At 36.9% G+C, this 57,671-nt stretch carries 47 protein-coding genes, 1 other RNA gene and 2 pseudogenes (1 of these 50 running past the window's edge); 40 read left to right on the top strand and 10 right to left on the bottom strand.

Going from position 1 to position 57,671, the window contains the following annotated elements; genetic code table 11:
* From qcrB to BMZ04_RS15455, 4 genes are all read left to right on the top strand, one after another.
* Positions 1–151: the 3' end of a menaquinol-cytochrome c reductase cytochrome b subunit gene (qcrB, locus tag BMZ04_RS15470; RefSeq protein WP_093060857.1), read on the top strand. It extends 524 nt beyond the left edge of the window; only the last 151 of its 675 coding nucleotides appear in the window; its start codon lies off the left edge, out of view; its stop codon occupies positions 149–151.
* A 42-nt stretch (positions 152–193) separates the two neighbouring features.
* Positions 194–973: a menaquinol-cytochrome c reductase cytochrome b/c subunit gene (locus tag BMZ04_RS15465; protein WP_093273081.1), complete on the top strand. Its 780-nt coding sequence runs from the start codon at positions 194–196 to the stop codon at positions 971–973.
* 77 nt (positions 974–1,050) lie between these two features.
* Positions 1,051–1,647: a lipoprotein heptaprenylglyceryl N-acetyltransferase LhaT gene (locus BMZ04_RS15460; protein ID WP_093273076.1), complete on the top strand. Its 597-nt coding sequence runs from the start codon at positions 1,051–1,053 to the stop codon at positions 1,645–1,647.
* A gap of 61 nt (positions 1,648–1,708) precedes the next feature.
* Positions 1,709–2,389 carry a zinc metallopeptidase gene (locus BMZ04_RS15455; protein ID WP_177184478.1) on the top strand — a complete coding sequence of 227 codons (681 nt, stop codon included), beginning with the start codon at positions 1,709–1,711 and terminating at the stop codon, positions 2,387–2,389.
* Positions 2,390–2,960: 571 nt separating this feature from the next.
* On the opposite strand, the gene BMZ04_RS15450 is transcribed toward BMZ04_RS15455, so the two are convergent.
* Complete coding sequence (locus BMZ04_RS15450; RefSeq protein WP_093273069.1) at positions 2,961–3,830, bottom strand: YitT family protein; 870 nt, start codon at positions 3,828–3,830, stop codon at positions 2,961–2,963.
* Between the two features lie 107 nt (positions 3,831–3,937).
* Between BMZ04_RS15450 and BMZ04_RS15445 the strand changes: the two genes are divergently transcribed.
* From BMZ04_RS15445 to BMZ04_RS15420, 6 genes are read left to right on the top strand one after another with little or no spacing between them, the layout of a single operon-like run.
* Positions 3,938–4,270: a nucleotide pyrophosphohydrolase gene (locus BMZ04_RS15445; RefSeq protein WP_093273065.1), complete on the top strand. Its 333-nt coding sequence runs from the start codon at positions 3,938–3,940 to the stop codon at positions 4,268–4,270.
* Between the two features lie 2 nt (positions 4,271–4,272).
* Positions 4,273–5,049: a 4-hydroxy-tetrahydrodipicolinate reductase gene (gene dapB / locus BMZ04_RS15440; RefSeq protein ID WP_093273061.1), complete on the top strand. Its 777-nt coding sequence runs from the start codon at positions 4,273–4,275 to the stop codon at positions 5,047–5,049.
* Positions 5,050–5,059: 10 nt separating this feature from the next.
* A complete protein-coding gene (gene mgsA, locus BMZ04_RS15435) occupies positions 5,060–5,467 on the top strand; it encodes a methylglyoxal synthase (RefSeq protein WP_093273056.1) in 408 nt (135 codons plus the stop codon).
* Between the two features lie 12 nt (positions 5,468–5,479).
* Positions 5,480–6,610 carry an N-acetyl-alpha-D-glucosaminyl L-malate synthase BshA gene (bshA, locus tag BMZ04_RS15430; RefSeq protein WP_093273053.1) on the top strand — a complete coding sequence of 377 codons (1,131 nt, stop codon included), beginning with the start codon at positions 5,480–5,482 and terminating at the stop codon, positions 6,608–6,610.
* Position 6,611: 1 nt separating this feature from the next.
* Positions 6,612–7,823, top strand: coding sequence for a CCA tRNA nucleotidyltransferase (locus BMZ04_RS15425; RefSeq protein ID WP_093273050.1), 1,212 nt, complete (start codon positions 6,612–6,614; stop codon positions 7,821–7,823).
* The gene (locus BMZ04_RS15420; RefSeq protein WP_093273047.1) at positions 7,780–8,766 is read left to right on the top strand and encodes a biotin--[acetyl-CoA-carboxylase] ligase; all 987 of its coding nucleotides are present in this window, start codon (positions 7,780–7,782) and stop codon (positions 8,764–8,766) included. The genes BMZ04_RS15425 and BMZ04_RS15420 overlap by 44 nt, the downstream gene beginning before the upstream one ends.
* Positions 8,767–9,173: 407 nt before the next feature.
* On the opposite strand, the gene BMZ04_RS15415 is transcribed toward BMZ04_RS15420, so the two are convergent.
* Positions 9,174–9,371 carry a hypothetical protein gene (locus BMZ04_RS15415; protein ID WP_093273042.1) on the bottom strand — a complete coding sequence of 66 codons (198 nt, stop codon included), beginning with the start codon at positions 9,369–9,371 and terminating at the stop codon, positions 9,174–9,176.
* Between the two features lie 1,181 nt (positions 9,372–10,552).
* Between BMZ04_RS15415 and BMZ04_RS15405 the strand changes: the two genes are divergently transcribed.
* The 12 genes and pseudogenes from BMZ04_RS15405 (at position 10,553) to BMZ04_RS15350 (ending at position 20,923) form a co-directional block, all read left to right on the top strand.
* Positions 10,553–11,068 carry a DNA topology modulation protein gene (locus tag BMZ04_RS15405; protein ID WP_093273039.1) on the top strand — a complete coding sequence of 172 codons (516 nt, stop codon included), beginning with the start codon at positions 10,553–10,555 and terminating at the stop codon, positions 11,066–11,068.
* Between the two features lie 213 nt (positions 11,069–11,281).
* Positions 11,282–11,627: pseudogene (locus tag BMZ04_RS15400) on the top strand (DUF6176 family protein).
* A 267-nt stretch (positions 11,628–11,894) separates the two neighbouring features.
* A complete protein-coding gene (gene panB / locus BMZ04_RS15395) occupies positions 11,895–12,755 on the top strand; it encodes a 3-methyl-2-oxobutanoate hydroxymethyltransferase (RefSeq protein WP_093273035.1) in 861 nt (286 codons plus the stop codon).
* A complete protein-coding gene (panC, locus tag BMZ04_RS15390; protein WP_093273032.1) occupies positions 12,730–13,575 on the top strand; it encodes a pantoate--beta-alanine ligase in 846 nt (281 codons plus the stop codon). Before panB ends, panC begins: the two co-directional genes overlap by 26 nt.
* Positions 13,576–13,578: 3 nt before the next feature.
* Positions 13,579–13,962, top strand: coding sequence for an aspartate 1-decarboxylase (gene panD / locus BMZ04_RS15385; protein ID WP_093273028.1), 384 nt, complete (start codon positions 13,579–13,581; stop codon positions 13,960–13,962).
* 480 nt (positions 13,963–14,442) lie between these two features.
* A complete protein-coding gene (gene dinG, locus BMZ04_RS15380; protein ID WP_177184468.1) occupies positions 14,443–17,199 on the top strand; it encodes an ATP-dependent DNA helicase DinG in 2,757 nt (918 codons plus the stop codon).
* A 22-nt stretch (positions 17,200–17,221) separates the two neighbouring features.
* Positions 17,222–17,392, top strand: a complete 171-nt coding sequence (locus BMZ04_RS15375) for a YpmA family protein (protein WP_093273022.1) — start codon at positions 17,222–17,224, stop codon at positions 17,390–17,392.
* Between the two features lie 3 nt (positions 17,393–17,395).
* Positions 17,396–17,884: a cell wall elongation regulator TseB-like domain-containing protein gene (locus BMZ04_RS15370; protein WP_093273019.1), complete on the top strand. Its 489-nt coding sequence runs from the start codon at positions 17,396–17,398 to the stop codon at positions 17,882–17,884.
* Positions 17,885–17,912: 28 nt separating this feature from the next.
* Positions 17,913–19,208, top strand: coding sequence for an asparagine--tRNA ligase (gene asnS / locus BMZ04_RS15365; protein ID WP_093273016.1), 1,296 nt, complete (start codon positions 17,913–17,915; stop codon positions 19,206–19,208).
* A 47-nt stretch (positions 19,209–19,255) separates the two neighbouring features.
* A complete protein-coding gene (locus BMZ04_RS15360) occupies positions 19,256–19,966 on the top strand; it encodes a DnaD domain-containing protein (RefSeq protein WP_093272911.1) in 711 nt (236 codons plus the stop codon).
* A gap of 11 nt (positions 19,967–19,977) precedes the next feature.
* Positions 19,978–20,634: an endonuclease III gene (nth, locus tag BMZ04_RS15355; RefSeq protein ID WP_093272907.1), complete on the top strand. Its 657-nt coding sequence runs from the start codon at positions 19,978–19,980 to the stop codon at positions 20,632–20,634.
* A complete protein-coding gene (locus BMZ04_RS15350; RefSeq protein ID WP_093272901.1) occupies positions 20,621–20,923 on the top strand; it encodes a YpoC family protein in 303 nt (100 codons plus the stop codon). The genes nth and BMZ04_RS15350 overlap by 14 nt, the downstream gene beginning before the upstream one ends.
* A gap of 268 nt (positions 20,924–21,191) precedes the next feature.
* Here the strand turns inward: BMZ04_RS15350 and BMZ04_RS15345 are convergent, their stop codons facing one another.
* A complete protein-coding gene (locus BMZ04_RS15345) occupies positions 21,192–23,237 on the bottom strand; it encodes a sigma 54-interacting transcriptional regulator (RefSeq protein ID WP_093272896.1) in 2,046 nt (681 codons plus the stop codon).
* 180 nt (positions 23,238–23,417) lie between these two features.
* Between BMZ04_RS15345 and BMZ04_RS15340 the strand changes: the two genes are divergently transcribed.
* From BMZ04_RS15340 to BMZ04_RS15330, 3 genes are read left to right on the top strand one after another with little or no spacing between them, the layout of a single operon-like run.
* Positions 23,418–24,836 carry a YfcC family protein gene (locus BMZ04_RS15340; protein WP_093272892.1) on the top strand — a complete coding sequence of 473 codons (1,419 nt, stop codon included), beginning with the start codon at positions 23,418–23,420 and terminating at the stop codon, positions 24,834–24,836.
* A gap of 40 nt (positions 24,837–24,876) precedes the next feature.
* Positions 24,877–26,049, top strand: a complete 1,173-nt coding sequence (gene iadA, locus BMZ04_RS15335) for a beta-aspartyl-peptidase (protein ID WP_093272889.1) — start codon at positions 24,877–24,879, stop codon at positions 26,047–26,049.
* Between the two features lie 21 nt (positions 26,050–26,070).
* Entirely contained in the window at positions 26,071–27,375 is a 1,305-nt protein-coding gene (locus BMZ04_RS15330) for a cyanophycinase (RefSeq protein WP_093272886.1), read from the top strand.
* Positions 27,376–27,890: 515 nt separating this feature from the next.
* Here the strand turns inward: BMZ04_RS15330 and BMZ04_RS15325 are convergent.
* Entirely contained in the window at positions 27,891–30,536 is a 2,646-nt protein-coding gene (locus BMZ04_RS15325; RefSeq protein ID WP_093272882.1) for a PBP1A family penicillin-binding protein, read from the bottom strand.
* A 21-nt stretch (positions 30,537–30,557) separates the two neighbouring features.
* Positions 30,558–31,157 carry a Holliday junction resolvase RecU gene (gene recU, locus BMZ04_RS15320; protein ID WP_093272877.1) on the bottom strand — a complete coding sequence of 200 codons (600 nt, stop codon included), beginning with the start codon at positions 31,155–31,157 and terminating at the stop codon, positions 30,558–30,560.
* 1,120 nt (positions 31,158–32,277) lie between these two features.
* On the opposite strand from recU, the gene BMZ04_RS22440 reads away from it, so the two are divergent.
* From BMZ04_RS22440 to BMZ04_RS15260, 13 genes are all read left to right on the top strand, one after another.
* A complete protein-coding gene (locus BMZ04_RS22440) occupies positions 32,278–32,433 on the top strand; it encodes a hypothetical protein (protein ID WP_177184466.1) in 156 nt (51 codons plus the stop codon).
* A 75-nt stretch (positions 32,434–32,508) separates the two neighbouring features.
* Positions 32,509–32,883, top strand: coding sequence for a YppE family protein (locus tag BMZ04_RS15315; protein ID WP_177184465.1), 375 nt, complete (start codon positions 32,509–32,511; stop codon positions 32,881–32,883).
* Positions 32,870–35,149, top strand: a complete 2,280-nt coding sequence (locus BMZ04_RS15310; protein WP_093272870.1) for a DEAD/DEAH box helicase — start codon at positions 32,870–32,872, stop codon at positions 35,147–35,149. Before BMZ04_RS15315 ends, BMZ04_RS15310 begins: the two co-directional genes overlap by 14 nt.
* Entirely contained in the window at positions 35,139–36,434 is a 1,296-nt protein-coding gene (locus tag BMZ04_RS15305) for a ribonuclease H-like domain-containing protein (protein ID WP_177184464.1), read from the top strand. The genes BMZ04_RS15310 and BMZ04_RS15305 overlap by 11 nt, the downstream gene beginning before the upstream one ends.
* Before the next feature lie 69 nt (positions 36,435–36,503).
* The gene (gene gpsB, locus BMZ04_RS15300) at positions 36,504–36,797 is read left to right on the top strand and encodes a cell division regulator GpsB (protein WP_093272862.1); all 294 of its coding nucleotides are present in this window, start codon (positions 36,504–36,506) and stop codon (positions 36,795–36,797) included.
* A gap of 63 nt (positions 36,798–36,860) precedes the next feature.
* Positions 36,861–37,246, top strand: an RNA gene (gene rnpB, locus BMZ04_RS15295) — RNase P RNA component class B.
* A gap of 112 nt (positions 37,247–37,358) precedes the next feature.
* On the top strand, positions 37,359–39,083 hold the full coding sequence (locus BMZ04_RS15290; RefSeq protein ID WP_255367951.1) for a GGDEF domain-containing phosphodiesterase: 1,725 nt from the start codon (positions 37,359–37,361) through the stop codon (positions 39,081–39,083).
* A complete protein-coding gene (locus tag BMZ04_RS15285; protein WP_093272858.1) occupies positions 39,080–40,207 on the top strand; it encodes a THUMP domain-containing class I SAM-dependent RNA methyltransferase in 1,128 nt (375 codons plus the stop codon). The genes BMZ04_RS15290 and BMZ04_RS15285 overlap by 4 nt, the downstream gene beginning before the upstream one ends.
* Before the next feature lie 386 nt (positions 40,208–40,593).
* The gene (locus BMZ04_RS15280; RefSeq protein WP_093272854.1) at positions 40,594–42,495 is read left to right on the top strand and encodes an ATP-dependent DNA helicase; all 1,902 of its coding nucleotides are present in this window, start codon (positions 40,594–40,596) and stop codon (positions 42,493–42,495) included.
* A gap of 394 nt (positions 42,496–42,889) precedes the next feature.
* Positions 42,890–47,047, top strand: a complete 4,158-nt coding sequence (locus tag BMZ04_RS15275) for a BC_2427 family protein (protein ID WP_093272851.1) — start codon at positions 42,890–42,892, stop codon at positions 47,045–47,047.
* A 357-nt stretch (positions 47,048–47,404) separates the two neighbouring features.
* On the top strand, positions 47,405–48,148 hold the full coding sequence (locus tag BMZ04_RS15270; RefSeq protein ID WP_369802675.1) for a CsxC family protein: 744 nt from the start codon (positions 47,405–47,407) through the stop codon (positions 48,146–48,148).
* 423 nt (positions 48,149–48,571) lie between these two features.
* Entirely contained in the window at positions 48,572–49,318 is a 747-nt protein-coding gene (locus BMZ04_RS15265) for a CsxC family protein (protein WP_093272847.1), read from the top strand.
* Between the two features lie 208 nt (positions 49,319–49,526).
* On the top strand, positions 49,527–50,261 hold the full coding sequence (locus tag BMZ04_RS15260; protein ID WP_143128311.1) for a CsxC family protein: 735 nt from the start codon (positions 49,527–49,529) through the stop codon (positions 50,259–50,261).
* Between the two features lie 49 nt (positions 50,262–50,310).
* Here the strand turns inward: BMZ04_RS15260 and BMZ04_RS15255 are convergent, their stop codons facing one another.
* The 4 genes from BMZ04_RS15255 to BMZ04_RS15240 form a co-directional block, all read right to left on the bottom strand.
* Positions 50,311–51,978, bottom strand: a complete 1,668-nt coding sequence (locus BMZ04_RS15255) for a b(o/a)3-type cytochrome-c oxidase subunit 1 (protein ID WP_093272843.1) — start codon at positions 51,976–51,978, stop codon at positions 50,311–50,313.
* Position 51,979: 1 nt separating this feature from the next.
* Entirely contained in the window at positions 51,980–52,456 is a 477-nt protein-coding gene (locus tag BMZ04_RS15250) for a cupredoxin domain-containing protein (protein WP_093272839.1), read from the bottom strand.
* A 20-nt stretch (positions 52,457–52,476) separates the two neighbouring features.
* Complete coding sequence (locus BMZ04_RS15245; protein WP_093272835.1) at positions 52,477–52,599, bottom strand: cytochrome c oxidase subunit 2A; 123 nt, start codon at positions 52,597–52,599, stop codon at positions 52,477–52,479.
* A gap of 226 nt (positions 52,600–52,825) precedes the next feature.
* The gene (locus BMZ04_RS15240) at positions 52,826–53,278 is read right to left on the bottom strand and encodes a chemotaxis protein CheX (RefSeq protein WP_093272832.1); all 453 of its coding nucleotides are present in this window, start codon (positions 53,276–53,278) and stop codon (positions 52,826–52,828) included.
* Between the two features lie 649 nt (positions 53,279–53,927).
* Here BMZ04_RS15240 and BMZ04_RS15235 point away from each other — a divergent pair.
* Positions 53,928–55,274, top strand: a complete 1,347-nt coding sequence (locus BMZ04_RS15235; protein WP_093272828.1) for an alkaline phosphatase — start codon at positions 53,928–53,930, stop codon at positions 55,272–55,274.
* A gap of 479 nt (positions 55,275–55,753) precedes the next feature.
* Here BMZ04_RS15235 and xerA read toward each other — a convergent pair.
* Positions 55,754–56,594 (bottom strand): annotated as a pseudogene (xerA, locus tag BMZ04_RS15230) (site-specific tyrosine recombinase/integron integrase).
* A 238-nt stretch (positions 56,595–56,832) separates the two neighbouring features.
* Between xerA and BMZ04_RS15225 the strand changes: the two are divergent.
* Positions 56,833–57,671, top strand: an 839-nt coding sequence (locus BMZ04_RS15225) for an IS110 family transposase (RefSeq protein WP_093272825.1), incomplete at its 3' end; no start/stop codon positions are given.

Raw genomic sequence — 57,671 nt, 5'->3', positions numbered from 1 at the left:
GCTTTTAGCTGGTGATGAAACAATCATCGGTGCACAAACTTTAACAAGATTCTTTGCGATTCATGTGTTCTTCTTACCGGCTGCATTATTCGGTTTACTTGCAGCACACTTTATCATGATTCGTCGTCAAGGTATATCTGGACCACTATAATGGGTAAGTGGTACGGATTATTCTTAAAAAGGAGGGGACATTATGCATCGCGGAAAAGGTATGAAATTTGTTGGTGACTCGCGTGTCACAGATCCAGCTAGCAGACCAAAGAAAACTCCGAAAGACTATTCTGAGTATCCGGGTAAAACAGAAGCTTTCTGGCCAGACTTTTTATTGAAGGAATGGTTAGTCGGTGCTGTTTTCTTAGTAGGTTATCTAGTATTAACTGCTGTACATCCATCTCCACTGGAACGTCCAGCTGATCCAGCGGATACAGGCTATATTCCAGTACCAGACTGGTATTTCTTATTCTTATACCAGTTATTAAAATATGAGTTTGCTTCTGGTCCTTTTAATATTATTGGAGCAATTATCATGCCAGGTTTAGCTTTTGGTGCACTTCTATTAGTACCATTCTTAGACACTAGTAAAGAAAGACGTCCATTTAAACGTCCTTTACCAACTGGTTTTATGCTTCTAGCATTAGCTGCAATTATTTTCTTAACTTGGGAATCAGTAGTAAACCATGACTGGGAAGCTGCTGCAGAATACGGTAAGATTAAAGAAGAAGTTGCAGTAGAAATTGATGAAACTTCTGAAGGCTATCAGCTGTATCAAGCGTCGTCTTGTATCGGTTGTCATGGTAATGCTTTCGAAGGCGGTTTAGGTAAGCCATTAATCGGTTTAGACTATACTGCTGATGAAATCGTTAACATTGCGCATGAAGGTATTGGCGGGATGCCAGGTGGTACTTACACTGGAACGGAAGAAGAGCTTCACAAACTAGCAGAATTTATTACAACACTTCAACCAACGGAATAAATAGCTAGACATAATAAAAAGTAAAGAGAGTCAGGAAACTGACTCTCTTTTTTACTTACCAATGAAGGAGCGTTTCTATGAAAGAAATGATAACGTATGGGAAGTTAGTGCTCTTTAATAAGTCTTTTATGTGGTTATTGTTCGTAGTGAATTTATTAGGGACAATTTACGGTTATATTTGGTATGAGAGCCAGCTCTCAGTTACGGAGCCTAAATTTCTTCTGTTTGTTCCTGATAGCCCAACAGCAAGTTTATTTTTTACGATTGCATTACTCGGATGGCTATTAAAGAAAAATTGGAAGTTAATAGAAGCACTTGCGCTTATTACGTTGGTTAAATACGGTGTATGGGCAGTAGTCATGAATATTTGGACGTATATCGAGACTGGTTCCATAGGCTGGATGGGATGGATGCTTGTCGCTTCTCATTTCGCAATGGCATTACAGGCTGTACTTTATATACCTTTCTATAGATTTAAATTCGTACATATTTTTATCGCAGCAGTTTGGACATTGCATAATGATGTCATTGACTATGTATTCGGCCAAATGCCCACATATCGTAGTTTGAGCGAATATGCCAGTCAAATTGGCTATTTTACATTTTGGTTATCAATTGTATGTATTAGCATTGCAATTGTAGTATATCAAAAAAGGTCAAATCGTATTAGTTGAATGAGATTGGATAACCTATTAAAATAATAAGTATAGATTCAGAAAGGGGAAATGCTTCGTGATTTCTTATATCATATATTTTGCAATAATATTGTTATTGCCGATATATGCACAAATGAAAGTAAAACGTACGTATAAAAAATATTCCAAAGTACGCTCAACTTCTGGTATGACTGGTGCACAAGTAGCAAGAACCATTTTAGATGCAAATGGATTATATGAAGTAAAAGTAGTTGAAAGTAGTGGTTTTTTAAGTGATCATTACAACCCAATGACTAAGATTGTCGCATTGTCTTCGCATAACTATCATGAGGCTTCCGTTGCAGGATCGGCTATTGCAGCCCATGAGGTAGGACATGCAGTTCAACATAAAGAAGCTTATTCATTTTTAACATTACGTCATAAATTAGTCCCTATTGCAAATATTTCTTCTCATGCTTCATGGATTTTTGTTATGATCGGTATATTTGCTTCCATGAGTGGCTTGTTGTTACTTGGTATCTTGTTACTAGCTGCTGGTGTTGTGTTCCAAATTGTTACGCTTCCAGTTGAGTTTAACGCTTCGAATCGGGCGATGGACCAAATGGTATCGCATGGTATTATTCGCAATGAGGAAGAACGTCATGCGAAGAAAGTATTAAATGCTGCTGCTTTAACATACGTTGCTGCTACTGCAGTTGCTGTACTTGAGTTACTACGTTTAATATTGATTTATACAGGTATGAGTAGTAGAGACGAATAAAATAATACATGTAAAATAAAAGGATTGTTCAAAGTCTCCATGACTTAGGACAATCCTTTTTGAAATAGAATAAGTAAATGTATTATTTCCCACTTTATTAATTCAGTGTTTTGATAGTTTGGAGAAAGGGTATGTTTAAACACTACTGTTGATTTCCGTTACAGGCGGACGCTTTTTAGCGGGGTGAGCGATGAGCCATCACCGTAGCTACGCGTACACCTGAGATCTCTCATCTGTCTCACCAGAGGAACGAAGGCTAAGTGCGCCACATCGAAGGAAGGCAATCTAATTTCGCCGCGTCCTGCGGCAACGATTGCAATGTCTTTCTGCGACGAGTAACCGCAGGAGCATGACCCACGTCCTGTGGGCACACGCGCCTTCGTGACCATCGTCCTGTTGGCCTCCGCTGGAGTCGCCGCCTTCCACTACAATCATATAAGTGAATATTACTCAGGCATAAGATCAGTCTCTCAAAACTCAGACTATAATAATATAGTAAAGAGTCTGTCCAAAGCCCTTCGAAACGATAGAAACAGGTTTTAATCTTATTGTAAAATCCTATTTTTCACTTTTAATCTATTGGCCTTTTCTCCTCGTCGAGCGTGAATCCTTCACCCATTACATCATTCGTTTCCGTAACAGAAACAAATGCATGAGGATCTACTGCTGTGATAATCGATTTGAGACGAACAATTTCATTTTTAGCAATAACACAATATAAAATCTCGCGTTCTTTCTTTGTATAATGTCCATATCCTTTTAAAACAGTCACTCCACGGTCCATTTCGTTCGTTATACGGTTTGCAATAGTATCTTGATGTTCAGAGATGATGAACGCTCCACGCGCCGCATACCCACCTTCCTGTACAAAATCGATTACACGTGCTCCGACAAAAACGGCCACAAGTGTGTACATCACGGATCTAATATCTAAAAATGTAAGCCAGGAAACTAAAATGACCAATGCATCGAACATGAACATCGTTTTGCCCATACTCCAGCCGAGATACTTTTGACCAAGTCTTGCGATAATATCCACACCACCAGTAGTGCCACCAAATCTGAAAATAATACCTAAACCGACCCCGACAAATACCCCTGCAAATAAAGAAACAAGAAACATGTCATCTTGTAAACCAATTTGTACTTCGTAAATCTGAAATATTTTCAAAAATACAGAAACCGCTACAGTGCCGATGATTGTATACAAAAATACTTTTCTGCCTAAAAGCTTCCATCCTAATATAAACATAGGAATATTTAATAACAGGTTCATTAAAGCTACATCCCATTTAAAAACGAAAAATAAGATTAATGTGATTCCTGCAAAGCCGCCTTCCCCAAGCTCATTTTGCATATTAAAATGAACAAATCCGTAGCTATAAATTGCAGAACCAATTAAGATCATAATAATATTTTTTAATTTTAAACCAAGTCCCATTGTCCCACCTCTTTCAATAGTTCATACTAAAGTTATTATCTTTTATTTAATAGCTTTTGACAACCAGTGTGTAAATTTATTACGATGAGGATAGGAGAGTGAAAAATATGTCGGAAATGAAAACATTATCTGCACTTCAACATGAAGTAGATGCATACATAAGTCAATTTAAAGAAGGATACTTTCCTCCAATGGAACTTTTAGCAAGATTAACGGAAGAACTTGGAGAACTCTCACGAGAGGTTCAACATAAGTATGGCACGAAGAAAAAGAAGCATACAGAAGTAGAGAAAGAACTTGCAGATGAAATGGGAGATTTCTTTTTTGTTCTAATATGTTTGGCAAATGCAGAAGGTATAGATTTACAGGATTCTTTACAAAACGTATTGCATAAATACAATACACGTGATAAAGATCGATGGACAAAAAAGGAGGACTAACAATGGTTATAAAAGTAGCAATAGCAGGACCTAGAGGTAGAATGGGGAAAGAAGCGGTAGCAACCATTATTAAAAATGAAGAATTTCTATTAGTGGGGTTATTAGATCATAAAAAAGATCAAGAATATTTGGGGGATATGATACCAATTTTCACCTCACTAGAGGAACTTATTGAACAAACCGAGCCAGATGTATTAGTGGATTTAACGATACCTACAGCTGTTTTTGGGCATGCTATGACAGCTCTAAGATATGGTGTGAGGCCAGTTATTGGTACTACGGGCTTTACTGATTTACAATTAGACGAGATACGAACCAAAGTAGAAGAAAAACAGGTTGGTTGTATTATCGCTCCGAACTTCTCGATTGGGGCAGTTCTGATGATGAAATTTGCGCAAACGGCTGCGAAATATTTACCGGATGTTGAAATAATTGAAATGCACCATGATCGAAAAGTAGATGCTCCTTCCGGCACGGCAATTAAAACAGCTCAGATGATCCAAGATACTAGAAACCCATTTGAACAAGGACATCCGGATGAAGAAGAAATATTCGCAGGTGCTAGAGGAGCTAATATCGAAGGGATGCGTATTCATAGCGTCCGTTTACCTGGTTTAGTAGCGCACCAGCAAGTATTACTTGGAGGGGAAGGACAACTCCTCACACTTCGCCACGACTCGTTTGATCGTACTTCTTTCATGTCAGGTATCGTTTTGTCGATTCATGAAATAATGAAACGAAATACACTTATATATGGCTTAGAAGAGATTATTTTATAGGAGTGACACCATGAGAATTGCTTTAGTAGCACATGACAAGAAAAAAGAGGATTTAGTCCAATTTGTAACTGCATATAAAACAATTTTAGAAGAGCATGAATTATTTGCAACAGGTACTACTGGCACTCGCATTATTAATGAGGTTGGATTGTCGGTATTTAGATATAAATCAGGTCCACTAGGCGGGGACCAACAAATTGGTTCAGCAATCGCCAACAATGAAATGGATATGGTCATCTTTTTCCGTGACCCCTTAACTGCACAGCCGCATGAACCGGACGTAACTGCATTGATACGCCTATGTGATGTATACCAAATTCCGCTTGCCACGAATATGGGAACAGCAGAGATTTTATTAAAAGGAATTGAAGAAGGATTTTTAGATTGGCGTTTATTGGAAGAAAGACGCGCTCGTTAAGGAAGTGATTGTATGCGTAAATTAAAAATTGGGATTACATGCTATCCATCTGTTGGTGGATCGGGTGTAATTGCCACGGAACTTGGTAAAATGCTTGCTGAAAAAGGACATGAAATACATTTCATCACTTCCAGTATGCCTTTTCGTTTAAACAAAATGTATCCGTCCATTACTTTTCATCAAGTTGAAGTAAATAGTTATTCTGTATTTCAATATGCCCCGTATGATATTGCGCTCGCAAATAAAATGGCAGAAGTGATAATAGACGAAGAGTTAGACGTATTGCATGTGCATTATGCAATGCCGCATGCAGTATGTGCGATTCTAGCAAAAGACATGGCAAAATCCGATATCGGCATTGTGACGACATTGCACGGTACAGATATTACCGTATTAGGAGATGATTCTGCTCTTTCTGGTGCAATCCGATATGGAATCGAAAAATCGGATGTTGTTACAGCCGTTTCGCATTCATTAGCAAACCAAACAATGGAATTAATAGCTCCACAACAAGAAATAGAAACAATCTATAACTTTGTAGATGAACAAGAATATTACAAAAAAGATGCAGGAAATTTGAAAGAATTACTAGGAATTGCGCCGGATGAAAAAGTAGTCATTCATGTTTCTAATTTTAGGAAAGTGAAGTGTGTTCCTGATATAGTGAAAAGTTTTGAACTAATCCGTAAAGAGGTGCCCGCAAAGCTTCTTTTAGTTGGAGATGGTCCTGAAAAACATCCAGTAATGGAATATGTAAAAGGAACGTCTTTTGAACGAGATGTTCTATTTCTTGGGAAACAAGAAAATTTGTCCGAGCTATATTCCATCTCCGATTTAATGCTTCTACTTTCACAAAAAGAATCGTTCGGTTTAGTTTTATTAGAAGCAATGGCTTGTGAAGTACCATGTATAGGAACAAATGTCGGTGGTATTCCTGAAGTGATCATTCACGGGGAAAATGGTTATTTAGTCGAGCTTGGAGATATTGAAAAAGTAGCAGAATATGGGGTTCGATTATTACAAGATCCAATTTTACATAAACAAATGGTGGAAACTTCTTTAATCTTTATCGAGGAACGATTTAGTTCGAAGAAAATAGTAGAACAGTACGAGTCGATGTACGAAAGAGTGGCGAAGAAATAAGATGATGAAAACCCGGTGGCCAGAAGCTTATAAAGTAATCGAAACACTTGAGAATGCTGGTTTTGAAGCATATGTTGTCGGCGGTGCAGTCCGTGATTTCCTAAGGAACGTAAATGCAAATGATGTGGATGTGACAACAAATGCCACACCGAATGAGGTCAAACAGTTATTTCCTCACACGATTGATGTTGGAATCGAACATGGCACTGTGCTAGTTGTATTAAAAGAGACGATTGAAGTAACAACGTTTCGTTCGGAAGCTACTTACTCCGATTTCAGAAGACCAGACGCTGTTACATTTGTTCGAACGCTTCAGGAAGATTTACAGAGACGTGATTTTACGATGAATGCAATGGCACTATCCAAAACGGATGAGCTCATCGATTATTTTGGTGGTAGGGAAGATATAAAGCGTAACATAGTAAGAGCCGTTGGGGATCCAACGAAACGTTTTTCAGAAGATGCACTTCGAATGCTACGAGCTATTCGCTTCTCAGCACAGTTGAACTATTCTCTCCATGCAGATACGCTGCAAGCCATTCAATCTCTTCATCATCTGATCGCTCATGTTTCGATGGAGCGGGTAAAAGTGGAGTTGGAGAAAATCTGGATAAGTAATTATGTGGCAAATGGCATGGAGTTATTTGTTTCCAGTCAGTTAGCTGCCAATTTCCGAGGTGATTGGAAAACGTATTGCCCTAGCTGGGAAAGTTTTTCGAGCTTCGGTAAGACTGCAAATGGATGGGCATTTTTTGCCCTAATGCAGCAGCCTACTGAAGTAGCGGCTTACCTTTCCTATTATAAATGTTCGAACGCCGAAAAAGCGCATGTGAACCATATATTAGCAGCAGTACAGCAACTAGAAAAAGGATATTGGAGTCCTTATAACTTTTTTCAGTTTGACGAAGACGTGTTAATAGCAGCTGCGAGTTTTGCAAAACAACTGAGGAACATGGAAGCAACATATACAGTTGAACAAATACAACAAACAAAAGCAGCCCTTCCTATTACATCCGTCAAAGAAGTAGTCGTAAACGGCAATGATTTAATGGAGTGGACACAGAAAAAAAGAGGTCCATGGATTAGGGAAGTGTTCGAAAAAATAACATTAGAAATCGTAAACGGTACATTGATGAACGATAGAAAATGGATAAAGGAATGGTTTTTTCGTGAGTATGTCAATGAAAGAAAAGATACTTTCCCAACTAATTAATGCAAATGGTGAACCAATTTCAGGTCAGAAGCTCGCGGATGAATTGAATATTTCCCGAACGATGATTTGGAAGCACTTAAAAAGCATTGAAGAAGACGGATATGTGATTGAGGCTATTAAGAAAAAAGGTTATATTTTGCAATCCATACCAGACATTGTGTCACAAGAACGAATTGCATCTTATTTAGAAACGAAGTCTATTGGAAGAAATATAGTCTATTATCCCGTTTGTGAATCGACTCAAACGATTGCAACGGAAAAAGCAAGTGAAGATGCACCTCATGGAACGGTCATTATTACAGAACAGCAAACAGCTGGTCGTGGAAGACTAGAACGTCCTTGGGATTCTTCTGCAAATAAAGGAATATGGATGAGCGTCATAATCCGCCCAGAAATCAGTCCTCATTATGCAGCCCAATTTACGCTCGTTTCCGCAGTAGCAATTACACGTGCAATTGAAGATTTGACCAATTGCTCACCAGCGATCAAATGGCCGAATGATTTATTGATCAATGGCAAAAAAGTGACAGGCATTTTGACTGAACTTCAAGCAGATATGGATCGCGTACAAGCGATTATTATCGGCATAGGCGTAAATGTGAATCAAGATCTAGATGCATTTGATGAGTCGATTCAATCGATTGCTACTTCGCTTAAAATGGAGTCGGGACAAGAAGTGAACCGTGCAGAACTCGTCGCAAAAATATTATTCTATCTAGAAAAATACGCAGATATGTATGTTGAAAATGGCTTCGAACCGATTAAATTACTTTGGGAAAGTTATAATTGTACAATCGGTAAACGAATTCGTGCAAACATGCTACGCGAAACATTAGAAGGCGTTGCAATGGGTATTACGAATGATGGTGTTCTAGAGCTTAAGCTGGATAATGGGGAAATCCGAGGCATTTACTCAGCGGATATACATTTGATGAATAAATAAATTGACCTAAGCTCCCGAAAATGATTTCGGGAGCTTTTTCGTAATTTGGGGTTCGATTCGCTATATCTATATTCCGTGAATGCATACAAATGTTGTACATGATCTAATTTTTATTTAATGAGCGGTCTAAACAAGATATCCACTTGAAAAAATCTTTTTGTAGCAAAAGCAAAAAAAGTGGTACAAACATTCGGATTAGCAAAATACTAACACTGCAATCAACCTAGTAATTAACTATGTTTTTGAAACATAAAATGGCTTAGTTCTTACTCAAGGGGAACTAAGCCATAACTATTTCGGTATTTGAAATATTTAACAAAGGCACCCGTTAGTCGAACAAGAATAATGTTTATTACTCTGAAATTAAAGCCCCTTTAGCTGGATGATGTTTAAATCGATGGGAACGATTAATCACTCTTCCGTTCCTCATTTATCGCCCTATTAGCTATCCATACACCCATAAATCCCGCAGCAAGTGAGGGTGGCAAACTGGTTATTAGCCAAACCCAATCTCCTGAAAGCAATGATACAACTAAAAAAATTACTGGAAAACCAATTAATACAAACAATGAAAGAAATAACCCTAATTTAGTGTCCTTTTTCACTTTGCTTTTACAACTCCCTTCAATAAACTTTTTATTTAATTAGCATATGGTAAGTTTTTTTAAAAGTATCACTTCTCTATATTCAAGTATGACTATCGTTGCTAAGGGTTCATATACAGAAATGCTTCTATAACTATCCTGCCCTGTTAGTTAAAGAAGACAAAATTTAACATTTCTCTATACTATGCGGATTTTTTGTAAAAATTTCAAATAATTTCCACGTTAATAAGAAGTAAGAGTATATCATGAATCTTAAATCAAACTTTTTGACATCTTTTTTAACATGCTAATTAACAAGCTGATTAGAAATGATTTTTTAAATTACAATAACCAATGTTACCTTGATGATTTAGTTGCTAATGGTTGTGTTAAAACTGTATCCAATACAGTGAAAACCGCTATAATCAATAAAATATGGACTGTTAATTATCGTGCAATTAACAGTCCATTTGTGTGTTTAATTTATGTTTTGTACCATTCAAGTGAACGTGTTAATCATTTTATGGTCTGTTTTTTTTCCGAAACATCAAGTAGTTCACTGAAATTCATTGTGAAATATTACATTTAAAATAACACATCGGGTAAGTTCAACAAACATAAGTGTTCGTACTGTGAATTATCTTCTTTTATACCTTTTGAAACTTTTCTATCAGATAAGCGTATGCATTAATAAATACTACTTTCTGAGGTGATAATAATCGACGAACAAAAACTTATTTGCAAATCCTGCGGTAGTGATTCTTTCACTATAGGGATAATGGATAACTATGCTAAATTAAGACCAATTGATAAATCTTTTTACGCTGGGTCTGCGCTTATCTATACTTTCTGCAAAGATTGTGGAGAAGTCGCATCCATCAAGGTTGAGAAAACGCACAAATTTTAAGTTATGAAAGTTATCAGAAGGAAAGAGGTAAATGTATCCATTGAATTTTTTAACTAATTAGTGGTGCTTTAGTAAAAATGGACAGCAAAATTCATGAGCTTGGAGAAACGTTTTCCAACTCATTTTTTATGTGCATTTTTATAATCTTGGCATTATGACTAAGCGATTGACGAAGAATTATTCTCACTATCTGACAATATAGACATATATACCATTCCAAATGAGGGGCTTTATTTTAGGGTGATGAAATTTGATACCTGTAAATAAAGTTTTCCGTATTACAAAGAGGTGGATTATGAAAAAGATAGCTTTAATTGGTTCAGGAGGGTCAGGGAAATCCACTCTTGCAAGAAAATTAGGGAAAAAGTTGAACATAGAGGTTTATCATTTAGATGCATTATTTTGGAAAGCAAATTGGATGATGACATCAAAAAAAGAACAAATAAAAGTACAGAATGAATTAGTTAAAAAAGAAGAATGGATTATTGATGGGAATTATAACAGTACATTGGATATAAGAATAAATGCTGCTGACACTATTATTTTTGTAGATATTAGTCGGATAATATGCACGTATCGTGTTTTTAAACGGATGGTTCAATATCGAGGCAAATCAAGACCAGATATGGCAGAAGGCGTGAAAGAAAGGCTAGACTTTAGCTTTTTGAAATGGGTTTGGGATTACCCGAAAACAAAGAAACCTATTGTTTTAATGCAACTTGAGCAACTGCCTAAAAATAAGAAAATTATTGTTTTAAAATCTCCAAGAGAAGTACATCTTTTTTTAGAAAAAAATATAAATGAGTGGTAGTCTTTTGGATAGTTAATGGAGTACATAAAGAAGCAGATCCAAAAAGGACTTTCATTCTTTCACCTCACTATTAAAAATGGTTTAAAATATTAATTGTATATAGACGAAATTTTCTGTGTAAATATAGGTTTGTATGGTAAATTAGTATAAATATAGAGAAAATCCATATACGACGGGAATAATTATACAAATATCTGGAAGGATCGATTTACAGTGAATATTGAGTGTACACGATTTCGTGTGAGACCAGGTAAAACGGAGAGAAAGTAAATGAATGGTTAGCGTTTTTGAATGAGCAAATGGAAGAAGTCCTATTAACACTTGAAGGCGAGCAAATGTACATAGAAACGATTTTTCGAGAAATTTTAAATGGAGAAGAATATCTATATTGGTATTCCATTCAAGGGACAGGTGGGGTGGAAGTAAATGAATCAGAACATTGATTGATAAAAAACACCTTGCCTATTGGAAGGAATGTATTGACCAATCATATAATCCAGTAGATTTACAAACTGAAGTTTTGATGATTCCTGAAAAGGTACGAGCATCCATGAGGTAGGTATCGCCAGGTTATAAACGATGAACCCATTAAGTAAAATCATTTGGACGACCAAGCAATTTTCTGTTATTCTGTAAGCGTTGGGCAGTATCGTATGGCGAACTGCACCAGTTGTAAATGGAAGTTAATTGAATAGTCTGCCTTGATCTGCATATGACAGGGACGGAGAAAACCTTTGAAACTACATTTTCTGCCCTTTTCGTCCACTTTTGGTACGAAGGGCTTTTTAGTTGGTTTTCTCTCCACTTAAAAAGAGGAGGAATTTAATTGAAAACGACGAGTAATTTTGTAGAAATGAAGAAAAAAGAGGAAAAGATTACAATGATGACGGCGTACGATTACCCAACTGCTAAATTTGCAGAAGAAGCAGGAATCGACATGCTATTGGTAGGAGATTCGCTTGGGATGGTTGTGCTAGGATATGATTCTACTGTACTAGTTACGATGGATGATATGATTCATCACGGAAAAGCAACGAGAAGAGGGGCGCTGAATACATTTTTAGTCGTGGACATGCCGTTTGGTACGTATCACGGTTCACTGGATCAGTCCCTTGCAAATGCCGTGAAAATTATGCAACAAACAGGGGCACAGGCGGTAAAAGTCGAAGGTGCGGACGATGTACTGCTAGTTATTGAAAAGTTGACTTCAGCGGGAATCCCAGTAGTAGCGCATCTTGGCTTAACACCACAATCTGCAGGTGTGCTCGGAGGATATAAAGTGCAAGGTAAGACTGCAGAAGCAGCAGAGAAATTAATAGAAGACGCCAAAAAGTGTGAACTGGCAGGTGCTTGCGCAGTTGTATTGGAATGTATTCCGCATCAATTAACTGAAAAAATTTCGGAAGTCCTAATCGTTCCGACAATCGGTATAGGAGCAGGAGCTTCAGCGGACGGTCAAGTATTAGTATTCCACGATTTAGTGAAATACGGCACGCATCATATTCCGAAGTTTGTTAAGGAATTTGCCAATGTTGGTGAGCCTATAGCAGCAGGTATCCAGCGATATGTGGATGAAGTGAAAAACGGGGCTTTCCCTGCTTTAGAGCATTCATTTACAATGAAAGAAGAGCAACTAAACCAATTGTACGGAGGAACTACCCATGCAAACAGTTCAAACAATAGATGAGTTAAAACAAATTATCGAAGCAAATAAAAATAAAACAATAGGCCTTGTCCCGACAATGGGGTATTTACATGAAGGTCATCAAGCATTGTTAAATAGAGCAAGAAAAGAAAATGACTTTGTCGTTGCGAGCATTTTCGTCAATCCCGCACAATTTGGACCAAATGAGGATTTAGATAGATATCCACGAGATATCGAGCGCGATTTGAAAATCGCTACCGAAGCTGGTGTGGATTTAATTTTTAACCCTACGCCAGAAGAAATGTATCCATTTGAAAGTGGAATTACGATACAAGTAGGGGAGCTCTCTACAAAACTATGCGGAGAGAGTAGACCTGGTCATTTCGATGGTGTGTTAAAAGTTATCACGAAGTTATTTAACCTAGTTCAGCCAACAAAAGTGTATTTTGGTCAAAAAGATGCACAGCAATTAGCCATTGTTGAAACATTTGTACATGCGTATAATTTCCCAGTACAAGTTGTTCGTGTCCAAACAGTTCGTGAAGCGGATGGACTTGCTAAAAGCTCTCGAAATGTGTTTTTAAGTGAAGTGGAAAGAGCAGAGGCTATTCATATATACAAAGCACTTACGCTAGCAACAGAAAATTGGAAGCAAACGAAAAATGTGGATGAAGCAATCGCGGTAGGTAAAGCACATATTGAAGAACATACATCTGGTAAAATAGATTATTTTGAAGTAGTAACATACCCGTTATTGCAACAAGTTTCAGAGCATGCAGACCAGCTTTTATTTGCGACCGCCGTATTTTATGAAAAAGCTCGTTTAATAGATAATATTCTTGTAGATATAAAGGAAGTGTAAGCAATGTTAAGAATGATGTTAAATAGTAAAATTCACCGTGCAACTGTAACGGAAGCTGACTTGAATTATGTTGGAAGTATTACAATTGACCAAAATATTTTAGATGCGGTAGGCATGCTGCCAAATGAAAAAGTGCATATTGTGAACAATAATAACGGGGCACGTTTTGAAACATATATAATTGCTGGAGAAAGAGGCAGTGGTGTTATATGTGTAAACGGAGCAGCTGCTCGTCTCGTACAACGTGGGGACATTGTGATCATTTTATCGTATGCTTATGTGATGAACGAAGAAGCCGCAGCACATCAACCAACTGTTGCGATTATGAATGAAGATAACACAATCAATCAAATTATTCATTATGAACCAGAAGCGACAGTTATGTAATATAGGAAAATAAATGAATAGATACTCTTCTATTCATTAAGTAAGCTCCCGAAGATGCAATTTCGGGAGCTCTTTCGTTTTTTCAAGGGAAGTTTCTTGCTTCTTTTAATAAAGAGACACTTTATAGGGTTAATGAGTCTTAAAAAGCTCTATTTGGTAACCGCTATGATTTCCGCCGGGTGAGCGATGAGCCATCACCGTAGCTGCGCTTCCGTTGTGATTGCTCATCTCCCCGCAGGAGCGTAAGCGACGAGGAGGCCGAAGCCATGCCCGCGGAAAGCGTCCGCCCTGCAGCGGAAAACCTAGCGGAAACTGATTAGTACGCATTATTTCTAAATTGCGCATAGTGTTTAAGGATATCCCTATAAAGTAAGAAAGGCTACCCAAAGTCGAGTATTTCTTTTTAGCATATTTTTCGTTTCTGTTTCCGGAATGTGGTACAATTTTTCTAGAACATAATGGATAGCGAGTTGAGGAATAATGGAAAATCATAAATATGCAGTTGTTGATATTGAAACAACAGGCCATTCATCGACGAGTGGTGACCGTATTATTCAACTTGCAATTGTATTTATTGAAAATAGCAAAATAGTGGATACGTTTACAACTTTTATCAATCCCGAAAAACCAATCCCTTTTTTTATACAAGATCTAACGAAAATTAAAGATAAAGATGTGGAACATGCACCACTGTTCGAAACAATCGGATCGAACGTGTTAGATCTACTGCAAGATCATATTTTTGTCGCGCATAATATTCACTTCGACCTGCCCTTTTTACAAAACGAATTAAAACGAGTAGGGCTTCCAAAACTTGTGTGCAAAACGATGGACACAGTAGAATTTGCTAAACTTATGTTCCCGAATCTGTATAGTTATAAATTGCAAGATATCGCAACCGAATTACATATCCCGCTAGATGTAGCGCATCGTGCAGACGATGATGCGTTAGCTACCGCATATCTATTATTAAAATGCATCGAACGATTAGAAAGTTTGCCTTTAAAAACAATTGAATTATTACATAAAAGATCCTTTCAGTTAAAATCGAATTTATCTATTATATTTTTTGATGTATTAGCGGAAAAAAGAAAACAATATAATGCAACTAACTATCCGATGTACCGGGGGATTCCATTAAAAGAAATTGAAAAAGAGCATGCTGGTATTGATACATCCATTTCTTATCCAAAAACAAAAGAGTTAAAAATGGCCTTATTTCAAAAAGGACTTACTCATTTTGAAGAAAGACAAGGCCAGTTTGCTTTTATGGACGAAATTCAACATTCGCTAGAAAAAAAAGCAGAGACGGTTTGTGAGGCAGAGACTGGAATTGGCAAGACATTAGGGTATTTATTACCTGCTACGATCTACGGGCTGGGTCGCCAAAAGCCCGTCATTATTAGTACATATACGACCCATTTAATTGACCAGTTAGTGCTAGAGGAAATCCCGAAACTAAACCGTGTTTTAGGCACTTCAATACGTGTAGCAAAGCTAAAAGGAATGCACCATTATATTGATTTGTACCGTTTTTGGCAGCATGTGCAGTTAGACGACGAATCGTACGATGAAACATTTACCATCATGCAAATGTTAGTTTGGCTAACGATTACGGATGAAGGGGATCTAACTGAGCTTAATGTTTCTGGTGGGGGACAATTATTCGTAGACAAAATTAGAAAAACATCGCTTTCGAAAATATTGGAAGAGCGGGAAATGGATTTTTATGAAAGAGCGCTACGTAAAAGTGAACAATGCGATATTTTAGTAACGAATCATGCGATGATTATGGCAGACCGAGAACGAGAGAAAAAATTATTATCGCATGGCTGTGTAACAATCATTGACGAAGCACATCAAGTCATTCATGCAAGTATGTCTCGAAAAGAACGCATTTTCTCATATACTACTTGGAAGTATGTACTAGGCCAATTTGGTACATTAGATACAGACCAACTGCTCAGCAAACTTACACTTTTAAATATACCTTTAGCGCTGCGAATTCGACTGGAAAAACAATATGTAGACGTAGTCGAGTCATTTGACCAAGCAATATCGTCTATTATTCATTCCATCCCATCTACAAAGGGTCATTCGAAAAGTACAAAAAGAATGGCGACGTTAGAAGATTTAAACTTGAACCCAGCCATTTTCCGTGAAGTTGCTACTTTGCTGCAAACGTATATTTTATCAGCAAAATCTATATTAGCTACTTACGCGAAAAATAAGCTGGATGATCCAGCTACTGTATTACTGAACGAATGGGAATATTGGATAAGAGAGCTTGAGATTAAAGTAAGTGAATGGGATGAAATCTTTTTAATTGATGAAGCAGTGGAAGCGAAATGGCTAGAAATTGATACGAGAAGCATTCCAGGTAGTTTAACCATTATTAAACGACCGCTAAATTATCAAAAAGATATTAAAGAAGCGGTCGACCCATTAAGGCTATCCGGTGCCGTTATTTGGACTTCTGGTACACTGACTGTGCCTTCTAATCGTCATTTTATAACGTCTCAATTAGGGTTAAGTACGAGTATCCCGATTCATCAATATCGAGCGGCTTATGACTATTATAATGGTGCAGAGCTATTAATCATGGAAGATATGCCAGATATTAAGCAAGTGTCTCAAAGTGATTATATTGAAGCAGTGGCAGAAGCGATTGTTCAAACTGTACTTATAACAGAAGGTAGATGCTTTGTTCTATTTACATCCCAAGATATGTTAAGGAAAACAGTAGAGATCATACAAGATACAAATTTACTGGAAGACTATATGTTATTTGCTCAAGGGATGACTTCAGGAAGTAGAATGCGTCTATTAAAGTCATTTCAACGTTTCTCGAAATCTGTTTTATTTGGAACGAACAGTTTTTGGGAAGGGGTAGACGTTCCAGGGGATGCACTGTCGGTTATTATTATGGTTCGTCTGCCATTTTCATCACCAGATGATCCTTTATATAAAAAACGTGCAGAATTACTAAGCGTTAACGGTCAAAATCCGTTTACTGCGTATTCCCTACCGGAAGCTGTGTTGCGTTTTAGACAAGGGTTCGGTCGTTTAATACGATCATCAAATGATAAAGGTGTTTTTATCGTGTTGGATAGAAGAATAGAAACGAAGTCATATGGGAGTGACTTTTTACAGGCAATTCCTAATATTCCTATTAAGAAAGTGACCCTAGAAAATATGGTCTTAGAGCTTGAAAATTGGTATACTAATGAAGGATGAGTTTTAGAAAGCGGGTAGAAATATGGAAAACAAAATAGAAGTGCTATCCACTGTCACAGTCAATTATCAATCGGACTTATATAAACTAGTGGATGCATTAAATCGAACATTAAAACAGCAAGATTTGATGTTTGGCTTAGCACTTGATAAAGAAGATCAAGAAAAGTGCGTTTTTACAATTTATAGGACATAGCGTATGGTACTTAAAAGATGGCTCCTATTTATCGTTATTTTTGCAATTAGCTTAACGGTTATTCTTAGTTTACTTATTTATTTCCAAGCAAAAGGACCATTTGCAGAAGCGAATGAAAACGCGGAAATATATGTAACGAAAAACCATTTACTCGCTCAAGTAGACGACTCTTATGTATATAATAGTACGAGTACATTCCATACCGTTATCGGCAAAACAGCAAAGGGAGAAGAAAAAGCATTTTTTGTCCCAGCGAAAAAAACCGATGACGCTATAATGGAAGTAAATTTAAAAGACGGCATTTCGAAAGAGAAGGCAATTGAACTTGCCATGAGTATTGAACAAAATGGTAAATTATTGCATGCAAAACTCGGCGTAGAAGAAGTTGGTCCTGTTTGGGAAGTAACCTATGTAAACGAAAAAAACAATCTCAATTATGTATATCTCTTATTTGATAATGGAGATTGGTGGAAGAAAATTTCGAATTTATAACTAAACTTTTGATCTTATGGAGGAAACTATGAAAAAAATAATGATTAAAGACATGGCAAATTATGTAGGCGAAACAGTTAAACTTGGTGCTTGGCTTGCTAACAAACGTTCAAGCGGTAAAATAGCATTTTTACAATTACGTGATGGTTCGGGCTTCGTACAAGGTGTAGTAGTAAAAGAAGAAGTCGGAGAAGATATTTTCCAAAAAGCAAAAGGGTTAACACAAGAAACTTCTATGTATATAATTGGAGAAGTAACGAAAGATGAAAGATCTGCATTTGGATATGAATTACAAGTAAAAGAAATTGAAGTCATCCAAGCTGCTGTCGATTATCCGATTACTCCAAAAGAGCATGGAACAGAGTTTTTAATGGACAACCGTCATTTATGGTTGCGTTCAAGAAAACAGCATGCAGTTATGAAAATTCGTAACGAAATTATTCGTTCAACATATGAGTTTTTCAATAATAATGGTTACGTTAAAGCGGATCCGCCTATTTTAACAGGGTCTTCACCTGAAGGTACCTCTGAATTATTCCATACTAAATATTTTGACGAAGATGCATATCTTTCTCAATCTGGCCAATTATATTTAGAAGCTTCAGCAATGGCACTTGGAAAAGTATTTTCATTCGGACCGACTTTCCGTGCAGAAAAATCAAAAACACGTCGTCATTTAATCGAGTTCTGGATGATTGAACAGGAAATGGCTTTTTGTGAACTGGAAGAAAACTTAGAAATACAAGAACAATATGTAGCATTTATCGCCCAAGCTGTTTTGAAAAACTGTACATTAGAGTTAGAACGTCTTGGTCGCGATGTATCGAAATTGGAAAATATTCAAGCTCCATTCCCTCGTATTACTTATGATGATGCAATCAAGTTATTACATGAAAAAGGGTTTAATGATATAGTGTGGGGAGATGACTTTGGCGCACCACATGAAACGGCAATTGCTGAAAGTTTTGATAAACCAGTATTCATCACGCATTATCCAGTAGGGATTAAACCATTCTATATGCAACCGCATCCGACAAGAGATGATGTTGTATTATGTGCAGACTTAATCGCACCAGAAGGTTATGGTGAAATTATCGGTGGTTCAGAACGTATTTGGGACTATGACCTTTTGAAACAACGTATAGAAGAGCATGGATTGGATGAATCTGCTTATGCTTGGTATTTAGAGCTTCGCAAGCAAGGTTCTGTGCCGCATTCCGGTTTTGGTCTAGGTTTAGAGCGTACAGTAGCATGGCTAAGTGGAGTGGAGCATATCCGTGAGACGATTCCATTCCCACGTCTGTTAAACCGTTTATATCCGTAATAAATGATCAATCATATTGCAACATAGAAAAAAAGGAGACGATGAGTATGCAAAAGCGAGATCGACTCCGTATTTGGACTGAGCAGGGAAATGTAACCATTTCCCAGCTTTTTTTTAGTCATTATAAAGCGATAAATGTTAAAGATGAAGAAGCGATTCTATTATTGCATTTAATCGCTTTTGGAGAAGCAGGAAATCATTTTCCAACGCCACAAAATCTGGCAGATCGTACACATTTCAATGAACATAAAGTAGTCACTATCTTACAGCGCCTCGTACAAAAAAGGCTTATCCAAATCGATCAACATATGGATGCCGATGGCGTTCATTATGAGTATTATGCTTTCCATCATTTATGGGAGCTTTTACTAGATCATGTGGAACAAGAAGAAAATCGTGTCGAAGACGAGCAAGAAAAAGAAGAAGAAGGCGTAATATATAAACTGTTTGAACAAGAATTTGGCAGGCTATTATCACCTATGGAATACGAAACAATAGGCATGTGGTTCGATCAAGATAAACACTCAGCTTCTTTAATTCGATTAGCATTAAAAGAAGCTGTGTTAGCTCAAAAGCTTAGCTTACGCTATATAGACCGTATTTTATTTGAATGGAAAAAGAAAAATATTAAAACCGTAGAAGCAGCCGAAAATCAGACAGCTCAATTCAGACAGCAAATTCCAGTTCAAAAACAAGCAGAACAATCCCCAAGTTCTACAAAAGTATCATTTTATAACTGGTTAGAAGAGAGAGAGTAGGTGGAAGAATTTTGCTTACGAAAGTACAATGGCATTATTGCCTAGATGAGATGGAGCGAATGTTCCCAGATGCACATTGTGAACTCGTTCATAAAAATCCATTTGAGTTGTTAGTTGCAACATTATTGTCAGCTCAATGCACAGATGTACTAGTGAACAAAGTAACAAAAAACTTATTTCAAAAATATACAAAGCCAGAAGATTATTTAGCCGTCCCAATCGAAGAATTACAAAATGATATCCGTTCGATTGGGTTGTATCGCAATAAAGCCAAAAATATTCAGGCATTAAGTCAACAGCTGATCGACATATATGACGGAGAAGTTCCTGCAAATAGAGACTTGCTGACAACTTTTCCTGGTGTCGGTCGTAAAACAGCAAATGTCGTCGTATCAGTTGCTTTTGATATTCCTGCAATTGCAGTGGATACGCATGTAGAACGTGTAACAAAACGATTAGGGCTATGTAGATGGAAAGATTCTGTGCTACAAGTAGAAGAAACAATTATGAAAAAAACACCAATTGACTTATGGTCCAAAACGCATCACCAGCTTATTTTCTTTGGTCGCTATCACTGTAAAGCACAAAATCCAAATTGCCCTGAATGTCCATTATTGGGTGTATGCCGAGAAGGAAAGAAAAGGATGAGTAAAGTTGTCAAACGATAATTTCATCGATGTCGGAAGCGAATTTGCTGAGTGGGATCAATTAAAAGAGAAGTTAGGAATGCTTTTTAGAATTGAAGATGAATCCCGACACAATATGATGGAGCATAGTATTCAGCTATTGACTCAAATTTTAGAAGATGCGGAAGAGGCTAAACCAATTAATTTTTCGGAGCGTTTGGAATTTATTAAAAAGAATACTCATAACTATACTTCTTTCCGTCAACTTGAAGAGTTATTCAAAGAAACTAAAAAGAAAATTGCGGTGAAAAGAATTATGGATAATAAATAGTTGAGATTGAGTTTTCTATTTATTGTCGGCTAGCTTTAATATGTAAAATTGCTAATGAAGGACGTTTAATTTAATGTCCTTCTTTTTTTATTATCAAAATTTGAAACAGTGAACTCTGTAAACATTGAAGGTCTTTATATTCATCATGATTACCACCGGGCAGAAGAACGGGCTGGCGGTATCCCGATCCTTCTGCCTGTTGTTTGATTTTTAGAAATTTAAAAATATAATAATTAAACTTTATGAGGAACTTGGTTTTAGAATGGACTTAAGTTCCTGCAATATCTGCGATAAAATGTAAATAATCCACCCCTTTTGAGGTAATTCTTGTACCAGTTCTGCCTCTTCCTTTTGTAATGAAACCTTCTATTTCTAATGAATCCAATCTTCGTCGAACCTGCTGTGGAGAAAGATAATGCCCATTTTTTTCACTAATAATTGAGATAAGTTGCCTACTTGCAGGCTTGCCATTATTATTACATTGCTTAATAGTTTCTAACAGGAATAGATAGTCATTCATTTCTAATAGATCCTTAGGAATTGGAAAACTTGTTATGATATCCTGGATACCTTCTTTTTGAAAGCGGTCATGAGGAATGTCCTTTAATCCAATTATGTCCCCATCGCAGATAGTGAGCATATAATCAATCACACTTTTTAATTCCCTAATATTACCAAACCATTCTTGTTTCCGAAGCATTTCTAGGACTTCTTCTTCGACCTTAACCCACTTACCGCTTTTTGTAATAAAGTATTTTACAAGTAAAGGTATATCCATTTTCCGCTTTCTAAGAGGGGGCACAGAAAGTGTAAGAACGTTTAAACGGTAAAACAAATCAGAACGGAACGTACCTTCTTGTGATTTAGTTTGAATATTTTTATTTGTTGCAGCAATTACCCGGACATTTATAGGAATTACTTTTCTTCCACCTATTCTCCTCAATTCTTTTTCCTGAAGAACTCTTAATAAATGGGATTGAACTGTTAAACTAATATCTCCAATCTCATCTAAAAAAATCGTTCCATTTTCCGCTAACTCAAATAAGCCCTTTTTCCCGCCTTTTAGAGCTCCTGTAAAAGTTCCCTCCTCGTACCCAAACAACTCACTTTCTAGCAAACTTTCAGTTAAAGCGCTGCAGTTGATTGCGATAAATGGTCCGTTTTTTCTCACTGAATGAAGATGGATTGAGTGGGCGAATAATTCTTTCCCCGTACCTGTCTCCCCTTGAATTAGGATAGGATGCTCAGAGAGGGCAAGTTTTTTGGCTATTTGTATACAATCCTTGAGTAGTGGATGATCCCCAACAATATCATCAAAATTATACTTTGCATAAAATCCCTTGTTTTTTAACTCCTGTTGTGCCAATTTTTCTACTTCAAACGCCTGATTAATGCTTTTAAATGTGGCTACAATTGTATTTTCTGTTTCCATTTGATGTCGGAATATAACTAGATCCACACCATATATCGTAAAGAATTTACTTTCATCATTACTATGAAGGATAAAGTCAATAATGTCCTGTCGGGCGATAACCTTACTTAACTGTTTATGGATAACCTCATCTAAGGATAAATGAAAAAGGGCTTCTAAACGACGATTAAATACGGTGATTTTTTGCTGATGATTAATCGCTAAAATACCGTCATCGACAGTGTTTACAACATTTTGAATATGTTGACTAAAATGTATAGCGTTTTGTTCTGCAACGGATAGTTCCCTTTGTAAATCAATAATATTACGAATATATCTTTCTGAAATTAATGATGAAATTTTTTCGCCTAATCCGAAGTATTCAACTACTTTTAAAATAGTTGCCATATCGAACAAACGGACGCCAATATCAATCACATTTTTTATAGATGGAGGACAAAGATGAGACTCGCCTGGGGAAACAGCGATATCGATATTTTTATAAAATAACTGATCTCTCTTAAATGGTACGTATCGAAAATGATCAATACCCAACTGATAAAGAGATTCAATTAGCTCAATCGTAGCAAAATCATCATCATTAACAATCAGTACATTAGAATTTTGTGGGATTTTTAAAAGCTGATCAATAAATTGATGATGGACCGTTCGTTTACCTACAATCATTTCTTTTCCTGTTATTTGACACATCTCATTTGCCTCTATTCTCGTAACCTCAGATGAAAATAGAAAATAATCAGCAGTCAATAGAGCTGGAAGTCCGTTCATTGTTGCAAAACTTGTAATGTGAACATAGTCTCCCAATAATTGTTGAAGCTGCTCATATAAAACTTGTTTTGTTTGGGTACTGCCTGCTATTAATGTGATCGATTGTTTGATCATGGAAATCTCCTTTTTGATGGTGTTCTTTTAGGTTAAATTATACCACCAAAAAGAACCGAAAAAGACCAATTAAGCGAACGAATAGATTTAATTTTCAGATTCATCGCGTTTTATACATTGGCACAAAAATTGCAATTACATTAAGAGTATGGCTTTAAAATTAAAAAGGGAGATGAGAAGATGAGCCAATTGGGTAAAAATGTTGAACCAATTACACCAAATAGAAAGCCGGTTCAAATCAATGCATTTGCTTTATTATTCTTTGTTGTTGTAGTAGCCATGATTTTAACATTCATTTTACCAGCAGGGGAATACAATCGTGTAGAAGTGGATGGTCGAACTATTGTGGAAGCGGACTCCTTTAAATGGATTGAATCCTCACCAGTTTATCCATTTGATATGTTTAAAGCTCTCCATCAGGGGATGGTTGAAGCAAGCGGAATTATTTTCTTTGTATTAATCATTGGTGGGTTTTTTGGTGTCCTTAAAGCAACGGGTACAATTGATGTATTGATTGCTACAATGGCTAGAAAACTGCAAAAACGAGAAAAGCTATTAATTCCTATCATGATGCTATTCTTTGCTGCAGGGGGATCGTTAATGGGGATGGCGGAAGAGGGGCTTGCATATATTCCCCTATTAATCCCGCTGGCACTAGCCCTTGGGTTTGATACGATTACAGGTATGGCTATTGTATTACTTGGTGCAGCTGCAGGTTTTACAACAGCTGTTATGAATCCATTTACAGTAGGGATTGCTCAGGGGATTGCAGAATTGCCACTTTTCTCAGGAATAGGACTACGCTTAGTCTTATTTGTGGTGGTATACCTTGTTTCTGTTATATTTGTCTATCGCCATGCAATGAAGGTGAAGAAAAACCCCGAATTAGGTATCTACGGAAACTACGACAAGTCAGCTGCAGACGAACTGTTGAAATCCAATATAAATCTTTCCACCAAACATAAGCTTATTCTTGGAGCATTTTTATTAAACTATGTTGTTTTGGCATATGGTGTCATTAAATTCGAATGGTATCTTTCCGAGATTGCTGCCTTATTTATGATTTTAACGATTGTTGTTGGGATTGTTGGGAAACTCTCTATTGACAATATAGTGAAAAACTTTATGAGTGGCTCCGCTGCACTAATAGCAGGCGCTTTAATTATCGGTGTATCGAGAGCGACATTGGTCGTATTAAGTCAAGGACATATTGTCGACCCTATGCTTCATGGAGTATCAGAAGCGATTAAACATGTACCAGGAACGATTAGTGTAATCGGTATGTATGGCTTCCAAACGGTGATTCATTTCATTTTAGCCTCAGGAAGTGGTCATGCAATGTTAACAATGCCAATTATGACGCCACTAGCTGATTTGCTTGATATTACTAGACAGACGGCTGTTTTATCATTCTCATTTGCCGACGGGATTGGAAATATTATTTTCCCTACAGCCGGTACATTAATGGCTGGTTTAGCTATTGCAGGGATTCCTTGGACGAAATGGGCAAAATGGGTTTTTCCGCTAGTCATTATCCAATTTGTGATTGGTTTAATTGCTGTTGTTGTTGCTCATGCAATAAATTACGGTCCTTTTTAGCAAATAAACATCGATTGAGTAACCAAGGAGGAGAAAATTTGTGTTGACTTTGATTAAAAATGGTGAAGTGTACGCACCTCATTATTTAGGAAAGAAAGATATTTTAATTGTTGATAGTAAAATCGGCTATGTTAAAGAGATCATTGAACATCCGCAAAACTTTGTTCCGATTAAGGTGATTGATGCTTCTGAAAAGCTGGTTGTCCCTGGTTTTATCGATGCCCATGTTCATATCATTGGCGGAGGTGGGGAAGGTGGATTCAAGACTCGAACTCCTGAATTGACCTTAACTAGTTTAACAACTGCGGGCATTACTACAGTTATTGGACTTCTTGGAACAGATGGAACGACACGACGAATGGAAAGTCTGCTCGCAAAAGCGCGGGGCTTAGAAGAAGAAGGTGTAACATGTTATATACATTCAGGTTCGTATCAGTTGCCGGTAAGAACATTAACAAATCAGATCCAAGAAGATATTATTTTTATTGACAAAATAATCGGGGTTGGGGAAATTGCGATATCTGACCATCGATCGTCTGAACCAACGTTTAGTGAAATTGCAAAAATTGCTTCTGCAGCACGAAACGGAGGGATTATATCAGGAAAAGCTGGACTGGTGGAAATACATGTCGGTGATGGAGAAGAAAAGCTTTCATTACTAGAGGAAGTTGTCAATAAAACCAATATTCCTATTTCTCATTTTCATCCGACTCATATAAATCGAACCGAGGAATTATTTACTGCCGGAATTCAATATGCCTTGAATGGAGGCTACGTTGATTTAACTACGAGTACTGTTCCGGAATTTTTAGAGGAAGGAGAAGTAAAATCCAGTACGGGATTGAAGAGGATGCTTGATAAAGGAGTGTCGATCGAAAAGATTACGTTTTCCTCTGATGGCCAAGGAAGTTTGCCTACATTTAACCGAAACGGCGAGTTAATTGGACTTCAAGTGGGATCTGTTTCTTCTTTATATAAAGAGGTAAGAGACGCTATCCTAGAAGAAGGAATTTCATTAGAAGTGGCATTACAAGTCATAACGTTAAACCCTGCTAAAGTGCTAAAGCTTCCAAATAAAGGTAGTATTCAGGAAGGAACAGATGCTGATATTGTCCTACTAGACAAAAGGACACTTGAAATTGATAGTGTCATAGCTAAGGGGCAGTTGATGGTACAAAATAAAGTGTCAATTGTAAAAGGGACATTTGAATAAGAAAAATTGGAGGGGTTAAAGTTGAGAAAATTATCATTTATTTTTGTTCTTGTATTAACGATGATTGCCACAAACATGTTTTCATTTCAAGCAGAAGCAAGTCAAAACAGTTTGTCAAAGACTGCCGGTTCTCTCGTTATTGTAGGTGGTGCTTTAAGTTCGGATAATGAGGCAGTTTACAAAAAGTTCTTAACCTTGGCTCAAGAATACAATGGGAAAGCATTAAAGGACGTAAAGATTGCGATAATCCCTGCTGCAAGCGCTGTTCCGATTGAAAGTGCTGATGGATATAAAGAAGATTTTGTCCGCTACGGCGTCCCGGTAGATAATATCTATACGGCGCCAATTGCATTAATCGATGACCCTTTGACAAAGGAAGTTAACGAGTCGACTTGGAAGGATAACGGAAACAATATTGAAATTGCGAAAAAATTAGAAGAATTTGATGCGATTTGGTTTGTCGGCGGTGACCAATTACGTCATATTAAAACACTAGTGACGGCTGATGGGAAAGATACAGTCGTATTAAAAGCAATTAGAAAAATATATGAAAACGGGGCGGTTCTTGGTGGAACAAGTGCTGGGGCTGCAGTTATGAGTAACCCTATGATTGCTTCAGGAACGAGCGTAGGAGCCTTAACTGATGGAGTTCATATTCTTAAGAACTTTGATCAGGACACTGGTGATGATAAACTTTTTCTCGCGACAGGTTTAGGGTTTTTCACTCATGGGATTGTAGACCAGCATTTTCTAGAACGCGGACGATTTGGTCGTTTGCTTGTCGCAACACAATACAACAAAACACGATATGGATTTGGAATTGATGAAAATTCGGCAATGGTTTATACAGGAGTAGACGACAATATTGAAGTCATTGGTGCAAGTGGTTTATTAATTGTTGATCTGCAAGGGTCGTCAGTACCGAAAGGGAAACGCTTTGCAATTAATAATGTAACAATGCATTATTTGGAAAAAGGGGATCGTTTCAATGTTAAGGATGGAACTTTTACGTTGAATAAGCTTCATAAAACGACCAAAGGAATCGAATATTATAGTAAAAATCCAATTGCAATGGATATCTTCGGAAAGCAAAAATTGAAAACAGTTCTAACGGAAGATTTAATTGATAATGAAGCAACTAAAGCAGAAGCGTTATGGTTTGACATGGATGATGATAAAAAAGGAAATGGATTTAAATTTACATTTAGAAAAACAAATACAACAGAAGGATTCTGGGGAAGAATTGATCAAGTCGGATCTTATGCTGCATTAAATGTTCAAATGGATGTTGAACCAATTTCAATTAAGATTCAAATAGATAAATAGAGTATTAGAACCCTAATCCGTATACATGGATTAAAAATAGACCGCCTTCAAGCACAGAATAATAGATCATCAAAAAGAATGAACGATGCGCTCATTCTTTTTTGATGTTGTAATAAAATGGATAAGGGCAACCGTTTCCGCGGTGAAGGCAACCAGATTCGGCTCGAGAGCAACTAGTCTGCTTTTAACGGCAACCAGTTTACCTATGAAAACAACCAATCTCCAAGCGAGAGCAACCATTTCTCAAATGAGGACTTAGCTTAATGAAACAAAGCCGGAATAGCGAGTTGAATAGTGAATATATGGCATAGAGCAACCAATCCACTTGACAGAGTAACCAGTTTATCTATAAGAGCAACCAATTCCTCGGACGAGCAACCAGTTTTCCCATAAAAGCAACCTATCCCCACATCAAAGCAACCAACTACTAAATCTGCAAGATATATTCATGATATTTCGTTCTACTCTCCATAAAAAAAGAGCAATCCAACGTCGGATTGCTCTTTTTTTCGATATTATGGATTTGATTCCGAATTTTCTTTCTCACCGCTAGTTCCATCCGGATTTGTATAGTCATCCGGATTTACTTCTTCATTGGGATTGTCAGTGTTTTCATTTCCACCGTTATTTCCATTCCCGTAACCATTTCCATTATTGTTGCCATTGCCATTTCCATTATTATTTCCATTCCCGTTGTTGTTATTTCCGTTTCCATTATTATTCCAATCGCCGGAATTTTCATTTTCATCGGTTTCAACAGGAGGTACTTCTTCTTCCAATTCTTCTTCGACGATTCCTTCTAATGTGAGTGAAACGGAAGCAGGTTCACTTCTTACTTCACCAGAAACTGCTGTTACGGAGAATACATACGTACTTCCTGGGATGAGACTTTGTACAATCAGCCCTGTTTGATTAGTTGTTTGCAGGATTTCTGAAGGACCATTATCAATTGCCACGGATACTTCAAATTGTACTTCTTGTTCTACATCTTTCTGCTGTTCGAAGTCCCACATTAATGTTGCGGAAAGTGTAAGTTCATCAAAATCGACTGATAAATTGGTTGGAGCATTTAGCTCTAATTGTTCGTATTGCTCTGAAACAGTGGTTGGTTCTGTCCCTTTTACAAATAACTCGGTTCTTTTTAATTCATCTGGCGTATATTCACTTGCTAATTTAAGCGGGTTTGTACCTTTTTCAATTGTCGCTTCCACTACAGAATTTGGTTTACTAAATCTCTCTGTTGTCATGCCTTCTGAAATATTCGCCATTACTTTTTTGAAAATCGTTTGTGGTAAATAACGTTCTTCATTTGTTGTCATCGGTATTTTCATATCTGAGTAACCAGACCAAACTGCAATGGAGTAGTTAGTTGTATAGCCAGCGAACCAAACATCCGGGAATGCACTACTTGGTAAATCCCATTCTTTAAATTGTTTAGAGTCATAGTTGGAGGTACCTGATTTTCCTGCGATATCTAATCCGTTAACTGCTGCAGTTTTAGCCGTTCCTTTTGTTAATACATCTCGTAATACGTCCGTTACGATATAAGCAGTAGAATCTTTCATAACGGCTTTTGGTTTAGGACGATAATCTTTTTCTGTTTTTCCATCTCGATAGACAATTTTGTTAATCGCATAAGGTTCTGAATGAATACCGCCATTACCAAATGCTGCATATGCACCAGCCATTTGAATTGGGGACATCGATTTACTAGTACCACCTAATACAGTACCTTCATATACTTCACCTATATCGATTCCAAAACGATTAATAAACTCTTTGGCATTTTTGGTGCCGACTTCTTTTAATGTTTTGACAGCAGGAACGTTTCGAGAATTATATAGTGCTTCTCGCATCGTCATAGCACCTCTGTATTTACCATCAAAGTTACGTACTACTTGTTCTGTACCAGTATACGTCATTTTTTCATCTACAAGAGTTTGACCAGTAGACCAGTTTAAAAATTCAACAGCTGGACCATAACCGATCAAAGGCTTAATAGTTGATCCAGGTGATCTAAGTTTCATATCATATGCGAAGTTAAAGCCACGTTCTGCACCGTAATTACGGCCACCGCCAATTGCAGCAATTGCTCCTGTTTTCGTATCAATAACCGCCACAGCTGATTGAATATCTTCAGTAGGGAACATATCTGAATTTAACGTTGCTTCGACTTGTTTTTGTGCATTTGGTTGAAGTGTTGTATGAATGGTGATTCCTTCTGAAATGGTATCACCATCTCCATGTTTTTCTAACTCATCCAAAACTACGTCAATAAATGCATCATATTTTGTGTTTTGTTTTGCTACACGTTCTTCCTCAGGAAGTAACTCATCCTTTATTGGAATTGCCTGTGCGGTTTTCATTTCTTCATCTGTTATTTTACCGTGCAGATTCATTAAATGTAGGACTGTATTTCTTCGTTTTTCAGCAAGGTCTGGATTTTTAAACGGATTATATGCATTTGGTCGTTGCGATATACCTGCTAGAACAGCATACTGATCTAATGTTAGGTCTTTTAATTCTTTTCCGTAAAAATATTTAGCCGCTGTTCCGTATCCGTAAATTCTTCCGGACATCAGTACTTTATTAAAATACATTTCAAAGATTTCTTCTTTATCATATTTTCGTTCTAATTGAATGGATAAATATGCTTCTTGTGCTTTACGTTTTAATGTTTTTTCATTTGTTAAAAAAGAGTTTTTGATTACTTGTTGTGTAATTGTACTAGCTCCTTGTTCGCCAAAACCATGTGTGATGTTGGCAAGTACAGCTTTACCTAATCGTAAAAAATCCACGCCAAAGTGTTCGTAAAAACGTGAATCCTCGGTAGCGATGATCGCATCATGCATTTGTTGTGGTATTTCCTCAAAAGGTATATACTCTCTATTTTCTGCACCAAGAGTTGCAAATAGCTCGCCATTCGCATCTAACAGTTTTGGGCTAATAGGATCTTTTAAAGATTTCTCATCTAGCTTAGGTGCGGAGCTTGCATAAAATGCGAAAAGCGATCCCCCGCCGATTAAACCTAATACGCCAAGCGCAAGTATTGTCATTAATATTCGTTTTATCCAGAGTTTAGCTGGTGTATTTGTCTTTTTCTTCTTTTGTTGTTGTAATTGCTTTCTTCGTTGTTCACGAGTTTGTTTTTGCTCACTCATAAACTTCTCCTCACTTTCAATTTATGCATGTAAGTCATTAACTATTTCTAAATAATCAATTCTTGGTGCATATTTGGGCTTTATTTCTATTGCATGTTCCTCAAATTCGGCTAAAGCAATAGATTTTCTACCTCCCGCTAGCATTCTATCCCAAAATTGCTTTAATTGGTCGAAAGGTAAATAAAAATAACGGTCAACTGCAGAAAAGCGAACGAGTAAAAAACTGACGCCTTGTTGTTTCGCTACTTTACTCATATGTTCTACTTGATGAAGATGGACATTTTTTAAAGGAAACGCTGTTCTATTTTCCGTTTCTTTTGCTTCAAAGTCAATATATTTCCCTTCGAACACACCATTAAAATCGGTTGTAGATGGAGTCCGGTAGTAAGCTTCTTTAATAACGGCGCTACTTCTACTAGGGTAATCGACTTTTACAACTTGTATCGGTATTGGTTTTTTATAAATGACTGCGATCTCGTGTGCAAGATAGTATTCATTTGCATCGCTTATTTCATCTTCTAAAGTTTTCCCCCTATTACTAAAGGAATAATCTTTTCTTTTCTTTGTTTCAGTTTCCTTTTTGGGCGTGTACAGTTTCCCGTTCGGATAACGAATAGCCAAGATATTCACCTCTCTATACTATTAGTTTATCACTTTTTTATGATAATACTCCACCCTCAGTCGAAGTGCGAGTGTCTCATATCGACGCAGCAAGCATTAGCAAATGAGCTCAACACAAGATAATTAGACGTAAAGCAATTCAAATTAGTTTCATTATGCAGCGTAAGTTTTCACAGTACTGAAGGATAGTGTGTAATAAAAAGCTCTAAGATGAGGTGTCCGCTATGATTTCCGCTACAGGCGGACGCTTTTTAGCGGGGTAGCGATGAACCATCACCAAAAAAGTTCGAATGTGATATGCCCACAGAGTGTTAAAAAGGAACGAAGCTAAGAGCGCCACCTCCAATGGAAGGCAATCTAAGTTCGCCGCGTCCTGCGGCAACGATTACATGACCCACGTCCTGTAGGCACAGGCGCCTTCGTGACCAACATCCTGTTGGCCTCCGCTGGAGTCGCTGCCTTTCGCTCCAATCAAGTAGTGTCCTACTAAATAGATAGATCTGAGTCACATATTCCTGAGATAAAATCCAATAAATGGTTGAACGAGACATAATCCACTGCGAACGCGACAAACTACACTCTGAACACGACAAAGCACATCTCGAAAACGACAAACCAACAGCTAAACGCGACAAATTTCTTCATAGTATAGACTCCACTTGTCATGAGATGGCATTTTCTAATTAGGTTTTATGCGCATTGCGTTATTAGTACATTAATTTGCGCATTTTTTATTGGACAATCTTCTCCAGTTTAATAGAGCGGTTACCTTGTGCCGTAGCGTGGCGGAACTTATAAATCTTATAAACTCAGCCTTTATTAAGCTTAGATGCTGATTAGTGAGGCAAGCTTAATGGATTGGAGCGGAAGGGCGACGACTCCAGCGGGAATAGCAGATGTTTTCTGCACCGAAAGCGTCCGCCCTGTAGCGGAAATCCTAGCGTTATCTGAGTGGTGCGCAATATTCCTACAAGCAAACAGAAACATATAATTGTAATCTATCATCCTGCAAGAACTTGTCGACTTTCTACTAGTTTTGTCCGTTGAAAAGAACGTTTGTCGAGTGGGAAGGAATTTATAAAAAAAGAAGGAACATACTCTAAAAAGGGAGGTAGTAAAAATGAATAAAATTGAACGTATTATTGACCAATTAGAGTTGCTAGAATTTTTACTTGAAGATCGACTGAGTGATGAACAAGATCAGTTTGAAAAAGACTTTAGTAAATCATCCTTTCGCTTACTTGGAAAACTAGAAAAAATCGAAAGTCAATTATAAGGAATGTACGTTCGTTTGCAACTAGTAATATGAGCTATAATTTGGTACACTATTACTAGAATGCGGGGGATAATTATGTCATTATTGCGTTTATCTGAACAGTTACTAAAAGAATGTGATGAAAGCATATTGCGCTTTCAATATTATAGAGAAGAAGACAAAGAGCCTGATTTTTTTCAGGATGTAAAACCACATGCCTACGAACTAGATGAAGTATTGCTTGAATGGGAAAAACTCGTTCGGACATGGATTCAAGTAAAGAGACCAAAATATGTACACCCAAGTCAAATCGACTCTTTACTCGAATCCATGAAGCAATTCATTGTGCAATCGTATTATAAAGGGACAAGTAAGAAACGGTTTTTAAAATCGATTCATTCATCAAAGTATACATTAGAAACAATTATTCATGCGATAAAGGAAGTAGGGGATGAGCATGCTAGCGAATAAAAGCATACAGGAACTGCTAGATGACTGGAAAGTAAATCCGGATCGAGCTTCTAGAATCGAGCATATTCACGAAACGAAAGAGAAAGAAGCAATATATGCTCCTTTTCCTACAACCATGCATCCATCTATTCAAAAAGCATTAAAAAGTCGAGGGGTACAGCAATTATATATCCATCAACGACAAGCGTTTGATGCTGCAACAGCAGGGAAATCCTATACGACCATTACCCCAACCGCCTCCGGAAAGTCGCTATGTTACCATCTACCGGTTCTTCAATCGATCTTAGAAGACCCAACCTCGCGCGCAATTTATTTATTTCCAACAAAAGCATTAGCTCAAGACCAGAAAAGTGATTTAAATGATCTAATCAAAGCAAGCGAGGAAGAAATATTAAGTTTTACATATGATGGGGATACCGAGCCGGGTATTAGACAAAAAGTACGTAAGTCAGGACATATCGTCTTAACGAATCCAGATATGCTCCATTCAGGGATACTTCCTCATCATACAAAATGGGTATCGCTTTTTGAAAACTTAAAGTATATCGTGATTGATGAAATTCATACATATAAAGGTGTATTTGGAAGTCATGTGGCACATGTCATTCGACGATTAAAAAGAATTTGTGCATTTTATGGAAGCAATCCTCAATTTATATGCACATCTGCAACGATTAAAAATCCGAAAGAGTTAGCGGAAAATTTAACAAATACAAATCATGAACTGATCGACCAAAATGGAGCGCCGTCAGGAAAAAAACATTTTGTTTTTTATAATCCTCCGATTGTCCATCCGGTATTTAATGTTCGACGAAGTGCTATTTTAGAAGTACGAGATATAGCACAGGAATTGTATGTGAATGGCATTCAAACGATTGTATTTGCTAAAAGTAGGGTGCGCGTAGAAATGCTTGTTACGTATTTGCAAGCTTTAGTTAGCAAAAAGATTAATGACCAAACGATTCGTGGTTATAGAGGCGGTTATTTACCTTCTGAAAGAAGAACTATTGAGAAGGGGTTACGAGACGGTGTTATACGAACGGTTGTTAGTACAAATGCGCTTGAATTAGGCGTCGATATTGGACAACTACAGGCATGTATTATGACGGGTTACCCGGGAAATATTGCAAGTGCATGGCAACAAGCAGGAAGGGCTGGTAGAAGACAAGACGAAGCGCTTATTATATACGTAGCACAGTCAACTGCACTCGATCAATATGTTGTGAAGCATCCAGAATATTTCTTAGGCCAGTCGCCTGAAGAAGTGCGTATTCATCCCGATAATATGATTATTTTAATGGATCATTTAAAATGTGCTGCGTTTGAGCTACCATTTACAACGATAGATACGTATGCAGAGTTTTCGATTCAAGAATTACTTGCTTTTTTAGAAAGTGAAGGGGTTTTATTGAAAACTTCAGATAAATGGCATTGGATGTCCGAAAGCTTTCCTGCAAGTAATATTAGCTTGCGCTCTGCTTCACAAGAAAATGTCATCATTATCGACCAAACTATACCAACGAAAACGAGAGTAATCGGAGAAATGGATCAATATAGTGCCATGACTTTACTTCACGAAGAAGCGATTTACTTACATCAGGGAACCCAGTTTCAAGTTGAAATACTCGATTGGGAAGAAAAGAAAGCATTTGTGAAAGAAGTGGATGTGGACTATTTCACGGATGCCAATATTGCGGTAGAGTTAAAAGTGTTAAGTGAAGATAAGGAAAAAGAAGCAAATATTGGGATGCTGCGATTCGGTGATATTATAGTTTTAGCACAGCCAACGATTTTCAAAAAGATAAAATTTGATACGCATGACAATATCGGCTCTGGGCAAATTCATTTACCTCCACTGGAATTGCATACATCTTCGACTTGGTTTAGTTTTGATAAACCAAATGATTGGACAGATACATTATTATCAGATGCCATGACAGGGGTTGCGTATGCGCTTCATGCATTTATCCCGTTATTTATCCACTGTGATGCAAAAGATATTCATGTTGTACCACAAGTAAAATCCATTAATGCGGAGAAACCAACTTTTTATATGTATGATAGCTACCCAGGTGGTATAGGTTTATCGGAAAGAATGTTTGATCTATGGAATGCTCTAGTTCCTAAAGTGACCAAGCAAGTAGAGGCTTGCCCATGTACAAATGGATGCCCGGCATGTATTGGTGCCCAAGACGCCGAGTTAAATTTAAAAAAGGAAGTAATAAAATTATTTCATTTATTGCAGGTGGATGAGCATGTCGTATGAAAAAAAACTGATGCAAATGAAAGGTCTCGTTAAAAAGAATACAATAAAAGAAGAGCCTAAAAAGGAAGTGCCTGTAGCTACACTTCCTTTTTATACGGAGAAATGGAATGCAGCAGGTCTAAATCTAATACAAAACGATAAAGGTTTTTTGTTCGTGAAAGAAACTTTTTATGATCATTCGCATATACATGGAAACATTGGGCTACATCATTTGCATGAAGCAATTACATTTATGCAAGAAAAGTATCCTGATCATCCACTAACACTTGCGCCGGGTATTCCTTTTTGTTTTTACGATACAGAAACAACAGGATTGAAAGGGACAGGTGTACTCATTTTTTTAAATGGAATGTTAAAAAAAGTGGAAAACGGCTTTTTGTTAACGCAGCAAGTTCTAGCAGAACCAGGTCAAGAGGCTTCGTTTTTGTTGGCTTCGGAGTTTTGGAAAACGTCACAGTCGATTATTACGTATAATGGGAAAAGTTTCGATTTTCCTCAACTAGTATCCAGGTGGACGATGAACCGAAATACCATTCCTCCGTTACAAGAACATAAGCATATTGATTTAATGCACTCCTCTAAAAGAATTTGGAAAGGTGATTTGGAACGATTTAAGTTAAAACAGTTGGAAGAGCAAAAGTTAGGTTTTGTCAGGGAAAATGATATTCCTGGTCATCTTGCCCCTATTATTTATTTCGATGCAGTGAAACATGGGGATCCCACAAACTTAATGAAAGTATTAACACATAATGAGTGGGATATTTTATCTTTGGTAACTTTATATATTTTATCTGTGAAGTTATTAAAAGAAGATAAAGTAGTAGAGTCTTCTGTCGCGTATACGAATATCGCGAAATGGTTTCGTGATTTAAAGTCGGTGGACACTAGTCAGGATTGGTTTAAGTTTGTTATTGATCGATTTGCAGACGATGAAGTGAGTGTAGCTTATTATTATGTCGGTTTACACTTGAAAAGAAAGCACTTATACGATGAAAGTCTAAAAGCTTTTCAAGCATCCTTAACAGAAATAGTTGGGAAATATCGTATCGATGTTTATATAGAATTAGCAAAACTTTATGAACATCAGAAAAAAGATTTAGAGATGGCTTTAGAAATAACGAGGAAATGCGCGGGGTATCTAGCGAAAATGCCTAATGTGGTCAGTGAAAAGCAGCAATTGCGTTTGCATGAAGATTTACAGAAGAGGGAAGCGAGAATAATTCGGAAATTGACTATTTCCCGGGAAAGCGCACAACCTAACAAAAAGCGAGCTTTCCAGTCTTAAAATGCTCCTTTATTCGACATCATTATGCTATAATACGGTTAAGTGAAACAGACGGAAGGAAGATACCATATGGAAATGAAATTAAAGACTTCAGATATACTTGAAAAAGAATTTAAAACGGGCCTACGAGGCTACAATCAAGAAGAAGTTGATATTTTCTTAGACGACATCATTCAAGATTATGAGGCATATGAAAAGAAAATTGCCCAGCTACAATTAGAGATCAATCAACTTAAAGAGGAACTTGCAGAAGCACCTAAAAGAACGGCGCCAGCACCACAAGCAGGAGCGACGAACTTTGATATATTAAAAAGACTTTCCCATTTAGAAAAACACGTATTTGGCAGTAAATTGTACGAATAATTATATTAATTCACATCGATTGAATCTGACGAGCACATCGTATATACTAGGTATACCACTTATATATCCGGGCAATCGCTGCAATGCTAGATCATTGTAGAGGAAAGTCCATGCTCACACAATTCTGAGATGAATGTAGTGTTCGTGCTTAGTGAAAAAATAAACTAAGGCAGCTAATTTAGCTGACGGCGGGATGAAGGCCTAAGTCTTAGGATATGGCTGACAATCTCTGAAAGTGCCACAGTGACGATGCTGTATAGGAAACTGTACAGGTGGAACGAGGTAAACCCCACGAGTGAGAAACCCAAATTATGGTAGGGGAATTTTCTTGAAGGAAATGAACGGATAGAAGAACGAAAAGTAATTTTCGTAGATAGATGATTGCCATCTACATCGTACGAGGTAGTGCACCGTTTGAGTACCGTAGAAACAAAACATGGCTTATTGGGTGTATGAGTGGCTATACTTAATAATTACAAAGCTCTCCAAGCTAGGAGAGCTTTTCTGTTCTACATAAGAAAATAAGCAGTATCTTAATTTGATTAAGGCAGGTGTATTTTGGTGAAACAACTACCAGCTGAAAATTTTTCATCTTTACCAAATAAGATCATTGATCAAATATTGCACGCCACGAAGGAAGGTATAATGATTACAGATGATAAGATGATTATTTCACTTGTCAACACTGCCTTCGAATCATTGACAGGATACAAAATGCAAGACGTAAAAGGAAAAACACCCCGAATACTCCAATCCGGAAAACAAGATGCCAATTTTTATAAAAACATGTGGAAAGACATACAAGTCAAAGGATCATGGCAAGGAGAAATTTGGAACAAGCGTAAAAACGGAGATATCTATCCCGAACGATTAGCGATACATACAATTGTGAATGAAGAAGGAAGCGTAACAAACTATTTTGGCATTTTTTCCGATATATCTCTTAAAAAAGATTTTGAAAAAGAAATGGAAGAGTTGACGTTAACTGATTCACTAACGAATATGATGAATAGAAACACATTCTATGAACAGCTAGAAGGCTTGATCGAAAAATCAACGAATAATACAGAATATGCGATGCTAGTAATAGATTTAGATCGCTTTAAACAAATAAATGAAACATTAGGGAATGAAGTAGGGGACTTATTATTAACAGAAGTCGCCAATCGAATAAATTCCATTGTACGATGTAACGATTTAGTCTCCAGATACGGAGGAGATGAATTCTTAGTTACAATTACCAATTTAGAATACCAGAAAGAGGCTCTACACTTTGCAAACGAGCTAAATAAATTATTGAATAAGCCATTTCATATAAATGGTAGAGAAATTTATATTACATCAAGTATAGGAATTAGCTTTTATCCGCAAGATGGAATAGAAGTGGAAACACTTATACAAAAAGCCGATAAAGCGATGTATTTTGCCAAACAAAATGGAAGAAATCAATATGCGTTTTACTTTGATGAATTACAGACCGATGCAGAACGATTACTTTTGCTAGAATCAGAACTGAGGAAAGCAATTAAACAGAAAGCATTTGACGTCCATTATCAACCGAAAGTGTCATTAGATACGCTACAAATAATTGGAGTGGAAGCACCCGTTAGATGGACAAATAATACATTAGGTGTTGTATCGCCTGCAGAGTTTATTCCATATGCGGAAGATACAGGTTTAATAATCCCATTAAGTGAAGTTATTTTAGAGAAAGTGTGCATGGATATAGTTGATTGGAGATCCCGAGGTACCCAGCATATACCAGTCTCCATCAATATTGCGGCACTTCATTTTCAACAAGATGATTTTATGGAACGAATAAATGCGATCATTACAAAGTATAATTGTAGTCCACAACAATTGGAGTTAGAGCTAACAGAGCGAGCAGTGATGCAAGATGCAGAAAGCATTGTCAATAAATTAGTTAAACTGAAGCAAATGGGATTTAAGATATCGATTGATGATTTTGGAACAGGCTATTCTTCTTTAAGTTATTTAAATAGGTTCCCTTTAAACTATTTAAAAATTGATAGTAGTTTTATCCAACAAATGACAGAATTACAAGATAAGCAAGCAATTGTAGATACCATTATTTTAATGGCGCATCGATTACATATAAAAGTAATAGCTGAAGGGGCAGAAACGAAAGAGCAAGTGAAACTTTTAAAGGAAATGGGATGCGATATTGTTCAAGGATATTACTTTAGCAAACCAATTTCGAGTTCAGCGCTTTTGGATTTTCTAGAGCTCTGGGAAATTCATAAGCAAGAAAGGAATATACAATGACAACATTTAAATTAGTAGCAACTTCTGCGATGGGGCTAGAATCCATAGTAGCTGACGAAGTAAAAGCATTAGGATATGAAACAACAACGGAAAATGGGAAAGTGTATTTTGAAGGGGACGAACGCGCAATTGCACGTGCAAACATATGGCTACGTGTAGCAGACCGAGTAAAGATAGTGGCAGCTCAGTTCCCTGTAAAAACGTTTGACCAACTTTTTGAGCAGACAAAAGCGATTCAATGGGAAAAGTTTTTACCAGTAGATGCAGCATTCCCTGTGCAAGGGAAATCCGTTAAATCTACTTTGTTCAGTGTACCCGATTGTCAAGCAATCGTGAAAAAGGCAATTGTAGAACGATTAAAACTGGCATATAAACGGATTGGATTTTTAGATGAATCTGGAGCGACATATAAAATCGAAATAAGCATTTTAAAAGATATTGCGACCATTACGATTGATACGAGTGGTGCTGGTCTTCATAAGCGCGGCTACCGACATGACCAAGGGGAAGCTCCATTAAAAGAAACGCTAGCTGCAGCTCTAGTGAAAATTTCTAAATGGAGTCCTAATCGACCGTTTGTAGATCCTTTTTGCGGTTCTGGAACGATCCCGATTGAAGCAGCGATGATTGGACAAAATATTGCACCAGGCTTTAATCGCGATTTTCATAGTGAAGCTTGGTCTTGGATGCCTAAAACGATTTGGGATGATGTACGCAATGAAGCAGAAAACCTTGCAAATTATGACCAAGAGCTTCAAATTATCGGTACTGATATTGATCATAAAATGATTCAAATTGCAGAGCAAAATGCATTTGAATCTGGCTTTGCAGATTTGATCACTTTTAAGCAAATGCAAGCGCGTGATTTTTCAACATCATTAACAGACGGAGTAATGATTGGAAACCCTCCTTACGGAGAACGTATTGGTGAAATTGAAGAAATTGAGCAAGTAATTAGTGATTTGGGCCATTTGATGGGACAATATCCTTCATGGTCTGTATATATGCTTTCTTCGATGGAAAACTTTGAGAATGCATATGGAAGAAAAGCAACGAAAAAGCGGAAATTATTTAATGGTTTTATCCGAACAGATTATTATCAGTTTTGGGGTAAACGGTCGTAACAGTAAGGGGGATTAGTTTCTCCCTTACTTTTACGTTATTCACATAACTTCATTTAGCAAATGTTTGTTTGCGACGAGCTAGCGCAGGAGCAGAAGTTTAGCACTTCTATAAGTGGTGAGAAGAATGCAAAGCATGCATACATTTCAGCGAGGGTCCACAAACCCCTGCTGAATAAAGTTAAAGCCTCCGGCGGATGCCACAGTTTTTTTAAGGAATTTATCGAGCGAGCTCAGGCCTGCGTGATGCAGGTCAGTTAGATGTTGTCGCAAGGATGCGACGTTCTTAGGCTAACTTCCTTACTTGAACTGGAAGCAAATACGCCGAGGCGTATTTGATTGGAGCACAGATACAGCAGGTAAAATTGATGGAAGTAAGGAGTTTTATGATGAAAAATGCGTTACCATTTCAATTATCAAAAGACCGTTCTTTCTTTGAGTCATTAGGAGATTGGATGGGAGATGTCTTATATGATGAATTACCCGAAAAAGGATTTGAATGTCGGGATGAGCAAATCTTCATGGCATATCAAATTGAGAAAACACTAAAAGAAAAAAATGTATTATTTGCAGAAGCTGGCGTCGGTACAGGTAAAACGATTGCATACTTACTACCTGCTATTTCGTATGCGCGGTATACAGGTAAGCCAGCATTAATCGCTTGTGCCGATGAAACGTTGATCGAGCAATTAGTTAAAGAAGCAGGGGATATTTTTAAACTCCAAAATTATTTAGATATTAACATAGATGTCCGTTTAGCCAAATCACGCGACCAGTATTTATGCTTGAAACGTTTAGAAGAAGCGCAAAAAGATGGAGATAATGATTTCTTTTTAGAAGAGATTGAAGATCAAATACCTGATTTTGTGTACGGTCATTCATCTCTTCAACAGCTTTATCCGTATGGAGAACGAAGTCAATTTCCAGGTGTAAGCGATGCCGATTGGCAAAAGGTAAATTATCATCCGACACAACAATGTACAGTATGTGATGTTCGAAATCGCTGTGGTCAAACCATCCATCGCCAAAACTATCGTCAATCGACGGATCTAATCATTTGTTCGCATGAGTTTCTAATGGAGCATATTTGGACGAAGGAATCCCGTGTGCGAGAAGGACAAATGCCATTACTACCTGATGTGTCCATGATTGTACTAGATGAAGGGCATTTACTGGAGTTTGCAGCGCAAAAAGCGTTAACGTATGAAGTGCAAAGTGAAACGCTAGTTCAATTACTAGAACGCGTCATGGTAGATGGCGTTCGTGAAAAAACATTGAATTTAATGGAAGTGTTACAAGAAACACATGACCGTATTTTCGGTATGTTGAGAAAAAACAGCACCGAAGAAGAAAGCGAACGGATGAAAATCGATAAAACTCCAGAACTTATGCAAATTTGCAAACAAGCGATTCGTATTACAGACGATTTGCTAGAGGAATTTGTATTTGAGTCCGAGTTGTTTACGATACCTGAATATGAACTTCGTATGGTGGAGGAATTTTTGGAGCAATATTCATTCTCTTTACGTTTATTTACGGAAAAAGGAGACGGCGTAGAGTGGCTAGAGATAATTGATGGACATGAGACACTTATTATCATGCCACGTCTAGTAACGGATATTTTGCATGAAAAGTTATTCACTTCTCAGTTACCAATCGTTTTTTCGTCTGCTACCTTATCAATTGAAAAAGATTTTTCGTATATTGCAGATTCTTTAGGAATTGAAAAGTTTCAATCGTTCTCTGTAGAATCACCGTTCGACTATGATGAAGTGATGAAAATATATGCACACAAGACAAGTCAAGAAGATAAAGTGAAGCAAGTCGATGGATTATTAGAAAATGTGCAACAGACATTAATATTATTTAAATCCAAAGCAGCGATGGAGCAATTCCGCTCCCGTTCGACTACTTCTACAAATGTTGTATATGAAGGGGACCGTGAGCTTTCGACGATCGTCAAAGAGTTTCAAAATGGTGATTATACAACACTATGTTCGTATCATCTATGGGAAGGGCTTGATTTACCACAAGAAGCCTTAACGAGAGTAATCATCTATGATTTGCCATTCCCGCTAGCAGATCCATTATTTGATGCGAAAAGATCTTTTTCGAATAATCCATTTGAAGAAGTGGAATTACCTTTTATGCTCTTAAGATTACAGCAAGGAATTGGACGTTTAATTCGTACTTCCAGTGACCATGGAGAAATTCATCTTCTATTAAATGAAGAAGAAGCGAAATTGGAAAGTCGATTTACAGGGATTTTACCAACAGCTATTATTGGTTGATATGCATACTGGCGCTCCAAAAAGAAGCATGATCAGCGTTTACTGTTGAAGAAACGCTAGAAATTTTATATACTAACTAAGGAAAGGCTTAACGGCAATTTCCTAGCGGATTATTTAGAATGACGAATATTCTGAAGTATATAAATTAGTATAAAGACAAAAAAATTATATGTTGAGTGTTAAACCCCCTCTATGTAGGTTGTGTAAAAAATCCATGTTTGTATGGATTGAGATACAATTGAACATGCAGGGGTTTTTTATTTTTTAGGAATTAGTAATAGATGGACTTGTTCATAATGAATAGAAGAACTAATTGTAGGAATTTGCATAGAATAAATAATACAAAGGCCTAAACATCCAAAATTTTGAATAAACAAGGTGGGATGAAAATTTCATGTTTGACGATCAAATTATACCAAAAATAAAATTTAATCCCGAAAAAGCATATATGTCTTCTATTGCTCATGACTTTCATTATATGAACAAGGAAGGAGAATTTACACTCCCTTGGTTTAACCAGGATGCTATGCAGAAGAGAAATGTTTCACAAAAAAACGTATTTACTTTTACTACTTCTTCTGATTATCACAATATAAATGCAGTGGATCAAGTGAACAGTGACACTCCAATCCCATTGGAAGCCACAGCAGAGCAGGAGCTAGTGTCACTGTCTGGGCATAATCTCGAAATGGAAGAAATATTAGAAGATAATTTAGAATTGGATAACGCAATTGTACTTAATAAAGATACAATAGCAAGCAAAAAGACAATAAAAATACCATCATCCACTTTCGCAAAAATTCATAATTTCCGCTATCCTCCAATCTCAATAGAAGCGAATACTGACATCGTACCACCCAAAAGTGAAGCCACAGTAGAGCAGGATCTAGTATCACTGTCTGGACATAATCCCGAAATGGAAGATATAATAGAAGAAAATTTAGAAATCGGTAACGCAAATGTGCTTAATAAAAATGTAGTATTAAGCAAAAAGACAATAAAAATACCGTTCTCGACTTTAGCAAAAATTCATAATTTCCGCTACCCTCCAATCTCAACTGGTGCGAATACTGACAGTGTTCCCCAAGAGGAATTCACAGCAGAGCAGGAGCTAGTGCCTCTGGCTGTGCATAATCCCGAAATGAAAGATATAATAGAAGAAAATTTAAGAAACGATAACGCAAATGTGCTTAAAAAAGATACAGTAGTAAGCAAAAAGATAATAAAAATACCATTCTCCACTTTCACAAAAATTCATAATTTCCGCTATCCACCAATCTCAATAGAAGCGAATACTGACATTGTACCTCAAAAGGAGGACACAGCAGAGCAGGAGCTAGTGTCGCTGTCTGAGCATAATCCCGAAATGAAAGACATATTTGAAGATAATTTAGAAATGGATAATGCAAATGTATTTAACAAAGATATAGTAGTAAGCAAAAAGACAATAAAAATAGCGTTCTCCACTTTCACAAAAATCCATAATTTTTGCTATCCTCCAATCTCAACTGAAGTGAATACTGACAATGTAGCCCAAATTGAAACCGCAGTAGAGCAGGAGCTAGTATCACTGTCTGCTAATAATCCCGAAAAGGAAGATATATTAGAAGATAAAATGGAAGCCACAGCAGAGCAGGGGGGAGTGTCTCAGTCCGAGCATAATCCCGAAATGGAAGACATATTAGGTCTAGCAGATAATTTAGAAGTCGATAGCGCAAATGTGCTTAATAAACATACAATAGTAAGCAAAAAGACAATTAAAATACCATTCACCACTTTCGCCAAAATTCATTATTTACGCTATTCAGCAATCTCTATAGAAGCGCATACTGACAGTGTTCCCCAAAAGGAATTCGCAGCAGAGCAGGAGCTAGTGTCACTGTCTGCTAATAATCCCGAAAAGGAAGATATATTAGAAGTTAAAATGGAAGCCACAGCAGAGCAGGGAGGAGTGTCTCAGTCCGAGCATAATCCCGAAATGGAAGCCGCAGCAGAGCAGGGAGGAGTGTCTCAGTCCGAGCATAATCCCGAAATGGAAGCCACAGCAGAGCATGAGGTAATTCCTCAGTCCGAGCATAATTCCGAAATAGAAGACATATTAGAAGATAATTTAGAAATCGATAATGCAAATGTACTTAATAAAGATACAGTAGTAAGGAAAAAGACAATAAAAATACCGTTCTCCACTTTCGCGAAAATTCATTCTTTACGCTATCCAGCAATCTCTATAGAAGCGCATACTGACAGTGTTCCCCAAAAGGAATTCGCAGCAGAGCAGGAGCTAATGTCACTGTCTGCTAATAATCCCGAAAAGGAAGATATATTAGAAGATAAAATGGAAGCCACAGCAGAGCAGGGAGGAGTGTCTCAGTCCGAGCATAATCCCGAAATGGAAGACATATTAGGTCTAGCAGATAATTTAGAAATCGATAGCGCAAATGTGCTTAATAAACATACAATAGTAAGCAAAAAGACAATTAAAATACCATTCACCACTTTCGCAAAAATTCATTATTTACGCTATCCAGCAATCTCTATAGAAGCGAATACTTACAATGTACCTCAAATTGAAGACACAGCAGAGCGGGGAGGAGTGTCTCAGTCTGAGCATAATCCCGAAATGGAAGCCACAGCAGAGCATGAGGTAATTCCTAAGTCCGAGCATATTCCGGAAAAGGAAGAAACATTAGAAGTAAATTTAGAAATCGATAATGCAAATGTACTTAATAAAGATACAGTAGTAAGGAAAAAGACAATAAAAATACCGTTCTCCACTTTTGTGAAAATTCATAATTTACGCTATCCAGGAATCTCAATAGAAGCGAATACTGACAGTGCTCCCCAAAAAGAATTCGCAGCAGAGCAGGAGCTAGTGTCACTGTCTGCTAATAATCCCGAAGAGGAAGACATATTAGAAGATAAAATGGAAGCCACAGCAGAGCATGAGGTAATTCCTCAGTCCGAGCATACTTCGGAAATGGAAGGAACATTAGAAGTAAATTTAGAAAGCGATAACGCAAATGAGCTTAATAAAGATACAGTAGTAAGGAAAAAGACAATAAAAATACCGTTCTCCACTTTCGTGAAAATTCATAATTTACGCTATCCTCCAATCTCAATAGAAGCGAATACTGAAAGTGCTCCCCAAAAAGAAGCCGCAGTAGAGCAGGAGCTAGTGTCACTGTCTGCTAATAATCCCGAAAAGGGAGACATATTAGAAGATAAAATGGAAGCCACAGCAGAGCATGAGGTAATTCCTCAGTCCGAGCATATTCCGGAAAAGGAAGAAACATTAGAAGTAAATTTAGAAAACGATAACGCAAATGTACTTAATAACCATACAGTAAGTAAAAAGACAATAAAAATACCGCTCTCAGCTTTGACAAAAATTCATAATTCCCGCTCTCCTATTGAAAGGGAAAGTGCAACTTTAGTTGATTTTCCTAAGCATAATATAGAAATGGAAGATATTTTAGAATTAAACACAACAGAAAATAATCTGAAAATCAATCACGTGAATGAACCTGATAAACATACGAAAATACGCAAAAAAACAATAAAAATCCCCTTAACCGTTTTCCGAAAAATTCATAATATCCATTATTCTTCTAGTTTACCTAATGCGAATAGCGGCAATGATCTCCAACCAGAAACTGTGACAGATCAGTCTGAAAATAACCTTGAAAAGGAAGGTATGATAGCACTAGATGCTGCAGTAGATAACTCAAATGATGAAAATAAACATAAAATTGAAAACAATGATAACGTTGATATAAAACATTCAATTAACCTTAATGGACATACTATGGTACGTTCAAAAACGATAAAAATTCCGATTTCCACATTTGCAGAAGTTGATAACTTTCACCATCCTCCAGTATTCGGTAGTACCTTTCAAAACACATTTAAATTTATTGATCCATCCGATCACAAAAGCCCCCAATTGGAAACCGATTTATTTGATACGATAACTTATTTTCACGAACAACCATATTGCCATTTAGTTGGTTTTAAATCACATGAAATGATATTCTCAACTGATCTTAAAAGGGTTGATCGAGAGAATATGAAAGAGCAGAAGGTTTACAATCGAGCTGTTGTGGTACCAATCCATGACAATTCTAGGAAAACAGGAGAAACAAATAACGTATATCCCAACCATAAGTATGTAAATACGAGAGTCCCGGTTGTAGTAGGGGAATATAACTTAGAAGTCTGTTTAGACGAAGATGTTTTATTTGAAGAGAAAGTGAATAAAGTAAAAGAAATTTCTAAAGTAGTGGAATTAACAAATTGCAAGTTTGTACCAACCAGATTTGCTCCTTCACCAGCTGATGAGAGGCGTATTGCATTAAAAGGCAAACTATTTATAGAAGGAAATATATATCAAAGTATTGAATATATTGCTGATGCGAATATAGATAAAAACACGAACTCAGTAAAGCAGGAACAAATTTTTCATCCACTACATCAAAAAATAGTGATGGAATTAATAATCCAACTACTACAAGTACAAACAGTTTCAACTGTGATAAATCAACAATTAACCTAATAATGAAAGCATATTTATAGCTTAATGAACAAAAGAGAAAAGGATGGTCCATATTTAATTACTTCTTATTGAGTATTTATTTCTACTTATTAATGAAATGGTGCCATTTTCCAAAAGTGAATTCTGTTTTTTTGAATACTAACAAAAGACGACTTTATTTTCGAATGTTGAATGTAAAGCCGTCTTTTGTTGTGCCAAAAAATATTTAACGCTCGGATAATCTGTTATACATGCATCTAAACTCAATAGTATTTCTATGTTATAGAGGAATTCACCTTCGTTCTGTGTTTTTTGCTTAGACACTAATCTCAATGCAACATAGGTTAGAACGTAAGGAAGAATGAATGGAGGATATTATTGAGCAAACAAAATGAAGTAAGTAATGAGGGTCACTCTATTGTGGTTCCGTGTCCGGTTGAGGCAACGTCCCTAATCCCCTTAAAAGATGAACGAGCAACACCTTGTTTAATTGCACCGCCTGCTAGGCCGATCCTTAAAGTTCCTGCTGTATTAGCAGAAACCACACTTCAAATCGTAGTAGAAGCGGATATTCCGCTTGACCCACCAGCAAGTGAAATTAAAAGAGTGTTTAAAGATGTATTTATCACGCAATGTAAACTTGTTCCTGTACGATTTGGAGAAGAAGTTTGTAATGGTACTCTACGTACAGTAACGAGAGCAAAATTGTTTGTAGAAGGATTTATTCGCAAAGATATTGAGTATGCTACAACTGATTGTAACGGAGTCATTCGTGATCGAATTGCTACTGTTCCATTTTCTGGTTTTGCAGATTTAGAAGGTAACGACTTTTTCCTTTTCCCTGTTATAGGTGATTCTCCAGAAGGCAGCAGATCCCGATTCATTGATCCGAAAAATGGTGATACTCCTCGTTTAGATAAATTCTTTTTTGAAAATAATGTTTTTTATAATGATCAACCATATTGCGAGTTAGTAAGTGCAAAATTCTTTGAACTTGATTTTTCACCAAGTCCAACAAATGAAGATGGATCGTTTCATACCCTACGTGAAAAAATTGTAGTCGATCTTACCTTAAAAGTACTACAAGTAAGACAAGTGAGAGTTACAGCTTTATGGCATTAATTTCTAATCTAAAAATATAAAACGATACCTATTACAATAGTTTAGATACTGAGAGTTGAAAAGCATACGATAAGATTAATAGTATATTCAAGTGTATGAATGTTAATAAAATAGAAAATTTGGTTACTGCTTGAGGGCTATAATCTCTAAACAAAATATAAAAACGATACCTATTACAATAGTTTAGATACTGAGAGTTGAAAAGCATACGATAAGATTAATAGTATATTCAAGTGTATGAATGATAATAAAATAGAAAATTCGGTTACTGCTTTAAGGCTATAATCTCAAAACAAAATAAAAAAGACGATACCTATTACAATAGTTTAGAGACTAAAGAGTTGAACAGCATACGATAAGATTAAAAATGATTATATTCAAGTGAATGAATAATTAATGAAAATTTGAAAGGAGGTGATATTGATGAGTGAACAAAATGATCATCGAATTGTTGCTCCATGTCCAGTCGAAGCGGTGACACTAACACCTCTAGCAGATGAAGCAGCAAGACCTTGTTTAGTTCCAGCGAACATTAATCCAATCCTTAAAGTTCCTGTTGTATTAGCAGAAACTACACTTCAAATCGTAGTAGAAGCGAATATTCCACTTAACCCACCAGCAAGTGAAATTAAAAGAGTGTTTAAAGATGTTTTTATCAAGCAATGTAAACTTGTTCCTGTACGTTTTGGACCGGAAAAATGTAATGGTACTGTTCGTGAAGTGACGAGAGCAAAATTGTTTGTAGAAGGATTTATCCGCAAGGATATTGAGTATGCTACAACGAATTGTAATGGATTTATTCGCGACCGAATTGCTACTGTACCATTTTCTGGTTTTGCGGAATTAAGTGCTGAGGACTTTTTGGTTTTCCCTGTTTTAGGTGATTCTTCAGAAAGCAGATCCCGGTTCATTAATCCGAAAAACAATGATGAACCACGTTTGGATAAATTCTTCTTTGAAAATCATGTTTTTTATAACGAGCAGCCATATTGCGAGTTAATAAGTGCAGATTTCTTTGAGCTTGATTTTTCACCATGTCCTACAGATGTAGGTGAATCATTTAGTAATCTACGTGAAAAAATTGTACTTGATCTTACACTAAAGGTACTACAAGTAAGACAAGTGAGAGTTGATTCTTTAGCGATGGATTCAATGAAAAAACATTGCTAGTAAATTGGATTATATGAATAAAAACGCTTGGTGAAAGCCAAGCGTTTTTATAGTCACCAGAACTAATCCCCTTTAGATTCTCGTGGTGCTTTTTGAATCATGCTGATAAGAGAAACTATTTAACCAATAATATTTAAGATACCTATTACAATAGCTTAGAGACTGAGAGTTAAACAACATACTATAGGATTGAGAGGAGGTGATATTGATGAGTGAACAAAATTTTGGTCATGGAGAGTTTCCAATTGCTGCTCCATGTCCGGTTGATGCAGTGACACTTACACCTCTATCAGATGAAGCAGCAACGCCTTGTTTAGTTCCAAGGAAAGTTAATCCAATCGTTAAAGTTCCTGTTGTATTAGCAGAAACTACACTTCAAATCGTAGTAGAAGCGAATATTCCGCTTAACCCACCAGCAAGTGAAATTAAAAGAGTGTTTAAAGATGCTTTTATCACGCAATGTAAACTTGTTCCTGTACGTTTTGGAGAGACATTATGTAATGGTACTGTTCGTGAAGTGACGAGAGCAAAATTGTTTGTAGAAGGATTTATTCGCAAAGATATTGAGTACGCTACAACGAATTGTAATGGAGTAATTCGTGATCGAATTGCTACTGTTCCATTCTCCGGTTTTGCAGATTTAACTGCAGCCGACTTCCTTGTTTTCCCTATATTAGGGGGTTCTTCAGAAAATAGATCTCGATTCATTAATCCGAAAAACAGTGATGTTCCACGTTTGGATAAATTTTTCTTTGAAAATCATGTTTTTTATAATGAGCAGCCATATTGCGAGTTAATAAGTGCAGATTTCTTTGAGCTTGATTTTTCACCATGTCCTACAGATGTAGGTGAATCATTTAGTAATCTACGTGAAAAAATTGTACTTGATCTTACACTAAAAGTACTACAAGTAAGACAAGTGAAAGTTGATTCTTTAGGATAATATCATTCCAAAAAAAGAAACGCTTGGTGCAAACCAAGCGTTTCTATAGTTACCACAATTTATATCCTTTAGATCCCGGAGGTGCATTTTGAATTATTTCAATAACGGGAACTGTATACGCAAATAAGATTAATGCAATACAAATCGTTAACCAAATTTTCCAATTTTCAAGTACCATTGGCGTTTTTTCTGCATGCTCCGAAACTTCCGCAACTGGGAACTCTGTTTCTCCCTTAGGAGCGAACCAAAGTAAATTCACCACAATATAAATAATTAAAACGATTCCAATGAATAGGATAGTACCGCCAATTGCTTGTGCAACTTGATAAGGTATCCATTCAGCTGCTTGCGTTGATCCTCCATAAGTTGAGAAGTCTGAACGTCGAGGTGCACCGGATAGTCCAACTATATGCATCGCACCAGACATAATGGACATACCAACAGCCCAAACAATTGCTTGGATAATTGCTAACCTGTTCATTTGTTTCGTTAATACTCTACCAGTCAAATGGGGGATTAACCAATAAGCTGCACCAAAGAAGGTTAACACAACGGTTGTTGCAACAGTTAAATGGAAATGCCCAGTTACCCAAATGGTATTGTGTATCAACTGGTTCATTTGGTGAGAGGCATTAATAATTCCACCAGCACCAGCAGGGATAAATGCTACCATTCCGATAAATGGAGCAACAAAACGCGCATCTCCCCATGGTAATTGCTTGAACCATCCAAAAACTCCTTTTCCTCCTAGAGCACGCCCACGAATTTCAAACGTAGCAAATAAGGAGAATGCTGTTAATAGAGAAGGGATGACGACCATTAATGTTAATACTACTTGTAGGAACTTCCAGAAAGAACTTATTCCAGGTTCTGTTAATTGATGGTGGAACCCTACAGGAATAGAGAAAAGTAAGAATAATATAAATGATAATCTAGCAAGGGAGTCAGAGAAAATTTTCCCACCAATAATTTTTGGGATAACTGCATACCAAACCATATACGCTGGTAATAACCAGAAGTAAACAAGCGGATGGCCGAAATACCAAAATAATGTACGAGAAAGTAATACATCTACTTTATCAACCCAACCTAAAGACCAAGGAAGTAGTTGGAATAATACTTCAACCGCTACTCCTAACGAACAAATAATCCACATAGATAAGTTAACGACAACCATAAAAGTGAGTAATGGACTTGGTTGACCTGGATTTGCTTTACGCCATTCCACATATTTCGAAATAAGTCCTGCTCCACCAATCCAAGAACCGACAATTACTAATGCTAAGCCTGCATAGAAAATCCAATGTGCTTGTAATGGCGCATAAAATGTATATAAAACGGAAGCTTCGTTAATTAAAATCATAATAGATGATGCAGTAGTACCAATCGTCATGATCCAAAAACCAATCCAACCATATAAGCGTTGTTTATCCGTTAATGTTCCAGCTGTTCTACTTACTGCAGCAATTTGAAAACCAAAAATGAAATAAGTTGTTAAAATAAGACCTAAGAGGACTCCGTGAATCGTTAATAGTTGATAATAGCCAATTCCCCATGGGAGTGTAAATGTTCCAGAACGTACTAACGTTTGTAAAAGACCACAAAGACCACCAATCGCTAATGCGATGAACGCGACATAAACATGTGCGAGGGCTAGTTTGCCATCTCTTTTATCTACTTTTACTAAATCCTTTGCTCTTTCTGATATAGTTGTCATCTTACTCTACCACCTTTAACATAGACATCATGGACGAATGTCCAACCCCGCAATACTCGTTACATAATATTAAATATTCTCCTGCCTTATCTACCGTTGTTACATATTCCGATACATAACCAGGTTCCAGAATCATATTTATATTTGTTCCGGCCGCCTGAAAACCATGTACTACATCTTTCGTCGTTGCGATAAACTTAACCGTAGATCCAAGCGGAATTTCAATTTCAGGTGGATTATAATAAAAGGCAGATGCTACAAACACCACTTCATAGTCCCAATCTTTCCCTTCCACTTTATGAACACCAGGATTATTAAATGGTGCAATTTCATCCACGCGTTCAGGATCCACATATACTTTCGCACTTGGTGGATGAGAACCATAATGAAAAGCGCTAAAACCAACAACAACTAAAAATAAAACGAGTGAGCCAATTCCAAATGTGAGCCACCATTTTTCATATTTATGAATATGCATAATTTCGAACCTCCTATAAATCAAAATCGATCAATAAATAAATAAAATGCCATAAACCATGTGATTAATATAAATGCCCCGAGAAAACCAACCGAGTAAAGCGTACCTTTTAAATCTGGCTCTTTCTCACGTTTTTTCGACATTTTATGCACCTCCAAAATTCGTTCTTGTATAGTAATATCATAAATACATATTTAAATAGAAGATGTGATAAAAATCACACTTTATAACCGATTGTGTGAATTAAATGTGAAGAATGAATCTGTATTTTCACATATGCAAAAAGAGATTAGTAATCAAATAATTCAGTTAATTATTTTTGCATAAAAAAAGAACTTCCTTTTATCAGGAAGTTCTTTTCGTTTCATGCTATTCATCAATCGTTAATATAATCGTTAACTCACCAACATCCTCAATTTCAACAGGTAATTTGAAGGCATGCTGAAATCCGAATAATTTGGTTGTCCCAACAATAACAGTAGGGGGAGTGATATCAATTTCCACTCCATTTGCAGCTACAGATGTACACAAGTTGCCAGCAATCATATTACCTAGTTCTCCAGTAAAAGATTCGAGCATCTCACCTTCTAAAGGCATTCCGAACATTGTCGCTCCGATCTTGGAGAAGCCATTAGAAGTTGAATCTATTATTATGCGACCTTTAATATCACCAATAATTCCTATAAGTACACTCATTTCTGTTTGCTCAAAAGGTTGTACCATTAGAGAGGGGGACTTTATATCCATCGAAAGAGGGATAACTGATTTTAATGATTGGATTGTTCCATTTAATATAGTTTGTATATGCTTTGAAGCACTCATTTTTTCCCCATCCTTAACATATAGATATAGTACAATTTTAGCATGAAAAAGCGTGAAAAAGAATAGAATTTGTAGAAAGTAGTGAAATAATGTGTTATCTTGTAAATGAGAATGAATTTCAAATGTATTTGAGAGGACGATTTACATGCTAGCTCTAATCATTGGTTCTACTGTTCTTTTATTTAGTGGAATAACAGCTTATGTGTTACGTTCCATAGCCCCACAACCAAAATAATGCTTATAAATCAATTACGCCTCGGCGTAATTGCGTCCAGATTTTGAATTGCGCTTGCGCAATTAACTCCCATCCAAAATCTGTGACATCCGCCGGAGGCTTAACTTGACTCAACAGTTATTATTTGCTGAGTCAAGTTAAATCGGGAGAGATATCCAAGCCGGTATTTAGGCTTTTCAAATGTAAATATTGTTAAGAGAAAATTCCATAATTCTATTCATTATTATCCCGTTTTACTAAATGTTCCGTAAATACACTTCTTTAGGATTATATTTTCAATTTAAAATAAATTTGTATAGGTAATATGGCTAAAAATTTGTCATCAAACATTTATCGCTCCTTAATTCGCTATTAATACGTAACAACTAGACTATTAATAGTAACAAAAATAATATTTTTTAAGGAGAGGTTTTCATGTTTAAAAAAGTTGGCCTTATTGCACTAAGTACTGGACTTGTTCTTTCGGGAGTGGGTTTAAGTAATGCAGATGCTGCAAAAAAAGATGTCACTCCAAAAGTTAAACAAAATTGGAACGGACCAGTAGAAAATGTTATTTATATGATTCCTGATGGGTTCGGTGCAAATCACGCAGCAAATTACCGTATTTTTAAAGGGGAAGAAGCAGTTTGGGATTCACATATTAAAGGAATGTATACTACATATTCAGCAAATGCAGATATTACAGACTCTGCTGCTGCCGGTACGGCAATGGCTGCTGGTGTAAAAACAAACAATGGTGTCATTGGTTTTGATACTGCCGGTAACGAAGTAAAAACAATTCTTGAAGCATCAGAAGAAGCAGGGAAATCTTCAGGTTTAGTGGCAACTTCTACCATTACACATGCAACTCCCGCTAGTTTTGCTTCTCATGTGGAACACCGTAGTAATGAAACAGAAATCGCCCGCCAATATATACAAGAAAGCGGTGTAGATGTAATTTTAGGTGGCGGTAAAAACTATTTCTTACCATCTTCAGAAGGCGGTAAGCAAACTGAACTAAACTTAATCGATGAAGCACAAGAAAAAGGATTCGAGTTTGCAGAAACACGCGCTCAATTAGAAGAAATTGGAAATGTGAATGTAGAAAAAGGAGAAAAATTACTTGGTCTATTTGCAGATGATGCACTTGCTCCTGAATTCGATCGTGTTGAAACGGAAGAGCCGAGCCTAGCTGAAATGACTGAAACGGCAATTGATGCTTTAAGTCAAGATAAAGATGGTTTCTTCTTAATGGTAGAAGGAAGTCAAATTGACTGGGCAGGTGAAGAAAACGATGCTGCTTACGCTATGCATGATACAAAAGCTTTTGAAGAAGCAGTGCAAGAAGCAATTGAATTTGCACAACAAGATGGCAAAACATTAGTCATTATTGCTGGTGATCATGAGACTGGTGGTATGTCAGTTGGTTCAGCTACATCATCAAATGCTGCTGCTGAGATTCTTAAAAATGTAACAGCTACCGGTGGATTTATGGCTGAACAACTAAACGAAGACCGTTTAAATGTAAAAGAGGTTGTACAACAATACACTGGAATTGATTTAACGGTTGATGAAGTAAAAACTATTCAACAAGCAGAAAACGCAAAACTTGCTATTAATAAAGTATTAAGTGAACGTGCAGGTATCGGCTGGACAAGATATGGTCATTCTGCAGCACCTGTTCCAGTATTTGCATTCGGTCCACAATCTGATAAATTTGTAGGATTCCACGATAACACAGACTTACCAAAAATAATTGCAGATGCAATGAAGCTTAAATAAGTCTTTTGTAAACTTAGAAAAGCATGTATTAAATTTCCAAATGGAAAGATTGTAACCAAGCTCGACGAAAGTCGGGATTGGCTACGGTCTTTTTTTTATGTAGTTTATAATCAAGTTTTATTGAGGCTTTACGTAATAGTAAAATCAACTAAGTTAAATAAAAATAACTCATAAAAATAAGTATGTGAGCAAATGTGTGAGCTATATGGAAAGGAAAGCAAGTGATCTTTATTTTTAAACTACTGTGGGGTTGTTATAAGAAGGATTAACGCAAAAACGCCTGAAAATCGGGCAAAAAGAAGGAAAAATTGAAGAAAAAGTTGTTTTTGAACAATTTGAACAAAAAAAAAGTTTGGAGAGAATTGATGAAATAAATAGGATCGTTGATTCTGGATTAATGCTCTTTTTGTTGAACTTATTGTACTAATGGGTCTTTAGTCAAGTAGAGCAACGTCTTTCAGATGTTGCTCCTTTTACATTTAAAAGTACTTCTGATAATACTCTTTCCTTAGCCTCCCGCTTAATTGAGCGTATATCTTGGTGGTTTCACTTTTCTCATGCCCCATAAGACTTTGTATGACTTCGGGTAGGAGCTCCATTATTCAACAAATGAGTTGCGTAGCTGTGTCTAAGTTGGTGTGGATGAATCTCTTTGTTGATTTCCGCACGGTTGGAAATTCGCTTGATAATGTATCGCATTTGGGCGACACTCATTTTATGTGGCTGTCTTGTCGTCACAAAGATAGCAGGATTATGGTCATTTCGGCTTTCCATATAACGTTTAAGCCATATGTCACAACGTGTATTAAAATAAACTTCTCTTTCCTTATCACCTTTTCCTCTAACAATTGCGGATTGATTGGACCAATTTATATGGTTCTTTTCTAGCGAAACTATTTCTCCAATTCGACAACCGGTAGAAAACATGAATTCAAAAATCGCTTTTTCCATTGGGGAATGACAGGATTCACGAAGGTGTTCAATCTCCCGTTCGGTTAAATACTTGGGTATCCGTTTGCCTACTTTGGGTTCTTTTATTTTGGAAGTTGGATTCTTACTCAGGTATCCTTCTTCATGAGACCAACGAAAAAATGATTTCAAAAAGCGGATACGATGTGCAAGACTGGCTGGTTTTAAATGCTTGCAGGATATTGCAAGATACTCCTTTAGTTGATTTGAATCCAGCAATTCTATCTCTACATCCTTAAAATAACCAATTAGTAGTAAAGACTGTAACTGGTATGCCTTCAACGTTTGTGGCGAAAAGCCTTCTATTCGTTTATCCGCTTCAAACGAAGCCCATGCTTTTGACAGTAGCAATTTCATTCACCCTTAAAATAGTAATACTAAAAGGATTATTGCCAACTTAATAGAATTGTAGACACGGAAATAAATCATTTCAAATAACTCATTTGACTATGTAAAATACTTCACTTAAACTAGCGGGGCAGCATTCCTGTTTGAAAGATCTTCAGGGTCTTGCAAGAAAAAGAGTCCTCTAGTATGATGCTGAGTGTCAACTGGCATTGACCCATCATCAAACAAGGAGGACCCCTCTATGAATTCTAAAATGAATCAAAAAATTAATCAAGTTACTGAAAACACACTGGTTGTGGGCATGGATATCGCTAAGCGAGTTCATTACGCCTGCTTCGTTGATGAACGCGGCCGCATGATAGAAAAAGCATTTCCTGTTCATCAATCAAAAGAAGGCTTCGAGAGTTTGTATGACAAGATTCTTCAAACGATGCAGGAAACGGAGAAAACAGAGGTCATCGTTGGCATTGAACCGACAGGTCACTATTGGATGAACTTAGCTTATTTCTTGGATCAATATGGTATACCACTCGTTATGGTGAATCCCTTACATGTTAAACGCTCGAAAGAACTAGATGATAACCTACCGACTAAGAACGATAAAAAAGATGCATTAGTCATCGCCCGGTTATTGAAAGACGGACGCTTTAGCTATCCTCGCATATTAAAAGAAATAGAAGCTGAACTGCGTATTGGGTCTACTCTCAGATCCAAGTTAACGGAGGATCTAGCAAGTATAAAAAATCGAATCATTCGTTGGCTAGATCGTTATTTCCCTGAGTTTACTCAGGTATTTCCCACTTTTGGGAAGATGGCGCTGGCCACATTGGAAAAGGCACCATTGCCACAAGATATTCAAAGTAAAACAGCAGAAGAGCTTGTTTTTCTCTACCGTCAGGTAGAGGGGATGAGAGCACCTCAATTACCTAAAGCGAAGCTTCTTATAGAGACTTCCATAAACTCTATTGGATTGACAGAAGGTACTCAGATGGCCCGACAAGAAATCGCCACTCTCCTTCGTCAATATCGCTTATTAGAAAGCGAAATTGAATCCGTGAACAGTCAATTAGCCGAAATGGC

This window comes from Psychrobacillus sp. OK032 (assembly GCF_900111345.1).
Taxonomy (GTDB): Bacteria; Bacillota; Bacilli; order Bacillales_A; family Planococcaceae; genus Psychrobacillus.
This window is presented reverse-complemented; position numbering and strand designations above follow the sequence as displayed.

Coding starts and splice junctions, on each gene's coding strand:
- BMZ04_RS15340 (WP_093272892.1), top strand. CDS start 23,418: ATGAGCCAATTGGGTAAAAATGTTGAACCAATTACACCAAATAGAAAG.
- BMZ04_RS15265 (WP_093272847.1), top strand. CDS start 48,572: ATGAGTGAACAAAATGATCATCGAATTGTTGCTCCATGTCCAGTCGAA.
- mgsA (WP_093273056.1), top strand. CDS start 5,060: ATGAGAATTGCTTTAGTAGCACATGACAAGAAAAAAGAGGATTTAGTC.
- BMZ04_RS15425 (WP_093273050.1), top strand. CDS start 6,612: ATGATGAAAACCCGGTGGCCAGAAGCTTATAAAGTAATCGAAACACTT.
- BMZ04_RS15315 (WP_177184465.1), top strand. CDS start 32,509: ATGTCATTATTGCGTTTATCTGAACAGTTACTAAAAGAATGTGATGAA.
- asnS (WP_093273016.1), top strand. CDS start 17,913: ATGAAAAAAATAATGATTAAAGACATGGCAAATTATGTAGGCGAAACA.
- BMZ04_RS15235 (WP_093272828.1), top strand. CDS start 53,928: ATGTTTAAAAAAGTTGGCCTTATTGCACTAAGTACTGGACTTGTTCTT.
- BMZ04_RS15450 (WP_093273069.1), bottom strand. CDS start 3,830: ATGGGACTTGGTTTAAAATTAAAAAATATTATTATGATCTTAATTGGT.
- bshA (WP_093273053.1), top strand. CDS start 5,480: ATGCGTAAATTAAAAATTGGGATTACATGCTATCCATCTGTTGGTGGA.
- panD (WP_093273028.1), top strand. CDS start 13,579: ATGTTAAGAATGATGTTAAATAGTAAAATTCACCGTGCAACTGTAACG.
- BMZ04_RS15310 (WP_093272870.1), top strand. CDS start 32,870: ATGCTAGCGAATAAAAGCATACAGGAACTGCTAGATGACTGGAAAGTA.
- BMZ04_RS15285 (WP_093272858.1), top strand. CDS start 39,080: ATGACAACATTTAAATTAGTAGCAACTTCTGCGATGGGGCTAGAATCC.
- BMZ04_RS15250 (WP_093272839.1), bottom strand. CDS start 52,456: ATGCATATTCATAAATATGAAAAATGGTGGCTCACATTTGGAATTGGC.
- BMZ04_RS15240 (WP_093272832.1), bottom strand. CDS start 53,278: ATGAGTGCTTCAAAGCATATACAAACTATATTAAATGGAACAATCCAA.
- BMZ04_RS15260 (WP_143128311.1), top strand. CDS start 49,527: ATGAGTGAACAAAATTTTGGTCATGGAGAGTTTCCAATTGCTGCTCCA.
- BMZ04_RS15460 (WP_093273076.1), top strand. CDS start 1,051: ATGAAAGAAATGATAACGTATGGGAAGTTAGTGCTCTTTAATAAGTCT.
- BMZ04_RS15345 (WP_093272896.1), bottom strand. CDS start 23,237: ATGATCAAACAATCGATCACATTAATAGCAGGCAGTACCCAAACAAAA.
- BMZ04_RS15370 (WP_093273019.1), top strand. CDS start 17,396: ATGGTACTTAAAAGATGGCTCCTATTTATCGTTATTTTTGCAATTAGC.
- BMZ04_RS15465 (WP_093273081.1), top strand. CDS start 194: ATGCATCGCGGAAAAGGTATGAAATTTGTTGGTGACTCGCGTGTCACA.
- BMZ04_RS15375 (WP_093273022.1), top strand. CDS start 17,222: ATGGAAAACAAAATAGAAGTGCTATCCACTGTCACAGTCAATTATCAA.
- BMZ04_RS15305 (WP_177184464.1), top strand. CDS start 35,139: ATGTCGTATGAAAAAAAACTGATGCAAATGAAAGGTCTCGTTAAAAAG.
- BMZ04_RS15245 (WP_093272835.1), bottom strand. CDS start 52,599: ATGTCGAAAAAACGTGAGAAAGAGCCAGATTTAAAAGGTACGCTTTAC.
- panC (WP_093273032.1), top strand. CDS start 12,730: ATGCAAACAGTTCAAACAATAGATGAGTTAAAACAAATTATCGAAGCA.
- dinG (WP_177184468.1), top strand. CDS start 14,443: ATGGAAAATCATAAATATGCAGTTGTTGATATTGAAACAACAGGCCAT.
- BMZ04_RS15275 (WP_093272851.1), top strand. CDS start 42,890: ATGTTTGACGATCAAATTATACCAAAAATAAAATTTAATCCCGAAAAA.
- gpsB (WP_093272862.1), top strand. CDS start 36,504: ATGGAAATGAAATTAAAGACTTCAGATATACTTGAAAAAGAATTTAAA.
- dapB (WP_093273061.1), top strand. CDS start 4,273: ATGGTTATAAAAGTAGCAATAGCAGGACCTAGAGGTAGAATGGGGAAA.
- BMZ04_RS15445 (WP_093273065.1), top strand. CDS start 3,938: ATGTCGGAAATGAAAACATTATCTGCACTTCAACATGAAGTAGATGCA.
- BMZ04_RS15255 (WP_093272843.1), bottom strand. CDS start 51,978: ATGACAACTATATCAGAAAGAGCAAAGGATTTAGTAAAAGTAGATAAA.
- BMZ04_RS15405 (WP_093273039.1), top strand. CDS start 10,553: ATGAAAAAGATAGCTTTAATTGGTTCAGGAGGGTCAGGGAAATCCACT.
- BMZ04_RS15280 (WP_093272854.1), top strand. CDS start 40,594: ATGAAAAATGCGTTACCATTTCAATTATCAAAAGACCGTTCTTTCTTT.
- BMZ04_RS15360 (WP_093272911.1), top strand. CDS start 19,256: ATGCAAAAGCGAGATCGACTCCGTATTTGGACTGAGCAGGGAAATGTA.
- BMZ04_RS22440 (WP_177184466.1), top strand. CDS start 32,278: ATGAATAAAATTGAACGTATTATTGACCAATTAGAGTTGCTAGAATTT.
- BMZ04_RS15325 (WP_093272882.1), bottom strand. CDS start 30,536: ATGAGTGAGCAAAAACAAACTCGTGAACAACGAAGAAAGCAATTACAA.